38 protein-coding genes and 2 pseudogenes (1 of these 40 running past the window's edge) are annotated in these 57,671 nt (G+C 69.4%); 12 read left to right on the top strand and 28 right to left on the bottom strand.

What is annotated here, in order from left to right; all coding sequences use genetic code 11:
• From hppD to ACIQGV_RS37490, 7 genes and pseudogenes are all read left to right on the top strand, one after another.
• Nucleotides 1-614: the 3' portion of a 4-hydroxyphenylpyruvate dioxygenase gene (hppD, locus tag ACIQGV_RS37520; protein WP_402503442.1), read on the top strand. Its footprint begins 592 nt before the window's first position; 614 of the gene's 1,206 nt are visible here — the last part of the coding sequence; its start codon lies beyond the left edge, outside the window; its stop codon occupies nt 612-614.
• A gap of 42 nt (nt 615-656) precedes the next feature.
• Complete coding sequence (locus ACIQGV_RS37515; RefSeq protein ID WP_402503440.1) at nt 657-1,862, top strand: homogentisate 1,2-dioxygenase; 1,206 nt, start codon at nt 657-659, stop codon at nt 1,860-1,862.
• Nucleotides 1,863-2,228: 366 nt separating this feature from the next.
• Nucleotides 2,229-3,512, top strand: coding sequence for a fumarylacetoacetase (fahA, locus tag ACIQGV_RS37510; RefSeq protein ID WP_402503438.1), 1,284 nt, complete (start codon nt 2,229-2,231; stop codon nt 3,510-3,512).
• 18 nt (nt 3,513-3,530) lie between these two features.
• Nucleotides 3,531-3,680 (top strand): annotated as a pseudogene (locus tag ACIQGV_RS37505) (CoA-transferase); the annotation flags it as partial.
• A gap of 37 nt (nt 3,681-3,717) precedes the next feature.
• Nucleotides 3,718-3,889: pseudogene (locus ACIQGV_RS37500) on the top strand (succinyl-CoA--3-ketoacid-CoA transferase); the annotation flags it as partial.
• A gap of 73 nt (nt 3,890-3,962) precedes the next feature.
• Entirely contained in the window at nt 3,963-5,189 is a 1,227-nt protein-coding gene (locus ACIQGV_RS37495; RefSeq protein ID WP_402503458.1) for a Glu/Leu/Phe/Val dehydrogenase dimerization domain-containing protein, read from the top strand.
• Between the two features lie 124 nt (nt 5,190-5,313).
• The gene (locus ACIQGV_RS37490; RefSeq protein ID WP_402503435.1) at nt 5,314-6,297 is read left to right on the top strand and encodes a LysR family transcriptional regulator; all 984 of its coding nucleotides are present in this window, start codon (nt 5,314-5,316) and stop codon (nt 6,295-6,297) included.
• A gap of 38 nt (nt 6,298-6,335) precedes the next feature.
• Here ACIQGV_RS37490 and ACIQGV_RS37485 read toward each other — a convergent pair whose 3' ends face one another.
• On the bottom strand, nt 6,336-7,343 hold the full coding sequence (locus ACIQGV_RS37485) for a LysR family transcriptional regulator (protein ID WP_402503433.1): 1,008 nt from the start codon (nt 7,341-7,343) through the stop codon (nt 6,336-6,338).
• A 120-nt stretch (nt 7,344-7,463) separates the two neighbouring features.
• Here ACIQGV_RS37485 and ACIQGV_RS37480 point away from each other — a divergent pair, with 120 nt between their 5' ends.
• The gene (locus ACIQGV_RS37480; protein WP_402503430.1) at nt 7,464-8,330 is read left to right on the top strand and encodes a S1 family peptidase; all 867 of its coding nucleotides are present in this window, start codon (nt 7,464-7,466) and stop codon (nt 8,328-8,330) included.
• Between the two features lie 368 nt (nt 8,331-8,698).
• On the opposite strand, the gene ACIQGV_RS37475 is transcribed toward ACIQGV_RS37480, so the two are convergent.
• Together ACIQGV_RS37475 and ACIQGV_RS37470 are read right to left on the bottom strand one after the other, a co-directional pair.
• Nucleotides 8,699-9,484 (bottom strand): hypothetical protein, encoded by a 786-nt coding sequence (locus tag ACIQGV_RS37475; protein WP_402503428.1) that lies wholly within the window; start codon nt 9,482-9,484, stop codon nt 8,699-8,701.
• Nucleotides 9,485-10,040: 556 nt separating this feature from the next.
• Nucleotides 10,041-10,787 (bottom strand): hypothetical protein, encoded by a 747-nt coding sequence (locus ACIQGV_RS37470; protein WP_402503426.1) that lies wholly within the window; start codon nt 10,785-10,787, stop codon nt 10,041-10,043.
• Between the two features lie 99 nt (nt 10,788-10,886).
• Here ACIQGV_RS37470 and ACIQGV_RS37465 point away from each other — a divergent pair, with 99 nt between their 5' ends.
• On the top strand, nt 10,887-11,609 hold the full coding sequence (locus tag ACIQGV_RS37465) for a fibronectin type III domain-containing protein (RefSeq protein ID WP_402503423.1): 723 nt from the start codon (nt 10,887-10,889) through the stop codon (nt 11,607-11,609).
• A 585-nt stretch (nt 11,610-12,194) separates the two neighbouring features.
• Here the strand turns inward: ACIQGV_RS37465 and ACIQGV_RS37460 are convergent.
• Nucleotides 12,195-13,730: a fused MFS/spermidine synthase gene (locus tag ACIQGV_RS37460; RefSeq protein ID WP_402503420.1), complete on the bottom strand. Its 1,536-nt coding sequence runs from the start codon at nt 13,728-13,730 to the stop codon at nt 12,195-12,197.
• Nucleotides 13,731-14,377: 647 nt separating this feature from the next.
• Here ACIQGV_RS37460 and ACIQGV_RS37455 point away from each other — a divergent pair.
• Entirely contained in the window at nt 14,378-14,584 is a 207-nt protein-coding gene (locus ACIQGV_RS37455) for a hypothetical protein (protein WP_402503418.1), read from the top strand.
• Between the two features lie 151 nt (nt 14,585-14,735).
• On the opposite strand, the gene ACIQGV_RS37450 is transcribed toward ACIQGV_RS37455, so the two are convergent.
• From ACIQGV_RS37450 to ACIQGV_RS37415, 8 genes are all read right to left on the bottom strand, one after another.
• Complete coding sequence (locus tag ACIQGV_RS37450; protein ID WP_402503416.1) at nt 14,736-18,323, bottom strand: discoidin domain-containing protein; 3,588 nt, start codon at nt 18,321-18,323, stop codon at nt 14,736-14,738.
• Nucleotides 18,324-19,304: 981 nt separating this feature from the next.
• Complete coding sequence (locus ACIQGV_RS37445; RefSeq protein ID WP_402503413.1) at nt 19,305-20,285, bottom strand: phosphotransferase family protein; 981 nt, start codon at nt 20,283-20,285, stop codon at nt 19,305-19,307.
• 491 nt (nt 20,286-20,776) lie between these two features.
• Nucleotides 20,777-21,805 carry an ABC transporter permease gene (locus ACIQGV_RS37440; protein WP_402503411.1) on the bottom strand — a complete coding sequence of 343 codons (1,029 nt, stop codon included), beginning with the start codon at nt 21,803-21,805 and terminating at the stop codon, nt 20,777-20,779.
• Nucleotides 21,802-23,388: a sugar ABC transporter ATP-binding protein gene (locus ACIQGV_RS37435; RefSeq protein ID WP_402503409.1), complete on the bottom strand. Its 1,587-nt coding sequence runs from the start codon at nt 23,386-23,388 to the stop codon at nt 21,802-21,804. Before ACIQGV_RS37435 ends, ACIQGV_RS37440 begins: the two co-directional genes overlap by 4 nt.
• A 104-nt stretch (nt 23,389-23,492) precedes the next feature.
• Nucleotides 23,493-24,533, bottom strand: coding sequence for a substrate-binding domain-containing protein (locus ACIQGV_RS37430; RefSeq protein ID WP_402503406.1), 1,041 nt, complete (start codon nt 24,531-24,533; stop codon nt 23,493-23,495).
• A 520-nt stretch (nt 24,534-25,053) separates the two neighbouring features.
• A complete protein-coding gene (locus tag ACIQGV_RS37425) occupies nt 25,054-26,283 on the bottom strand; it encodes an aminotransferase class V-fold PLP-dependent enzyme (protein WP_402503404.1) in 1,230 nt (409 codons plus the stop codon).
• A 326-nt stretch (nt 26,284-26,609) separates the two neighbouring features.
• Complete coding sequence (locus ACIQGV_RS37420) at nt 26,610-30,056, bottom strand: carbohydrate-binding protein (RefSeq protein ID WP_402503402.1); 3,447 nt, start codon at nt 30,054-30,056, stop codon at nt 26,610-26,612.
• 541 nt (nt 30,057-30,597) lie between these two features.
• Nucleotides 30,598-31,401, bottom strand: coding sequence for a DeoR/GlpR family DNA-binding transcription regulator (locus ACIQGV_RS37415; RefSeq protein ID WP_402503400.1), 804 nt, complete (start codon nt 31,399-31,401; stop codon nt 30,598-30,600).
• A 395-nt stretch (nt 31,402-31,796) separates the two neighbouring features.
• On the opposite strand from ACIQGV_RS37415, the gene ACIQGV_RS37410 reads away from it, so the two are divergent.
• Nucleotides 31,797-33,833 carry an NPCBM/NEW2 domain-containing protein gene (locus ACIQGV_RS37410; protein WP_402503397.1) on the top strand — a complete coding sequence of 679 codons (2,037 nt, stop codon included), beginning with the start codon at nt 31,797-31,799 and terminating at the stop codon, nt 33,831-33,833.
• Nucleotides 33,834-33,889: 56 nt separating this feature from the next.
• On the opposite strand, the gene ACIQGV_RS37405 is transcribed toward ACIQGV_RS37410, so the two are convergent.
• The 6 genes from ACIQGV_RS37405 to ACIQGV_RS37380 all read right to left on the bottom strand — a co-directional run bounded on the left by ACIQGV_RS37405 (nt 33,890) and on the right by ACIQGV_RS37380 (nt 41,803).
• Entirely contained in the window at nt 33,890-36,196 is a 2,307-nt protein-coding gene (locus tag ACIQGV_RS37405) for a right-handed parallel beta-helix repeat-containing protein (RefSeq protein ID WP_402503395.1), read from the bottom strand.
• Between the two features lie 211 nt (nt 36,197-36,407).
• Nucleotides 36,408-37,346, bottom strand: a complete 939-nt coding sequence (locus ACIQGV_RS37400) for a PmoA family protein (protein WP_402503393.1) — start codon at nt 37,344-37,346, stop codon at nt 36,408-36,410.
• A complete protein-coding gene (locus ACIQGV_RS37395) occupies nt 37,343-38,458 on the bottom strand; it encodes a Gfo/Idh/MocA family protein (RefSeq protein ID WP_402503392.1) in 1,116 nt (371 codons plus the stop codon). Before ACIQGV_RS37395 ends, ACIQGV_RS37400 begins: the two co-directional genes overlap by 4 nt.
• A 106-nt stretch (nt 38,459-38,564) precedes the next feature.
• Entirely contained in the window at nt 38,565-39,869 is a 1,305-nt protein-coding gene (locus ACIQGV_RS37390) for an ABC transporter substrate-binding protein (protein WP_402503390.1), read from the bottom strand.
• A gap of 97 nt (nt 39,870-39,966) precedes the next feature.
• Nucleotides 39,967-40,785, bottom strand: a complete 819-nt coding sequence (locus ACIQGV_RS37385; RefSeq protein WP_402503388.1) for a carbohydrate ABC transporter permease — start codon at nt 40,783-40,785, stop codon at nt 39,967-39,969.
• Between the two features lie 70 nt (nt 40,786-40,855).
• Nucleotides 40,856-41,803: a carbohydrate ABC transporter permease gene (locus ACIQGV_RS37380; RefSeq protein WP_402503385.1), complete on the bottom strand. Its 948-nt coding sequence runs from the start codon at nt 41,801-41,803 to the stop codon at nt 40,856-40,858.
• Between the two features lie 159 nt (nt 41,804-41,962).
• Here ACIQGV_RS37380 and ACIQGV_RS37375 point away from each other — a divergent pair, with 159 nt between their 5' ends.
• Complete coding sequence (locus ACIQGV_RS37375) at nt 41,963-42,997, top strand: LacI family DNA-binding transcriptional regulator (protein ID WP_402503383.1); 1,035 nt, start codon at nt 41,963-41,965, stop codon at nt 42,995-42,997.
• A gap of 34 nt (nt 42,998-43,031) precedes the next feature.
• On the opposite strand, the gene ACIQGV_RS37370 is transcribed toward ACIQGV_RS37375, so the two are convergent.
• The 10 genes from ACIQGV_RS37370 to ACIQGV_RS37325 form a co-directional block, all read right to left on the bottom strand.
• Entirely contained in the window at nt 43,032-43,742 is a 711-nt protein-coding gene (locus ACIQGV_RS37370; RefSeq protein WP_402503381.1) for a cupin domain-containing protein, read from the bottom strand.
• A 922-nt stretch (nt 43,743-44,664) separates the two neighbouring features.
• Nucleotides 44,665-45,147 carry an ATP-binding protein gene (locus ACIQGV_RS37365; protein ID WP_402503379.1) on the bottom strand — a complete coding sequence of 161 codons (483 nt, stop codon included), beginning with the start codon at nt 45,145-45,147 and terminating at the stop codon, nt 44,665-44,667.
• Nucleotides 45,148-46,216: 1,069 nt separating this feature from the next.
• Nucleotides 46,217-48,361, bottom strand: a complete 2,145-nt coding sequence (locus ACIQGV_RS37360) for a prolyl oligopeptidase family serine peptidase (RefSeq protein WP_402503377.1) — start codon at nt 48,359-48,361, stop codon at nt 46,217-46,219.
• 13 nt (nt 48,362-48,374) lie between these two features.
• Nucleotides 48,375-49,037, bottom strand: coding sequence for a DUF4158 domain-containing protein (locus ACIQGV_RS37355; protein WP_402503375.1), 663 nt, complete (start codon nt 49,035-49,037; stop codon nt 48,375-48,377).
• A 911-nt stretch (nt 49,038-49,948) separates the two neighbouring features.
• Nucleotides 49,949-50,356 (bottom strand): ATP-binding protein, encoded by a 408-nt coding sequence (locus ACIQGV_RS37350; RefSeq protein ID WP_402503373.1) that lies wholly within the window; start codon nt 50,354-50,356, stop codon nt 49,949-49,951.
• A gap of 368 nt (nt 50,357-50,724) precedes the next feature.
• Entirely contained in the window at nt 50,725-52,368 is a 1,644-nt protein-coding gene (locus ACIQGV_RS37345; protein WP_402503371.1) for a DUF5597 domain-containing protein, read from the bottom strand.
• Between the two features lie 86 nt (nt 52,369-52,454).
• Nucleotides 52,455-53,711, bottom strand: coding sequence for an ABC transporter substrate-binding protein (locus ACIQGV_RS37340; RefSeq protein ID WP_402503369.1), 1,257 nt, complete (start codon nt 53,709-53,711; stop codon nt 52,455-52,457).
• Nucleotides 53,712-53,779: 68 nt separating this feature from the next.
• Nucleotides 53,780-54,625 carry a carbohydrate ABC transporter permease gene (locus ACIQGV_RS37335; protein WP_402503367.1) on the bottom strand — a complete coding sequence of 282 codons (846 nt, stop codon included), beginning with the start codon at nt 54,623-54,625 and terminating at the stop codon, nt 53,780-53,782.
• Nucleotides 54,626-54,630: 5 nt separating this feature from the next.
• Nucleotides 54,631-55,554: a carbohydrate ABC transporter permease gene (locus tag ACIQGV_RS37330; protein ID WP_402503365.1), complete on the bottom strand. Its 924-nt coding sequence runs from the start codon at nt 55,552-55,554 to the stop codon at nt 54,631-54,633.
• A gap of 186 nt (nt 55,555-55,740) precedes the next feature.
• On the bottom strand, nt 55,741-57,543 hold the full coding sequence (locus ACIQGV_RS37325; RefSeq protein WP_402503362.1) for a glucoamylase family protein: 1,803 nt from the start codon (nt 57,541-57,543) through the stop codon (nt 55,741-55,743).
• Nucleotides 57,544-57,671 lie beyond the last annotated feature (128 nt).

Raw genomic sequence — 57,671 nt, 5'->3', positions numbered from 1 at the left:
GTCTGTTCCAGGCATTGGACCACGTGGTGGGCAACGTGGAGCTCGGCCGTATGGACGAGTGGGTCGACTTCTACAACCGTGTCATGGGCTTCACCAACATGGCGGAGTTCATCGGGGACGACATCGCGACGGAGTACTCGGCGCTGATGTCGAAGGTGGTGGCCAACGGCAACCACCGGGTCAAGTTCCCGCTGAACGAGCCCGCCATCGGCAAGAAGAAGAGCCAGATCGACGAGTATCTGGAGTTCCACCAGGGCCCCGGCGCCCAGCACCTGGCCCTGGCGACGAACGACATCCTGCGCACCGTCGACTGCCTGCGCGCGGAGGGCATCGAGTTCCTCGCCGCTCCGGACTCCTACTACGAGGACCCGCAGCTGCGTGCCCGCATCGGCGAAGTCCGTGTGCCGATCGAGGAGCTGCACAAGCGCGGCATCCTCGTCGACCGCGACGAGGACGGCTACCTCCTGCAGATCTTCACCAAGCCCATCGGTGACCGGCCCACGGTCTTCTTCGAGTTCATCGAGCGTCACGGCTCCCTCGGTTTCGGCAAGGGCAACTTCCGGGCGCTTTTCGAGGCCCTGGAGCGCGAGCAGGAACGGCGCGGGAACTTCTAGCGGCCCAGGTCACGAGACGCCCCCCTTTGCAAGGAGCAGCTGATGTCTCACTACCTCAGCGTCGGAAACGTCCCGCGCAAGCGTCACACCCAGCACCGCAGCCCGGCGGGCACGCTGTACCACGAGGAACTGATGGGTGAGGAGGGCTTCTCCTCGGACTCCTCACTGCTGTACCACGTCGGTGTTCCGTCGGCTCTTGTCGACGCACGCCCCTGGGAACTGCCCGACCACTCGACGGCCGCCAACCGGCCCCTCCTTCCACGGCATCTGAAGCTCCACGACCTGTTTCCCGGGCCGGGAGGGCAGGGCGCGGACGCGGTGACGGGCCGACGGCTGGTCCTGGGCAACGGTGACGTGCGGATCGCCTATGTGGCTGCCGACCGTCCCTCTCCGCTGTACCGCAACGCGACCGGCGACGAGTGCGTCTTCGTGGAGTCGGGCTCCGCAACGGTGGAAACCGTGTTCGGCGACCTGCAGGTGGCGGCCGGCGACTACGTGATCCTGCCCCGGGCCACCACACACCGGTGGGTACCCGACGGTCCGCACCCCCTTCGGCTGTACGCGATCGAGGCGAACAGCCACATCACCCCCGCGAGGCAGTTCCTCTCGCGCCACGGGCAGTTCCTGGAGCACGCCCCGTACTGCGAGCGCGACCTGCGGGTGCCGACCGCACCGCGTGTGGTGGACGAAGAGAACGTCGAGGTCTACGTCAAGCACCGCGGATCCGGTCCCGGCGGGCCGGCCGGCACCGTGCACGTCATGCCGCACCACCCCTTCGACGTGGTCGGCTGGGACGGATGCCTGTTCCCGTACGCGTTCAACATCGCGGACTACGAGCCGATCACCGGGCGCATCCACCAGCCGCCGCCGGCCCACCAGGTGTTCGAGGGAGCAGGTTTCGTCGTCTGCAACTTCGTGCCCCGCAAGGTGGATTACCACCCCATGGCGGTCCCGGTGCCCTACTACCACTCCAACGTCGACTCCGACGAGGTGATGTTCTACGTCGGCGGTGACTACGAGGCTCGCAAGGGATCCGGAATCGGCCCCGGTTCGGTGTCCCTGCACCCGGGAGGTCACGCACACGGACCTCAGCCCGGCGCCGTCGAGCGCAGCCTCGGAGCCGAGTTCTTCGACGAGCTGGCGGTCATGGTCGACACCTTCCGACCGCTGGAACTCGGTGAGGCGGGCCAGGCCGCCGACGACGGGGTGTACGCCTGGTCCTGGTCCCAGGGGGCAGCGCCCGCATGACGCCCTCGCCTGCCTCTGCGGGTGGAGCTCGTGCAATGAAGGATCCGGCGGGACACTTCCGCGGGCTCTTCGTCTGCGCGGACCGCCAGTGGCGCGAACTTGCTGATCAGCTGCCCGCACAAGGGCCGTTGTCGGCGTTGTCCCCGCCAAGGATCTGGTGCGGGCCGTTCGGGCGAAAGCGCCGTTCAAGTCACCCCGGCCCTGCGCCATGCGCTCCGCCACGCCGGCCCCGTCACCGGGTTCGAGCCGCTTGCACACCGGCCCGCCTCGCCACCTCACGAGCGTGGTTCACCTCCTTCGGCACATGCGACATCGACGGACCCGGGGCCGACCTCGGCACGCCGGGACTCACCGGAAAGGAATGACATGCCAGCTCACCCGGCCGCACGGCCGCACGGCTCATGGGTGCCCATGCGCCGGGATCACCCCTTCGGGCTGCAGACCCTGCCCTACGGCTCGTTCACAGGACCTGACGGTCCGCCGCACGCCGGTGTCGCGATCGGGGACCACATCCTCGATGTGACAGCGGCCTGGCCCGCTCTGGCGGCCACGGACAGGGACCTGTTCGCCGCGGGCTCACTGGACCGGCTCCTCGCGGCCGGTCCGGCAACCTGGAGCCACACCCGGGCCACGGTCACCGGGTGGCTCGGCGACGCGGCGCACCAGGAGTCCGTGTCCCGGTTCCTGCTGCCCGCCCGCGACGTGTCGATGCTGTTGCCGTTCACGGTCGCGGACTACGCCGACTTCTACGCCTCCGAGCACCATGCCGCCAATCTGGGAAGGATGTTCCGGCCCGGTTCCGAGCCTCTGACGGCCAACTGGAGGCACATGCCGATCGGCTATCACGGGCGGGCCGGGACCGTGGTGGTGTCCGGCACCCCGGTGATCCGCCCCCGAGGGCAGCGTCGCACCGCGGCGGGAGACATCACCGTCGGGCCCAGCCTGCGGCTCGACATCGAAGCCGAACTCGGCTTCGTCGTCGGCGTGCCGACAGCCATGGGGCAGTCCGTCGCCCTCGGCGACTTCGACCGTCACGTCTTCGGGGTGTGTCTGGTCAACGACTGGTCGGCACGCGACATCCAGGCATGGGAGTACGTCCCGCTCGGGCCCTTCCTGGGCAAGTCCTTCGCGACGTCGCTCTCGCCCTGGGTCGTGCCGCTGTCCGCACTCGAACAGGCGCGCGTCGCCCCGCCACCACGTGATCCGCGACCGGTCCCCTACCTCGACGACAGTCTGGAGGCCGCCTGGGGGCTGGACGTGCAACTCGACGTCGCGCTCAACGGGACCACGATCAGTGAGCCGGGCTTCGCCCAGATGTACTGGACCGCCGCTCAGCAGCTGGCCCACATGACGGTCAACGGCGCCCGCCTGCGCACCGGGGACCTCTTCGCCTCGGGAACCATCAGCGGTCCCACCAAGGACAGCCGCGGTTCCCTGATCGAGCTGACGTGGAACGGTCTCGAACCCCTGACCGTGCGCGGGAACCACCGCACCTTCCTGGAGGACGGCGACGAGGTGGTCATCACCGCCACGGCTCCCGGACCTGCCGGCACTCGCGTCGGCCTGGGCGAGGTCAGGGGCACCGTGCTGCCTCATCCGGAACACACCGTCCCGCCCGGGGCGCCGTCCGCCCGTGCAGGGAACCGATAGTGGACAAGGTCGTCTCCTCAACGGCTGCGGGCAGGCGGAGCAGGCATCCCCGGCTTCTGCACCCTCACGGGCGCGGGAACCCAGGTCGCCGACGGGGGCCTGCCGTGGCGCCATCACCCCGACGGCAGCATCGCCGTGGCTTCCCCGCCCAAGGAGACCAGAGACTTCCGTGTCGAGGGCATCACCCGCGGCTGCCTGCTGTCGGGAGTGCTCCCTGCCGCTGACCGGCCGCCACGTCGTCCAGCGGATCATCACCGATCTCTGCGTCCTCGGCGTCACCGCATCCGGGCTCGTCCTGCGCGAACTCGCCCCCCGGTGTCACGGTCGACGAGGTCCGGAGCCTGACGGAACCGGACTTCGCCGTCCGTCTCGGCTGACCCCGCGCGAGCTTGCTCGCGCGCAGCACCTTTCCCCTTGCCCGCTTCCTTGCCCGCCTTGGAAAGAGAAGTCGTGAAGAACCTGCTTGCCCAGTTCGAGAAGACAGCGCCGGAGATCGTCTTCGAGTGGAACGACTCCGAGACACCCGCCAGGGGGTGGGTCGTGATCAACTCGCTGCGCGGTGGCGCCGCCGGCGGCGGAACCCGTATGCGCCAGGGACTGGACCGTCGCGAGGTCGAATCCCTGGCCAAGACGATGGAGATCAAGTTCACCGTGTCCGGACCCTCGATCGGCGGAGCCAAGTCCGGTATCGACTTCGATCCTCGCGACCCCCGCAAGCATGAGGTGCTGCACCGCTGGTACAAGGCAGTCACTCCGCTGCTGAAAGAGTATTACGGCACCGGCGGCGACCTGAACGTCGACGAGATGCAGGAGGTCGTGCCGATCACAGAAGGCCACGGCCTGCGGCATCCGCAGGAAGGAGTGGTCAACGGCCTTTTCGGCAAAGGCACACGGGAACTCGTCCAGCGCGTCGGGCAACTCCGCCAGGGCGTGTCCAAGGTCGTCGAGGACCCGCGTTTCACCCCCGACGCGAAGCGCAGGTACACCGTGGCCGACCTCGTCACAGGCTGGGGCGTGGCAGAGTCGGTGCGGTACTACTACGCGGCCTACGGCGGTGACATCAGAGGCAAGCGCGTCATCGTCCAGGGCTGGGGCAATGTCGGAGCCGCGGCCGCCTACTACGCAACGCAGCACGGCGCGCGCGTGGTCGGCGTGATCGACCGCGACGGCGGGCTGGTCAACCCCGACGGATACAGCCTCTCCGAGATCCGGGAACTGTTCCTGGCCAGGGACGGCAACACCCTGCGAGCCGACGGCCTCATACCCTTCGACCAGATCAGCACCGCCGTCTGGGACACGGGCGCGGAGGTCTTCCTGCCGTGCGCGGCCTCACGCCTGGTCAGCCGTGACCAGGTCGACCGCCTGACAGCTCATGGCCTGGAAGTCATCGCCAGTGGTGCGAACGTGCCGTTCGCCGATGTCGAGACCTTCTACGGGCCGGTCTACGAACACGCGGACCACAGCGTCGCCGTCATTCCGGACTTCATCGCGAACTGCGGCATGGCCCGGACTTTCGCCTTCCTGATGCAGGACGGTGTCGAGATCACCGACGAGGCGATTTTCGACGACGTGTCGTCCACGATCGCCGCCGCGGTGCGTGCGTGCCATGCACGCTCCCAGGCCCGCACCCGGGTCGCCCACACGGCCTTCGAGATCGCTCTCGGCCAGCTCCTGTGAGCGTCAAGGGCCTGCCCCGCCACTGACAGGGCACGGGCGAGCGGCGCGCGTGGGTCCCGTGCGAAGGCCGGCGACTGCCGTTCGGCACCTGGCCCCGGGCATGCGCCGCGCCCATACTCCAGGCATGGATCTGGAGGCGCGGCATCTTCGGTGCCTGAAGGCGGTGGCCACGGCAGGCAGCCTCAACAAGGCGGCCCATCTCATGGGTCTGTCGCAGCCGGCGCTCAGCGCCCAACTGCGTCGCATCGAGGCCGTGGTGGGCGGGGCGGTCTTCGAGCGAGGGCCCTTCGGCGCGCGCGCCACGCCCCTGGGCGAGGTCCTGCTGCCCTACGCGGTGGAGGTGCTGCGCGGCCTGGACGAGCTGGCCCGGGCGGTCGAGGGGCATCGCGCGGCGGCCGGCGGGCGTCCGCTGCGTCTGGGGGTGCGAACGACGCCGTTGGCCCTGCTGATGTACGAGGTGGCGGCCGGCATCTTCCCGGGCGACATCGCCGAACTGACGGTGCTCGACCCCTCCGCCGAGGCGATCGCCGCGCTGGTGCGCGGGGACGTCGACCTGGTGCTGCACACGGACTTCCCCGGCCGGCCGATCGTCCCGCCCGCCGGCGTGCGGATGACCGTGCTGGGAAGGGAACCCCTCTTCGTCGGGCTGCCCGAGGACCACCCGCTCACCGGTCACACCGAGATCGACCTGGCTGAACTGGCCGGGACCACCTGGCTGATGGCGGTCAACGGCGACGACGAGTTCGACCGGCACCTGATCGAGCAGTGCCGCCTGGCGGGCCATCCGACCATGGTGGTCCGAACCGTCGAACCCCTGCTGCTGGTGCAGCTGATGCGCCGCGGGGGCCCCGTGGTCGTGGCCGTGAACGCGCTGAGCAGCGGCCTGCCGATACCGGGGGTGGTCCGGGAGTTGCGGGGCAGCCCGGTCCGTACCCGGCACATTCTGCTGTGGCGTCAGGACGGCGGCCCGGCCGACGGGGAGTTCGCAGGACGGATGCGTACGGGACTGCTGGACGCCTATCGCGCGGCTCTGCCGCACAGCGGGCGGATACCGGGGTGGTGGGAGCGCAACCCGGGGTGGCTGGGTTCGGCCACGACCGGCGCCTGAGCCCCGACCGGCCTTCGCGCCGCGGCGATCTCAGTCCCTCACCCGCGTGGCCGGTGGACGGCCGCCGGACCCAGAGGCGTGGTGCGCCAGTACGGATGGGCGAGCAGCCAGGTGCGGTAGACGGGTGCCGCCTCGATGATGTCCCGCTGGGCGCGGACCAGATGCTCCCAGAGGCTCCGTATCCACTCCTCGGGCAGCGGCCCGCCCGACCGCCAGTGGAGCACCGTGACGATGCTGAGGGGTTCGCCGCGCAGCGGCAGCAGCACCAGATCGCGGCCCGTCCGGCTGCCCGGCAGCATCGGCATCACCGCACGGCCCTCCCTCACGAGGGCCAGAGCCGCCGCGTGGTCGGCGCCGCGCATCGCCACCGGGTGCCCGGCACGCCGGCACGCCTGGGTCAGCTGGGCGCCCAGGTCGTCGTCGGATCCGGGCGGCAGGAACCACCGTTCCCGGGCCAGTTCGGCGAGGTCGGCCTCAGGGCGTGCGGCGAGCGGGTGCCGGGCGGAGACGCCCGCGAACAGCGGCTCCACAGCGACGACCGCTCCGCACAGTGCCCCCTCCGTGCCGCCCACTGCCCCCGCCGCCTCGCCGGGCACGGGGAAGTGGGTGACCAGGGCGGCCTCGGTGCGCCCGGCGGCCAGCGCCGCGAGGTGGCCGGCAGTACCGGCGGCGGTGATGATCTGCACATCGCTGCCGGCCACCAGGGGCAACGCCGCCGACAGATGGGCCACCAGCAGCCCCGGCGCACAGCCGACCCGTACCGTCGCCGGCCGGTCCTCCTTCAGGTGCCGGGCCGCCGCGGCGGCCATCCCCTCCATGGCGTCCAGCACGGCACGCGCGTGCCCGACGACCGTCTCGCCCAGCGGAGTGGGCACCGCGCCTCGCGGGCCACGCCGGAACAGCGGCCCTCCCGCGGCACGTTCGGCCTGGGCCAGTGCCTGGGACACCGACGGCTGGGCCATGCCGAGCCGTTGCGCCGCGGCCGTCAGGCTGCCCGCGTCGGCGATCGCTGTGACCACCCGCAGCTGCCGCAACTCCAGGGCCATAGGCGGACCTTAGAGCAGGATGGGATTACCGGGGAAGCCGCCGGATTTCCATAGTGGGTTCATCCGATGGCCCCCGGTGGCGAACACCGGGGCCCCCGTCCCCCATCCCGGAGGATCTCTGTGTCTCCCCGCACTCTCCTACGCGGTCTGCTCACGAGCGTGCTGCTCGGCGGCGCCGCGCTGACGGCCCCCGCCGCCACCGCGCACGCCGTCCCCGCCCCCGCCCCCGCCCCCGCCCCCGAGAGGGCAGCCGCGCCCGCCTCCGTCGGCGTCCAGCCGATCGTCGGCGGCGGCCAGGCGAGCGAGAACTACTCGTTCATGGCCTCCCTCCAGCAGCAGGGCCGCCACGGCTGCGGCGGCTCCCTGATCGCCGCGCAGTGGGTCGTCACCGCCGCCCACTGCATCACCGGCCAGCAGGGCGGCCAGATCCCGGCCCAGCAGATCCAGCTGCGCATCGGCTCGGCCGACTACACCCAGGGCACTTCCGCCACCGTCCAGCGGATCATCCGTCACCCCCGCTACACCGGAAACGTCTCCGGCGGCAACGACATCGCCCTGCTGCAACTGCGCACCCAGGTGCAGAACCAGCCGGTCTCCATCGCCGCCGGCTCGCCGTCCGAAGGCACCTCCACGCGACTGCTCGGCTGGGGCCAGACATGTCCCCAGCAGGGCTGCTCGCAGCAGCCGCCCCGCTATCTCAAGGAGCTGGACACCCGGATCAACCCCGACCGGATGTGCGCGGCGGGCTTCAACAGCGCCAATGAGCTGTGCGTGTACGGCACCCCGCAGGCCACCGCCTGCTACGGGGACTCCGGCGGCCCCGCCCTGATCGGGGGCGCCGGCCGCTGGCAGCTGGTCGGCGCCACCAGCCGCGCCGGACAGAACGGCAGTACCTGCGGCACCGGCAACGCCACCATCTACACCGATGTGACCGCCCACCGGCAGTGGATCAGCCAGAACACCGGCGGGGCCCTGCTCGGGTCCTGATCCGGCATCACCGTCCCGCGTCGGCGACTCCCGGGTGGCGGCCCCCTCGGCCGGGAGCCGTCGGCGCGGGGCCCGTACCGCGAACGGCGGCCGTACCGCGTCCGGTACGGAGGCGACGGGGCGGGTGGCCCGGCGGCTCCTGTGGGGAAAGCCGCCCGGGGCCGCCCGCCCCGCCGCGCATGCGGAGATCCGCCGGGCAGGACCTGCCCGCGCCGACGCCCGTGGGCCGGCACGGCGCCACAAGCGCCGCGCCGGCCCACGGGCCGTTCCGAAGCCCGTGCGCGGGACTCTCGAACACGCAGCAGTCCCGAGGGCGCCGGTGACGATGAACGCTTCCCAGCCACCACGGCCGTGCCGGCGCCCGGTGCTCACCGCGCCTGGCGCGCGGCAGAGCGCTCCAGGGCCCACAGCCGTCGTGCCAGGCTGCCCAGCGGGGCTCGGCGTGCCTCGGCGAGTTCGGACGGGCTGACAAAGCCGGCGTCCTCCAGGCGGTCCAGGGCGGCGCTGAGATCGGCATGTATCGCCGCGCGGTCGTGTTCGTCGAGATCGGCCACGCGGGCGATGAACTCCTCGAAGGGCGGCCGCGCCACGGCGGGGACGCCGCGTCCGGCCGCCTTTCGGGCTGTGCGCACGCTCACCACGCAGGAGACGGTCACGGCGATCTGCACCCCGCACAGGCTCCACAGCCACCAGGACTGCTCGGCCAAGGACGCGGCCGCAAGGATGCCGGCCGAGATCGTGGCGAAGCATGCCTCGAAGCCGGCGAGGAGCGTCTCCCGCGCCGTGGCCCTCGGCCCGCCGGTCCGGGTCCGCCGCCGTTCGAGGACGCGCAGCAGCACGTGGGCGGCCGAGATCAGCCCGATGACGCCGTACAGGCCGGCGGCATCGTCCGCGTCCTTCACCGCGAAGACCGTCAGCACCGGCAGGGCCAGAGGCGCAAAGAGGACTGCGAGCCACGCCGCGTCCCGCGCATGGTCCCACCCGGTCCTGTCCCGGTCGAGATCGGCGCCCGCCGCCACCGCCGCCTCGTACACCTCGGGCACCCGGCCGAACGCACTCGACTCCAGATCACTCCACCGAAGAGGAACGATCACACCGTTCACCACCGCCTCGGCATACGCGGCGGCCGTGGACGAAGATCCTGTGGTGGACATCAGCCGGTGTTCTCCCTGGTCACTCGCCCGTCACATCGACGGCCCGCGGAACATAACAGCAACCCCACCCGCCGACAACACCCACCACCCCGGCACCGGACGCAGTGCTTCCCCTCGACCGTGGACACCCCGCACGGAACACGTGGCGCCCACGGCACGCGCGCGGATCAGCGAAGCGCAGACCCTCCCTCAGCGTCTCGCCGGACACACCGAAAGGACACAGCACCGGAGCGGGAACGAGGCATCTCCCGCGGGCGCGTCATCCACGCCGCCGTCACGGCCGTCGAACAACTTGAACACTCCCCCGAGGCCACGACCGGACCGGAAGCTCAGCCAAAGGGCCACCACGGATCTCGGAAGGCGCCGCCCCGCGTCAGGCAACGGCAAGAACCGCCGCGCCGCTGCTCACCGAAGCTGTGCCCGGGCCACGGCAGGCACCATCTCCACGGGTACGGGTCGGACTCCCCCGCCGAGGCGGTCCGCCGGCCGGCACCGGACGCGGAAGCCGCCACGGGGGCACCGCACCCGTGACCTCAGCCGCTGCCGGCCACCCGCCTCATCTGGCGTCCCGCCTCTCCCGCAGCCACTCCCGTATCTGGCGTGCCTCGTGCGGAGCGTCGGCGCGGTCACAGGCGTGCAGTGCCTCCTGCCAGGCCGCACGTGCCTTGGACTCGCTGCCGATCCCGGGATACAGCCCACCGAGGTGACTCGGCACCACCCCCACGCCGTACCAGTCGCCGAGATCCCGGCAGATCACCCGCGTCGCTGCATGCGCGGCGATGGCCTCCTCGACCCGACCTGCTTCGGCGAGGGCGAGGGCGAGGCCGTCCCAGGCGGCCGCTTCCGCCTCACGGTGGCCGGTGCCCTGCAACAGCTGCTGTGCCCGCAGCGCGGCATCGACCGCCTCGGCCTGCCGCTCGTCCCGCTCCAGCGCACCACCCAGCTCGCCCAGGGCGACGGCCTCGGCCTTCACGTCACCGACGTGCCGGGCAGCCAGGGCGGCACACTCGCTCACTCTGATCCAGTCGCCCACGAACTCCCGTCGGCTCAGATACGCGGTCAGCGCCAGGGCCAGCCGGATCGCCACCGGGGCGTGTTCGGTCTCCGCGGCCCGGAGGACCGCCCCCACCAGGTAGGCCCTCTCCAGCCCGGCGAGTACACGGAAGGGCGGTGAGTCCTCGCCCAGCAGAGCCGTGAGCCCCTCCGTACTGAGGTCCGGCCCCGGGGCGACGGCCGGCATCCGCAGGACGTGGGCCTCTTCGTACGTCAGACGAGGGTAGGACGAGTCGAAGACGGAACGCACACTGCGTGTGCCGTCGTCGACGGCTCTCCGGTCTGTCGCGGGACGTCGACAACTCGTCCACCGGCTCGGTGATCGTCATGTGCGGGTCGGCGGCCGGCCGTGCGGCGGCGATCTGCAGGGCCAGGGGAAGCGGAAGACCTTCGGGTTCCGGGCGCCGTCCCGTGGAGTGGTGCGGCCGTACCGCGTTCCGGAACGCGGCGGTCAAGTGGGCTTTCCAGGCGACCGCCACGACGTGGTGCACGGTCCGCAGTTCCGCCCTGCTGCGATACCCATGAGGTATCGCAGCTTCAGGACGGGTCTTGGACAGCCCGGGGGTGTCGGCGGTGGACTCGTGAGCGGCGACTCCAGGACCCCGACGCCGCCTGGCAGCCGTCCTCCACCCCCGCCAACCGGTTCGACCTCTCCTGGCAGTTCAACGGACAGCCCAACGAGGGCCACACCTACCAGGTCCGCGTACGAGCCGTCGCCGGGAACACGGCCGACCGGAAATCCGACTGGTCGCCACCCGTCGCCGGCACCGCACACCCCACCACCGCCCCACCACCGGAGACCGTCACCGTGACCCCCGACGCGGGCGCGATCGACGTCACCTGGACCCCGGCCACAGGCCCTCACACCGACACCATCACCCGTTACGCCCTGTGGGTGTACGACCAGGACACACCCCTCGTGTGGTCCACCATCCACGGCTACGACCCCTCCACACGCTCCGCCCGCGTGGAAGGGCTCGTCCCCGGACACCACTACGTCGCCTTCGTCTGCACCTGGAACGCGGCGGGAGAGGGCAAACCCCGCATCCCCGACCCTGTGGTCGTCCGATAGCTGCAAGGCCCGGCTGATCACCTTTTCGGGTCAAGGCCCCCAGGCGTCGGCAGCAGATGATGCTGCCGACGCCTCGCAGCAGGCACCGGGATTCCGCGGTCTCAGGTCAGCGGTGCGGGCTCCCTTGACGGGCGACGGGGCGGCCGGAAGGAGCGGCACCGGCCGCGCGAGGGCCCGGAAGCGTTCCCATTCCACCTTCGGGCGGCTCAGGCCGCGGCGTGCGGGGTACCGGTCCGTGGACCGCTTCGTCCGACGCAGGACCCGCAGGGCCCGCAGGGCATCGGTGGCGCGACCCGGCCCCATGGGTTCGATCACCGCGGAAGGCACCAGGAGCCAGCCCGCCTCGGTCAGCCGCGCCTCCCCCATGCGGTTGAGGCGATCGTCGTGCCGGTGGACCAGCAGACCCGCCGGCGGCCGGGAAGAGGTACGTCCTTCCTGACACAGCAGGCGGCCGGGCTCTGCCCCCGCCCCCGGGCCGGGGACGGGAACGAGGGAGCACCGGTTCTCGCGAAATCGGAGCGTCCCGCCGAGCCGGTCACCCTTGAGGTATCTGCAGGCGCCACCGGTGCCCGGACGGGTGTGGTGTCATCGGCTGTCTCGTGGGCTGTAGGGCTGGAGGAGCTGGTCGACGGGTGCGTAGTCGTCGCTGAGCGGCTGGGCATCGCCGGTCCAGGCGGTGAGGTCGTCACCGGCGGCGATCTTCCAGCCGGTACGCCGGGCGTCCAGCCGCTTCTGGACCGCGCGGAGGTCGATCGGCCGGTCGGAGGCGACCACCACCATGTTGCCGCCCTCGGGGGCGGCGTTCGGGTCGAGGCCGAGGGCGGCGGGCTCGCCGACGAGGGCGACCTGCTCGAAGGTCTCGCTGAGGGTGGCCACTTCGGCACGTGCGAAGGCCAGACCACCGTGATCGATGAGGTTGGCGACGTACAGGCCGTTCTGCTTGAGCACCCGCCGTATGTCGGTCATCGCTTCCATCGTGGTGAGATGCCACGGCACGCTGACGCCCCCGAAGGCGTCGCCGATCACGAGGTCACAACTGCCGGTGTGCAGTCGCCGCAGGCCGAGCCTGCCGTCCTCCACACGTATGTCGATACCGGCTTGTGATCTCAGGCCGAGTTGATCGCGGTTGACGCGCACGACCCCGCTGTCGATCTCGGACACAAGGCTGCGGGTCCCGGGCCGCGTGGCCGCGAGGTAGCGGGGAAAGGTGAGCCCGCCGCCGCCCACGTGGTAGGCGGCGAGTGGCTCGCCTTCGGGAAAGGCGGCATCGGCCACCGACGCGATGGCGCGCACGTACGTGAACTTCAGGAACGTAGGGTCGTCGATGTCGACGTAGGAGTGCCGCACGCCGTCCAGAACGAGTGTGCGGCCACTGCCCCGGTCGGGGTCCGCCACGACCCGTACGCAGTGGTACTTGGTCTCTGTGTCGCAGCCACCAGGTGCGGCCATGACGGCAAGGCCGCCGGCCAGGACCGCCAGTGCCAGGGCAGGGGTGCTGTTCCACCTGCGTCTTCGCCACTCGACCAGCCCCGAGCCGGCCACCAGCAGTGTTCCGAGGCCGATCAGTATGCCGCTGACCGGCAGCCGCGACACGAGGACGAAGCCGGTGAGCACGGTGCCGGCAATGGCGCCGACCGTACCGACACCGGACAGCCGGCCGACAACCGTTCCGGTCTCGGCAAGGCTGGTGAGACGCAGCTTGGTCACGATCGGCGTCACCGCCGAAAGCAGCGCGCCCGGCACGAGGATGGTCAGCGACGCGATCAGCAAGAGCATCGCCGGCGCCCACTCCGCTGTGGCGCGCAGCACGGCCGGGGTGAGCGCCACGACCGCTCCCGACACCCCCAGCGCGGGGCCGAGGAGACGGCGCGGGTTGACCTGGTCGGCGACACGCCCACCCAGCCACGAGCCGACGGCGATGGCGGTGAGGGCGATCCCGATGACCATCGTGCTGGTCTCGAGGGTGAGGCCGAGATAGGGAGCCAGCAGCCGCAGAGCAACGATCTCGACCACCAGGACCGCGGCCGAGGACCCGAACGCGAGCATGGCGGCCGTACGGGGCCCCAGTCCGTCGTCGCTGGGCGTGCCCTCGGCGACATGTGAGGAAGACGATCCGGTCACGGTCGCCATCCTTGCACGCAAGTCGGCGCGGAGAGGACCGGCGATCTCGCCGGGACCGACCGGGGCGACGGCGCCTGCGGCCGCAGACCGCCTGCTGCGTGCTCCTGCTGGATCGCCCCGGACTCCGACTCGCTGAACTTCCATCACCTGAAAGTGTGTTGGACCGACAGGCAAGGAGCCGAGGCCGCTGTGACGACACCCGTCATGGCGGCCCGTCCGCTTTGCCCGATGATCATGCTGCCGCTTCGCGGGGGTGGCGCGATCATCGGATTCCCGGACGCAGCCCCGGTCGACTTCTGACGGCCCGCCATGCCGGACCTCTGTACGGACAGTCCTCGTGTCGGGTGGCTCATCGGGACGTGCCCCTGAGTCCGAGGTGGGGCCGCAGACGTGAATGCTTCGGGCCGTCCGGGTTCTGACGACGGGTCGGGCACACGTGTCGGCGGGTTCGCCTCCTACGGTCGGCAGTGGTCCGTCTCCGTTCGGCGAGCACCCCAGGAATAACCATGTCCACGTCGACTTCGTCCCAGGTCTGTTCTGTATGACGCTGTCCGCGCTCGCGGCCGCTGCGGCAACCCCGCGAACCGTCGGAGGAGACCCGGGACCAGCAGACGTGGCGCGTGGCCGCCGGTATCGCCCAGGGAGCCGTGACGGCGTTCACCCAGGCCGCCACCATGGTCTCGATCCCCCCGCCGCCGGGGAACGTGCTACCGGTAGAGATCAAGACGATGCCGCACCGGCTGCGGGCCTACGTGGACGACCCGGCAGACCCGTCCTGGTTCGCCGGCAACAGCCTCCTGCCCACCGAAGGGAACCCCACAACGTCCTCATCACCCACAGCCCATCCCGCCTGAAAACTCGCCCCGCCCAGAGGCATCAACGCCCTCGCCCGGCAACACCTGTGGGACTCCATCACCGAACAGAGCGAGAACGACCGGGCCCAGCCCTTGAAGAACGCCGCCCACGCCTGGAACGAACACCGGCAGTCCCTTCCGTGGAAGGGGGTCATTGCAGCTTTTCGACGGCGTCCCTCAGCCGCTGGGCCGCGGTGGTGATCTGGCCGGCGTCCCTGGCGTCGACCAGGGCCTTCTGCGCCGCGTTGATCGCGGTGGTGAGCTTCGCGACCGCCGCAGGGTCACGGCGTTCGCCCTCCTTGCCGTGGGTGGCCCTGTCCACCGAGATCCGCGCTTCGGTGATCGCCGTCTCGAGCGGTGTCCTGTTCGGCTCGTAGGTGACTCCGAGCTTCTTCAGGCCGTTGATCACGTACGCGTTCTGCATGAAGAGCCTCCAGACGAGGCCGGTTCTGTTGTTCTCGATCGCGAGGACGGCGAGGCCCTTGTCGAGAGCGAGCTCGCTCTCGCAGTACCAGGCCGGCTGAAGGTCGAGGTTGACGGCGTTGAGGAATCCGTACTTGCCCCAGGACGCCGGATAGTTGTAGTAGAAGTTGTCCAGCACACGGGTGGCGTACTCGGGATCCATCGGGACGGAACCGGCGGCGCCGTCGGGAGAGAGCGTGCCGTCGTTCTGGTGGGCCGTGCTGTCGTTCCCGGAAGGCGGCGCGCCGTACGTCGAGAAGTACCTGGTCTTCTTCTCGCCGCCCCACCGGTTCTTCGTCATGCAGGCGGTCATGCCCCACGAGTCCGGCCCGAAGGTGAGGAGGTCGTCGGCTTCGTCCGCCGCGTACGCGCGGTTCGTCTTCGTGGCCAGGACGGCGTTGCGCCACCAGTCGGTGCCTTCCCCGTCCGTCGAGTTGCGGAAGTCGACGAGGTTCTCCGCGAACTGGTAGGTGAACAGGGAGCCGAACCAGGTGAGGATGAACTTCGGGTACGGGCCGTAGGTGCCGAGCTCCCGCTCGAACGCGTAGAACATGCTCTTCTCCACGCTGTGCGTGGGCGAGCCCGCGCCGAGCACGTACATGAGCTTGCCCTCGGACGACCGGTCCCAGGAGTACTTGAACTCCTTGGTGTCGGTGAAGTAGCTCATGTGGAAGGTGTCCGTCGCCGGGTCCAGGAAGGCCGTCCAGTCCACGCGCTCGTAGATCTGGTTCGCCCTCTTCGCGACCTCGCCACCGAAGTACTCCCCGGCGACGATCACTCCGTTGAGCAGGAGCTGGGTGTCGATGAGGCCGACCTCGCTGAGGCCGGCATCGGCCTCCTTCCAGTCCCACACGTCGCCGTTGGCCCAGTCGTAGTAGTGGAAGAAGACTCCCTTGTAGTGGTCCAGTTCGAGCAGGGCGTCGAGGGTTCCGAGGGCCCGTTCGTAGGCTTCTCCCCTGGTCACCCATCCCCTCTCGACGCCGATCGGAAGTGCCGCCAGGCCGAAGCCCGTTCCCGAGACGCTGGCCGTCCTGGACTCCTCCCCCGTGCTCTCCTTGACCAGACCGTACGCCTTGCTGCCCGGGGCGGGTGTGGTGTTGGCGAGTTCCCAGAAGTAGGCGAAGCTCAGCCGCTGCTCCTCGTCGAGGACGCTCTCGTCCCTGGTGATCCTGCCCATGACGCGAAGCCGGGTGACCTCCGGGGCTCTGCCGTCCTTGGCCGCCGCAAGGACCCGGAGGAAGCGGATGTTGTGCGCGCTCAGGCGGTGCTCCGTCTCGGTGGCGGCGCCCTCCCGGTGGAAGGTGCCGGCCGGCACCCAGGTGTGGTCGTCCGAGGACACCTCGATGGAGTACGTGCCGGAACGCTTCGGATACCTCCACCCGATGGTGACGCTCTCGATCTCGGCCAGACCAGGAAGGCCGGCCTTCGAGTACGGCATGCCTCCCGCCACGCCCTGCCGGATCTCCCGGCCGGCGGCGATGTTCGTCGGGCCAGGGCGGTTGCCCAGCACCCTGAAGTGCCGGATTCCCGAGCCGTAGCAGTCGCCGACGGAAGGAATCAGCACCCGTACGAAGCGTGCCCTCCGGGCCTGGACGCGGTCCCTGGTGACCGGCTGGGCGGTGTTCTCGGACAGGGTCTCCCACTGCTTGGCGTCCTTGGAGACCTGGATCTCGTAGGGGCTGCTCCTACCGAATCCGTCCCACTCGATCTCGACGGCCTTGATGTTCATGGGAACGAGCAGATCGACCCTGTACTCGTACGGCTTTCCGTAGTCCTGGAACCGGAAGGACGTGGACGGCCGGCCGTCGTTGCCCTTGGCGGCGTCGCCGTAGGACGTGGTGTCGTTCGTGCAGGCCGGCTTGCCGAGTGCGACGTCGCCGTCGCTCTCACCGCCGGCACCGGGCATGCCGAGGAGCTCGCAGGCGCGCAGCGCCGCCCACCAACCGTTCGCGTTGACGAAGTTCACCCGCACATGACGGACTCCGTTCGCGGTGACGGCGTCGACGTACGGCTGCCCGGTCGCCGAGTTGGTCGAGCGGTCGACGATCCGGGTCCAGTTCTGTCCGTCGGTCGACGCCTCGACGGTGAACCGGTAGGGGACGCTGTCCTTCTCCCACGTGGTGCGTACGGTGTTGAGGTCGTGCGGCGCGCCGAGGTCGACCTGCCACCAGTGCTGCTCGCCGTCGGCGGCGATCCAGTAGGTGTCCGCGCGGCCGTCGTTGGCGTTGCCGGGGAAGCCCCCCGACGAGGCGGTGGCCGGCTTGCTCAGCGCCACGTCGGTCTTCGGCGAGATCGTCCCGAACACCCTGAGGCCGGTGAATCCGGCCTGCTGTCCGTCGTCCGCTCCGATCATCCTGAGCCGGACGAACCTCACGTCCTGCTCGCTGAACGTCAGCGTATGCGTACGGGAGCGCTCGCTGTTGCCGGAGCGGTCGGCCACCGTCTCCCACGCGGATCCGTCCGACGACACGTCCATGGCGTACCGGTACAGCACGCCGTCGCCCATCCACGTCACCTCGGCGCCGGTGACGTCGTACTTCCCCGCCAGGTCGACGTGCCAGTACAGCCCTTCGGCGACCCAGCTCGTCGCGGTGGAGCCGTCGACGGCCTTGGCCGCCGTCTTCCCGGTCGACGCGTACGCGATCTTCCCGAGTGCGACGTCGCTTCCCGGGCGTAGCTGCCCGAAGGCCCGGAAGTCGCAGAAGCCGGCCGGCTCGCCGCCGCCGAGGGTGCGGAGGGTGACGCGGACGAAGCGGACGTCCGTCGCGCCGAACGTGTCCTCGCGGACCCGGGTGCTCAGGTCGTCGTCCACCTGGTCGACGGCCTTCCTCCAGGTGAGGCCGTCGGTGGAGACGTCGATGCGGTAGGCGTAGCTGCCGCGCTCCTGCGGCCAGGTGAGGCGGGTCCCCGTGAGGTCGAAGTAGCCCTGGAGGTCGACCTTCCACTCCGAGGCTCCCTGACCGGCCGCCTTCCACGTGCTGGGCAGGTAGTCGTCGTTTCCGTTGAACGGAACGTGTTCGCCGGCCACGAAGCTGTCCGCGAAGGACGGCTTGCCCGCCGCCAGGTCCGTGCAGGGGGACGCGCCGACCTGGATGTTCGGGGTGTACGAGTAGTACGGCGGGTCGACGGGAGCGGGCGGCGGCGGCTCGGCGGTGGACACCGAGGCGGCGGCGGACGTTCCCGAACCGAATCCGATGGCCGCGACCACGACCAGCGAGCTGCCGCCTCTGAGGATGTTGCGCCGAGACAGGGGGTCACGGGGGAACGGCGTGTTCAAGATCGCCCTCCAGGGTCTTATTGCCGTGGTGTTGTCTGAATCTCAAGTCTTCGTGAACGTTCACGAGCGGTTGTTGCGGGACTGTATGCGGGCCGCCCAGAGGTGTCAACGCATTCGGCAAGGATCATGCGAAAGACCTGCACCCGCCCTGCTGCACAGGTCAGGGTGAGTGGAGCAGCCTCGATGAACGCGCTCGGAAGGTGCGACCAGGGAGCGCCATCCCTTCGGAGGCGGTGGCCGACGTCGTCATATGTCAGGGGATGTTTCTCGCCACGCTCCGCTCGCGTACCGCGGGCGCGGGTACGCGGACCGCTGGGCGGAGTTGCGTACCCGCCGGTCGTGGACGGTGACCTCGCGCGGAAGCGCAAGAGGCAAGAGGGCAGCGCGCCGGTGGCTCCGGGAGCGGCGCGGCTCGCTGGTGCCTCACGTCGAACCGTCTCGCGCGTGGTGGACGACATGCCGCGCATCACCGCCCTGACGGAGGCGAGGGTCCTCGATGCCGCCGGCGGCCGCGCCACCGTCCGAGCCGGTTCGGCCGCGGACTGCCGGCCTGGCCCGGGCCAGGTCCCGTCGGTGCCGGTCCGAGCCGTCAGCGCGGTGAGGGCACGCTCCCACGCGCCTGCCAGAGGTGCCGTCGACCGACGGCCGCCGACCCGCATCGGATCCGGCGAGGCGCGGTGGACGGCCTCGGCGCAGACGGCCTCGTCCTGGACGGCCGAGCGGTCCCGGCACACAGCCTCGACACCAGGGTGCCCGCAGCCGAGGCTCCAGGGTGGCGGCCTCGGCCCGGCCGGGACTGCGAGGCGTCTGCCCCGTCCCGGTATCGGTGACCGGGGCGGCGGCGGCCCGTTGCCACGTTGTCGGCGGCCCGGCACGAGAACCGGCCACGCCTGGCGGAATGCCTCGGCCCCGTCAGGCTGCGGGGCCTGACGGGGCCGGGGCCGGGCTTTCCGGCGGGCAGCCGGCGCCCCTTCGGGCTCCTCACACCAGGGCGCGGACCCGGGTGAGGCTCTCGTCGAACTGGCCGCGCCACATGGCGAGGTGGTCGGGGCCGTAGCCGCGGGGGCCGCACTCGACCACCAGGAGGAGCCCCAGGTACAGGTGGTAGAGGGCCAGGCGGTGCTCGAGCGAGGGGCCGAAGTCGAGGCGGCCGCCCGCCTCGGTGTAGCCGGCCACCAGGTCGGAGTCCGGGCTCGTGCCGCCGCCGAAGGCCAGCGAGACCAGTTCGGCGGCAGGGTCGCCCCAGAACGCCCGCTCGTGGTCGATGAGGCCCGTGATCCGGGGCCCCGCCGGGTCCACGAAGATGTTGCCCGGCCACAGGTCGAAGTGGACCAGCCGGGGCTCGGTGACCTCGGCCAGGGCCTGGCCGCCCTCGGCCACCAGGGTCCGGATGTCGCCGGGCGGCACGCCCAGCGGGGACTGCCAGCGGTCGGCGTCGTCGAGGAGCGCTTCCACCATGGAGGTGAACGCCGTCCGCCAGTCCGGGGCGGACAGCGCCGATTCGGCGGCCGGATACCCGAAGTGGCCGTGCTCCGGCGCAATGGTGTGCAGGCGGGCGGTGATCGCGCCGAGTTCACGGCGCAGGGCGGTGGTGTCATCGGGGGTGGGCCGGTCGCCCGCCTTGTCCCACGAGACACCGTCGAGGACCGAGAGGGCTATGAATTCCTCACCGGCAACAAGCAGTTCGGGGGCGGGCACGGCGCCGGCCGGGAGCTTCGCGAGCTGCCGGTAGACCATGGCCTCGGTGGCGAGGATGCCGCGCTCGTACCGAAGGACCGCCGCGCCGGGCGGCGGGGCGACCTTCACCACGGCGGGCCGCCCGTCGTCCAGGCGTACGCGGTAGACGCTGTTGAACCAGCCGTCTGTCATCTCGTCCTCCAGCCGGCATCCGAGGCCGGCATCGGCACGCAGCAGGCTGTCGAGTTGATCAGCGGTCAGATGTCGCTTGGTCAGGCTCTCCATGGCACTCTTCCGAACAGGGGTGTACCGACGGGGCACCCCGTGGGGGGCCCTCTGCCGGTGCGGGGTCCGGGCCGGGAACAAGGGGTCCGCAGCCGAAGACCCCGCCCAATGGGTGTGCAGGGGTGGTCCGGGCTCGCCGGTCGACATCAGCCAGGGGTGCGGGCTGCTGCCGGTGATGACGGAGAGACGGTGACGCAGCCGCGGAGACGAGCCGAGGACACCGGCGGGCTCGACCACCGCTTCATCGCGCCGCATCGTCCGGGCGTGCGTGCGAAGACGCCCGCAGGTCCGGGAAGGCGCCTTCCCCACCCGCGGCAGAGCCGCCCTCAGCGTCTGCTGCCCCGGACCGGACCGGCCGGGACAGCAAGCGGCCGGCCCCCGGCCCACCGCGCCCTCACCGGCCCCGTGCGCAGACGCATCGGGTGGGTGGGCCGGCCACCGGTCCGGATTCCTGGGTGTGGTCGCCCGCGCCGTGTGTGATGAGGGCGCGCTCAGTGGGGCAGTCCGACGGCGCGTTCGCCGTTGCGGCGCTGCTGGATGGTGACGGCGATGACGAGCAGGGCGCCCTGGGCGACGTTCTGCCAGAAGGTGTTGATGCCTTCGACGGTGAGACCGTTCTCCAGGCAGCCGAGGAGGGCTACGGCGAGGAGGGTGCCGCCGATGCCGCCCTTGCCGCCCTTGAGGGCGCAGCCGCCGAGGGCGGCGGCGGTGATGGCCTTGAGTTCGAGGCCCTCGCTGCCGGAGACGGGCTGGCCGGAGCCGGTGCGGGCGGTGAGCAGGATGCCGGCGACGGCGGCGACGACACCGATCAGGGAGTAGACGCAGATCAGGTACTTGTTGATGTCGATGCCTGCGAGGCGGGCGGCGGTGTCGTTGCCGCCGATGGCGTAGAGGTTGCGGCCGATGTCGGTGTACTTCAGCAGGATGTGGACGGCCACGGCGGTGAGGAGCAGTGTCCAGACCATCGCGGGCAGTCCGGCGATCTTGCCCCGGCCGAGGAAGACGAAGACGTCGTCGTTGAGGACGTAGCCCTGTGCGCGGCCGTCGGAGAGGAGCTGGGCGAGGCCCTTGTAGGCGGCGAGTCCCGCGAGGGTGGCGATGGTGGGGTTGACGCGGCCGTAGACGATGACGAGGCCGTTGACGACGCCGACGAGCACACCGACGCCGATCGCGGCGAGCATGCCGACGAACGCGTTGGAGCCGGTGCTGGTGAAGACCATGGCGCTGACGACGGAGGCGACTCCGACCTGGGAGCCGACGGAGATGTCGAGGCCGCCGCAGATGATGACGACGGTCTGGACGGTGGCCAGCAGGCCGGTGATGGTGGCCGCCTCGGCGATCACCTGGATGTTCGAAAGGCTGAGGTAGTTCTCGTTGAGGAAGCCGAACAGGGCCAGGACGGCGACGAGGGCGCCGATGAGGCTGAGGTTCTGTGCCCCGAGGGAGGCGAGGACGGGGGCGGTCCGTCTCTTCGTCACGTCGTGCTCGGCGGCGTCGGGGGGTGTGGTGGTGACACTCATGCGGATGCTCCGGCGGGGGGTGTGGTGATGCTGAGGTCATCGGCCATGGCGAGGGCGAGGATGGCTTCCTCGGATGCTTCGCGGCGGTCCAGCTCGCCGGTGATACGGCCGTTCTGCATGACGACGACGCGGTCTGCGAGGCCGAGGACTTCCGGGAGTTCGGAGGAGATCACCAGCACGGCGACGCCCTCCGCCGCGAGGTCGGCGATGATCTGGTAGATCTCGGCCTTGGCGCCCACGTCGATGCCCCGGGTGGGCTCGTCGAGTATGAGCACCTTGGGCTTGCGGGCCAGCCAGCGCGCGAGCACGACCTTCTGCTGGTTGCCGCCGGACAGCTTTCGGACCTCGTGCTCGATCGAGGGCGTCCGCACCCGGAGCCGGTGGGTGTAGTCCTGAGCGAGTTCGCGTTCGGCTCCGCGGCGCACGAAGCGGAACCGTCGCAGCCGTTCCAGGACGACGGTGGATGTGTTGTCCCGGACCGAGCGCTGCAGGAAGAGCGCCTGCGCCTTGCGTTCCTCGGGGGCGAGGCCGAGCCCCGCCCTGATGACGTCCCCGGGCCGGCCGGAACGCAGTCGCCGGCCGTCGAGGGTGACGGTTCCGTGGCGGACGGGCAGGTCGCCCGCGAGCGCGAGGGCGAGTTCTGACCTGCCGGCTCCGATGAGGCCGGCAAGGCCCACGACCTCGCCGGCGTGGACCCTCAGGTTGATACCGCGGACGTGGTCGGTGGTGACGTCGTGCACGTCGAGGACGAGGCGGTCGGTGGCGACGCGGGTGCGGGTGAACATCGTGGACAGGTCGCGCCCCACCATGAGTCGCACGAGTTCGCCGTCGTCGGTGGCGGCGGCCTCCTGGACGCCTGCCAGTGCCCCGTCACGCAGGACGGCGATACGGTCGGCGAGCTGGAAGATCTCTTTCATGCGGTGGGAGACGTAGACGACGGCGATGCCCTGGTCGCGCAGGTTGCGGATGAGGGTGAAGAGCGCGTCCACCTCGTGTTCCGACAGGGAGGAGGTGGGCTCGTCGAAGGCGATGACCTTGGCCTCGCCCGTGAGCGCGCGCAGGATCTCGACGAGTTGGCGCTGTGCGGGGGTCAGCTGCGAGCCGAGCAGGGACGGGTCGAGGACGTCGGCGAAATCGAACCGCCCGAGGTCACTGGTGATACGGCGGTTCAGCTCACGGCGGTCCAGGCGTCTGCCCGCCCGCCGGGGGAGGGAACCCGCGTACACGTTCTCGGCGACGGACACGTGCGGGATGATCTCGGGCTCCTGCGGAATGATCCTGATGCCGACGGCGCGCGCGTCGGCGGGGGACCGCAGTTCCAGGCGGGTGCCGTCCATCTCCACATGCCCCGTGGTCGGCTGGTGGTCGCCGGTGAGGATCTTCAGGAGAGTGGACTTGCCCGCGCCGTTCTCACCCATCAGCGCCGTGACCTGACCGGCGGGGAAGTCCAGGGTGACATCGCTGAGGGCTCGTACCGCGCCGAAGCGCTTGGTGACGGACTGGACGGAGATGCCTGCAGGAGGTGCTGTCCGGAGGCGGGCGGTGCCGGACGTGCCGTCCTGTGAGCGGTGCGCTTCGCTCATTCTGAGACCTCGGAGGTTGCGGGGTGGGGTTGGTGAGTCGCCTCCGGCCGGGAGCCCTGCCCGGAGGCGACCTGGAGCACGCGGAGCCCGGCAGTGATGCGAAGTCAGCCGCAGGTGACGCCGGCGCTCTTCCAGCTGGTGGCGTCGACCATGGTGGTGGGCGCGAATGCCTCGGCCGGGAACGGCTTGCCGTTCTTGAGCTTGTCGTACATGGTCTGTACGGCCAGGGCGCCGACGTCGTGGCCGTTGATGAACAGCGCGGCCTTCATGCCGGTGGGCTTGTCTCCGCCCCAGTTCTTGCAGGCGAGATAGGCGCCCAGGCCGACGCCGATGATGTTGTCGGCCTTGACACCGGCGTTCTCCAGGGCGGTCACGCCGCCCTGGACGTTCTCGTCGTTGCAGCCCCAGACGATCCAGTTCTTGACGCCGGCGTTCGCGGTGACGGTGGCCGCGACCTTGTCCTGTGCGCCGGTGGGTGTGTTGTCGGTGGCGACGTCGATCTTCCGGATCTTCGCTCCGGCCGTGGTCCTGAACGCGCTGTCGGCTGCCTCGACCCGGTCCGTGCAGACCGTGACGTCCTGCTTCCAGGCCGAGATGATCCGGGTGTCGGCGGGCTTCCATCCGGCCTTGACGTAGTCTTCGGCGGCGCGCTTGCCGACCTCGCCGCCCATCTGGGCACCGCTGAACCCGATGCGGGGCACGAGGTTCTCCTTGGCGCACTCCGCCGGGGACGGACCGGTGGCGCAGATCTGGTCGTCGGAGGTCAGCAGGGCGACGCCGGCGTCCTTGGCCGCCTGCACGACCTGTGGACCCACTGCGGGGTCGGGCACCACGACGATGAGGCCGTTCGACTTCTGTGCGACCGCCGCCTGGACCTCGCTCACAGCCTTGTTGGCGTCGTTGCCCAGGTTGACGACCTTGAGGTCGACACCCAGTTCGGCGGCCTTCGCCTTCGCCCCCTCGGCCTCGCCGATGAAGTACTCCTGGTCCCCCTGCTTCTGGAGGTAGGTGAGCGAGATCTTCCCCGTGACGGGCGGGGCGGACGCCGGGTCCGTACCCGACTCCCGCCCGGTGGAACAGGCCGTGAGGCCCAGGCTTACGCAGATGCCGGCTGCGGTCGCGATCCGTAAGCGTGAACGGTGCATGGGAGCCTCCCGTGTCGCGTGAGCGCGGGCCGCCAAATCAACATGACCGCCCAGAAACAATCGCTTTCAAACGAACTGCCGCACAGGTAAACGCCCGATCGAGGTGACTGTCAAGAACTCCGACCGAAGTGCCATGCTTCGAGATCGCACCGTAACCACCTTGTCGAGCAAGGAAGTTGACACGGAGACGGGTGTACGCGTCACAGGCCGAAACGCCTCACGCCTGCGGCCCGGGAGAGTCCGCGTTCATGGCGCGCGGACACCCGGCGGGCATTTGAGGGCGCGATCGCGGACGAACCCGCAGGCCCGCAGCGGGATCACGGCCCGGCGAGCCGACGGTGTCCGTCCGGCCCGGCACGCGCGGTCGAGCCAAGGACGGGCTTCAGCCCGGGCCGTGCCACCGGGCAAGGCAGCGGGGGCACCACCGGTCCGGCCGTCCCCAAGCAGCGACACGTCCGAACAGAAACCGACAGGCCGGCGGCGCGGCTCGACGGCGGGCCCCCCGCACGCCGCCCATCGGTCATTCCCGCGACCGCTTGCGCGACCACGCCCAGAGCGCGGGGACACCGCGCTCGGCAAAGGTCTCCAGATCGGCCGCGGTGTTGTAGACATGCGTCGACAGGCGCAGGTAGCCGACACCGCCGAAGCTGGTGAACGCCGCCGCCACCCCCAACTCCTGTGCCACCCGGTCCCGCAGGGTCTCGGCCTCCGCAGCGGTGGCGGCCAGCGGCGAAGGGATCCGCACCAGGCGCATGGCGTTGGCGGGCATGCCCACATCCACGCGGCAGTCGTCACCGGTCAGCTCCGACAGCGCCGCGCCGATGATCTCTTCACCGTAGTCGGCCAGTTCACGCATGTACGTCCGGGCGGTCTCCCAGCCCCACATCTCCTCGATGAAAGCCAGCGCGGCAGGGGTTGCGAGACAGCTTGTGGCATCGGCAGTCCCCGGAGAGTCGAAGCGGTCGGGGAAGGGGACTGGGGCACCCCGGGAGTCGATCAGCGGGAAGAGGTCCTCGCGCAGGTCGGTGCGTGCCACCAGTGCCGCCGTTGCACGGGGCGCGCAGCCGAACCTGTGGAGGTCGCCGACCCAGAAGTCGCAGTCCAGTCCGGACAGCGGATCCTTGATCAGACCTGGTACGTGGGCACCGTCGACGAGAACCGGGACGCCGAGCTTTCGGGCTTCCCGGGCGATTCGCCTCACCGGCATCCTCCGCGCGGTCACCGAGGTGATGTGATCGATGACCACGAGCCCGGTTGCCTCGCCCAGGCCCGCGGCCACGCACGCGTAGGCGGTGTCGGCGTCCGCGTCGAGGGGCACGTGCGCCGTGCGCACCTGCCCGCCCCAGCGCCGGGCGAGGCGTTGCGCCCCCATGCTCACACCGCTGTCGGCGTGGTCGGTGACCAGGATCTCACCGCCGGGCCGGGGCGGCACGCTCGCGTAGACCACGCTCCTGCCCGCGCCGGCGTCGGGCACGAGAGCGAGATCCCGCGGGGAGACCTGGAGGAAGCCGGCCACCGGCCTCCGCGCGGCAGCGACCCTTGCCGGCAGCGCCGCGAACCACCGACCGGGCCAGGCTTCCACCTGGCGGCGCAGCCGGTTCTGCTGCGTCTGAGCCACCAGCGGAACCGCTCCCCAGGAGGCGTGGTCCAGGTGCACGACCCCCAGCTGGAGCGGCCACGCGGCGGCCGCCGGCCTGCCGTCCGCCAACGCCAGGGGGCGGGGCGCAGGGGAGAGATCGGTCGTAGTCACGTGACTCCGTGTTCCTTGACATCAGACATGGACGTGGAGAGATGCGATGACTTGCTTGCGTCAGGTTCCGTGCGACAACGCCATCGAAGTCACCGACGAACCCGTGGAGTCGCCGACGCCGACCACCGGTTCCCTGCCGAGACCGCCCGGATCGGGAGCAGCCCTTCCGCACCCTTGCGTCCGCGATGCCGGTCCGGCGCTCGGCCGGTCTCCACCCGCGGGGCGGGCGCGCAGGGATGTACGCTCCCCCGAGCACCGGCCCCGGGCCTCCCCGTTCCTTCCCGGAGAGGGCGGCCGCGATGCCTGTCGGGTGGCCGTGGGCTGTCCTACGAAATGAACCGGATGTAGTTGAGCGCGATACCACCGGCCTTGAACACCAGGGTGATGTCGGTCGTGCCGGGCAGCGCCGCCATGCTGAAGGTCTGCGACGAGTACGCCTTCCAGTCGGTTCCCGTGCCGGCGAACGCCACGGTGCCGATGAGTTCACCGTCCGCTCCGCCCGCGCGGATCTCGACGGTGGCGGGCCGACCGTTCCCGTTGGCCCCGTTGACCTCTATCTGCCTCACCCCGGAGCCGAAGGCCAGCCGCTTGTAGGTGGCGAACTCGCCGCCGCTGATGCCTCCGATCGCAGTGGCGCTCGCGCCGTCGGGCGTCCTGCCGGACTCGATGGCGAACGCCTCGCTGCCGATGTCGTAGGTTTCGGCCTCCACCCTCGCGTAGGGATTACGCACCGGCCACTCGAAGAGTCGACCGAGCTGCGTCGCGGTCAGCTCGTCGAACTCAGGGTCGAACCCGGCCGATCCGACGTAGCGCACCACGCTGTTGAAGAGCTGCTTCACCTCGGGCGACCTGCCGTGGTCCAGGATGTCGAAGCTGCACACGAAGAGCGACCCCGGCCCGACCCGGGCCTCGAACATGCTGCCCAGCCGGTGATGCCGGTTGATGTGGTCGATGTTCTGTGCGATCAACGGCAGTTCGTGCGGCAGTTCGTCCACGACGAGAGCCCGCGAGCCCTTCATGAGGTGGTACCACTGGAAGTCGCTGAAGAACTCCGTGGGGAAGTCCGCGAACACCGGGTGGGTGCTCTCGACGTACATGCCCATCGTGTACGCCTCCTCCGTGTACGGCGTGCCGGTGCCGTCCCTGCCGGGGCGCCGGGGGCGGTCGTAGCTCGGCTGCCTGGTGTGGAAGAACTTGCTCCAGTAGTCCGTGCGCCATTGCACCCGAACGCTGCGCGGCATGTGCTCGGGGTCCGGGACCAGCAGGACGCGGCCGCCAGCGGCAAGGCGGTCCTTCGCCTCCTGGTCGAAGGCGCGGGTCACCAGCACTCCCGGTGGCGGCGTCGCGGCGGCCTGCCCCGGGTACACCCAGATGCTGTAGAAGTTCTCGCCCGTGAAGCCCTCGGTGCCCGCGAGACGCAGGACCATCTTGGTGGCCCTGGTGATCCCGGAGAGTGTGATGGCGAGCGTCCTGACGTCGGTGACCGTGCCCTGGCCGAGGCGGTGCACCGTGAACGAGCCGGAGGCGTGCACGGGGCCCTTCCGTGTCGTCACGCGGGATCCGTCGAGCGACTCGGTCTCGGGGCCGAGGGTCCACTCGATGCGCGCTCGCGGCAGTGTGCGCGGCCCGTAGTTGGCGATCGTGATGACAGGCTTGAGCGTCTCGTTGCTGCCGTAGACGTAGGTGTCGAGCCTGGCCATGAGGGAGACGTCGTTGTTGAACCCCTTGTAGACCGGGTTCGGCAGGCCGCCGCTTCTCTCTTTCATGAAGCAGTCGAGAATGCCGACGAGGGCGGTCCTCTGGCCGGGGAAGTCCTGGATGCTCAGCAGCTGGTAGCCGGCGAGTCCGGGGGTGCGGAGCGAGGTCTCCATGTCCGCCTTGTAGCCGAGAGCCGATACGCGTGCCGACACCAGCGCGAACTTGTGCGTCATGTCGCCGAGGCCGGCCTCCTCGGCGAACTGCTGGTACTTCCTCAGGTTGCGGGCGTCGAAGACGCCCTCGCGCTCGACGCCGCCCTCGTCGACGAAGGTGCCGCGGTAGTGGCGTACTTCCTCGTCGAAGACGGGGTACACCTGGTACTGGCCGATCTCGTGCGACATGATCGGCAGCCGGTAACCTGCGGTTCCCCGGGCGAAGGTGTAGGACGAGTTCGGCTGCCGTGCCTCGCCCTCGCCGCCGTCCGTACGGTCCACCTGGGAGAACGACAGCCTGATGTCGTCCTGCTCGGTGGCGAAGCTGGCCCAGTAGTCGTCTCCCGCATTGAGTGACACGGCCCAGTAGTTGGCGTTGGTGCCTTCCGCGTAGAGCCTCGTGGGGTCGAGTTCGCGCATGCGGGTGCGCAGCCTGTTCGACGCGTCCCGCTTCGCCCCCGGCCCGCTGTTGACCTCGTTTCCCCACGTCATCGCCACGTACGAGGGATGGTTGGCCAGGTAGGTGGCGATCAGCTCCGCCTCTTCCCGGCATGCCTCGTAGTAGTCGGCGAGGGAACCGCCGAAGTTGTAGAGCTCGGGCTGCATGTAGATGCCGAGCTCGTCGGCGGCGGCGAACGCCGCCTCCGGAGGCACCCAGGAGTGGAAGCGGAAGAAGTTGACACCGAGTTCCTGGGCCGTGGAGAAGAACTGCCGCCAGTCCGCCTTGGACATGTACGGATAGCCGGAGAGCGGGAACACGGCGGAGTTCGCCTCGCCGCGCAGGTAGGTGATCTTGCCGTTGATGGTGAAGTGCTGGTTCCGGGGCCCGCCGGTGGCGAAGTCACGCATCCCGAACGACGTGCTGTACGTGCTCGTGCCCGCCTTGACCGTCAGCCGGTACAGGTTCGGCCTCCACTCGCTCCACAGCAGCACACGGTCGCCCATGGGCATGTCGTAGCGGAAGGTCTCCTGTGACCGCGCGGGCACGGTGCCGCCCTGCGCATGTAAGGCGGGTGCGCGGTGCTCGGCGCCCGGCTCGCTGTTGTAGCTCTTCGCGGTGATCTTCATGCCCGGGAACGGCAGGGGCGCGTCCGTCATGTTCGCCATGACGACTTCCACGCGTGCGCTCCTCGCTGAGACATCGGGGTACACCCGGACGTCCCGCACCGCCAGATCCGGGACGGCCACCAGGAGGATCTTGCCGAGGATGCCGTTCCAGTTGGTCTGGGTCTCCTCGGTGTGCATGTGGCTGCTGGACATGAACCGGCGGAGGGTGTTGTCGACCTCGACCGATATGACGTTCTCCTTGCCGGCCTCGACACCGGACAGGTAGTACTCGTGCGCCACCCCGTAGGAGTTCGCGGTGTTGCGCGAGTTCTGCTCGACCCCGTTGATCCAGACGCGAGTCTCCTTGGTCCGTTCGAGCAGGAGGGTGATCCGACGCCCCGCCCAGGAGGAGGGAACGGTGAACGTCCGCTGGTAGAGCGCCCGGCCGACGTAGCCGTAGAGGCTGGTCAGCCGGTCGAGCGACGCGGACTCCGGCGGGGCCGGCACGCCCTTCTTGTTGGAGTTCATGGTGCCGGGCAGGAGCACGCCGTCGCCCAGCGGCCCGGCCGCGTCGCCCGCGGTGTACCCGCCCTGCTTGAACCCCCACCGTCCGGCGAGGGAAAGGGTCTCCCCCATGGAGTCACCGTATTCCGGCTCCTCGGCCAGGGCACCGGGAGCGCCGGGGAGCAGGGTGGGCTCGGCCGCCGCGAACGCCCTCCCGGGTTGGAGACTCAGTACGGCCAGGGCCGACGCACCGGCCGCCATGACGTGCCTGCGGCTTGTTCCGCTGGAGGGGATGTTCCCGGTCTCGTCCATCGAACAACCTCCGGTTGTTGTCGTGGGGGCCGCACTGCGCGTCAGCCGTGTCCGGATGGGCCTCGAGGTACGGCTCGGCCAGGCGCTCTGCCGGCAGTGGGGCGGTGCTTTGCTCGAAGGCGCAGCGGTACGTGAGGGGCGGAAGTGTGCGAGGTGGCGCGGCCGACCCGTCCCCTGCCTTGTCGGTCGCAGGACCGTACCCAGCAGGATGTCGCAGCTTTCCGGGGGATCCCTGGGCGATTCGGCAGGGCCGCGCAATCGCACTGCGCGGCAAGCCCAGGCGCAAAGTCAACATGAACGGACGAAGTCCATCTGAATTCAACTCGAACCGACGTGCTCGAAGCGGTATGCACCAACTGTGCACACAGCAGGCCCAGTTGAGGAGGTCACAGCGAGATGCACGCGCACGAAAGCCGCGCACCCGCCGACCCGCTCGGCGACGATCGGCAGGGCCTGACACGCGGACATCCCGGCGGGGAGTTCCGGGCCGCGGGCAACGGCCCTGCGGGGCGGTCGCCGGACCTCGGCGAGCCCGGGGACCTCAGTCGGCGACCACGAGCTCCCCGACCGTTCTGGAGAGGACCGTCTGCGCCGGGCCGGACAACTGCCTGTCGGTGACGAGGCAGTCGATCTCGTTCAGGGCGGCGAAGCCGCTGAGACCTCGGACACCCCACTTGCTGTGGTCCGCGACGACCACGACTCGGCTCGCCGAGGACACGAAGGCCCGGTTCGTCTGCGCCTCCGCGAGATTGGGGGTGGTCAGCCCCGCCTGCTCCGTCACTCCGAACGCACCCATGATCAGCAGATCGACATGAAGGGAAGTGATCACCAGGTCGGCGACGGGCCCCACAAGTGAGGCCGACGGAGTCGGCGATCCCCCGGTGAGGATCAGCGTGGGAGCGGCGACCGATGTCCGGTCGTCGGCGGTGGCCCGCAGCAGGTCGGCGACGGGCAGCGAGTTGGTGACGACCGTCAGGCGAGGCACGTCGAGAAGGCGGGCGGCGACCTGGTAGGCCGTCGTTCCCGCCGAGACGGCCACGACGCTGCCGGGCTGCACGCGCGCTGCCGCGGCCTGCGCGATGGACTCCTTCGCCGCAGATTCCCGTGTCGACTTGCTCGCGAAATCGGGCTCGTGTCCGGCCGCCCCTGTCAGGGCGACGGCTCCCCCGTGGACCTTCTCCAGGACTCCGCGGCGGGCGAGGATGTCCAGGTCCCGCCGGATGGTCATGTCCGAGACGGCAAGTCGGTCGACCAGTTCGGCCACTCGCACCGCTCCGTCTCGGCGTACCTTCTCCAGGATGAACTGGCGTCGCTGATCGGCCAGGAGTCCACCTGGGTCGGCCACTGGAACCCCACATCGCCTCGGACCGGTACGTAAGTTGAGCACGGGCCGTGGTCCCGGAAGGCGACCTCGGACCCTGCCGCCCTGCTCGTCTCCGATGTTCACGGCTGCCGGGCGGCGTGTCCAGAGGGGTGCGGGCCGCCGTTCCCACGTGCCGGTTTCGCCGGGATCGCGTCCCTCGACGCGGCGCCGACCGGGCGGCATCGCGGACGGCTCCGGCGCCCTTCGTCCCCGATGGACGCGGCTCCGCGGCACGACTTCGCAGAGCGCTCAAAATCCGACAACTAACATCATGGCTTTTGTTGGAAGTGTGGCGCTGGAACGGAAGACGTCCTACTGTCGGCGACGCGCTCTCCGCGCTCATCGCTGCCCTCCCACTCAGTCACGGAGGACCGTTCATGCGATCGTTACCCCCCATCGCCACTCGCAGAACTGCCGCAGGGCTGGCCTGCGCCCTGCTCGCCGGTGCTGTCTACACGGCCCCCGCGTCGGCCGCCGCCCCGGCCGGGACACCCCCTGCCGGCGGAACACACAGAGCCGTCGAGCGTGACGGACTGGCCCTCACTCCGCCGATGGGCTTCAACAACTGGAACTCGACGCACTGCCGGGCCGACTTCAACGAGGCGATGGTCAAGGGCATCGCCGACATCTTCGTCTCCAGAGGTCTGAAGGAGGCGGGCTACGAGTACGTCAACCTCGACGACTGCTGGGCACTGCCGCAACGCGACGCCGACGGAAAGCTGGTCGCGGACCCCGTCCGCTTCCCGGGCGGCATCAAGGCGGTCGCCGACTACGTCCACTCCAAGGGCCTGAAGTTCGGCATCTACACCAGCGCCGGCACCAGGACCTGCGACCGGCTCGGCTTCCCCGGCGGCCTCGGTCACGAGTACAGCGACGCGCGGCAGTTCGCCGACTGGGGTGTCGACTACCTCAAGTACGACAACTGCTCCAACCAAGGCGTCGACGCGAGAAAGCGCTACACGACCATGCGCGACGCCCTGGAGGCGACCGGCCGCCCGATCGTCTTCAGCATCTGTGAGTGGGGCGAGAGCAAGCCCTGGGAGTGGGCGTCCGACGTCGGCCACCTGTGGCGCACCACCGGCGACATCAACGACAGCTGGGGTTCGACTCTCTCGATCCTGAAGAAGAACCTCCCGCTCCACGCCTACGCCGGACCCGGCAACTGGAACGACCCCGACATGCTCGAGGTCGGCAACGGCGGCATGACCGACACCGAGTACCGGACCCAGTTCTCCATGTGGTCCGTCATGGCCGCGCCCCTGCTCATCGGCTCCGACCTGCGCAGGGCCGACGCGAAGACGTTCGAGATCCTCGGCAACCGCGAGGTCATCGCGGTCGACCAGGACCCGCTCGGCAGGCAGGGCAAGGTCGTCGGCTCCGACGGCGGCCGCTGGGTGGTCGCCAAGGAGATGGCCGACGGCAGCCGTGCCGTCGCCCTCTTCAACGAGTCCGACCGGCCGCAGCGCATCGCCACGACGGCGACGGACGTGGGCATGCCGCATGCCCGCGGCTACCGGATGCGCGACCTGTGGAAACACACCGACACCAGCATCGCGGGCACGGTCGCCGCGACGGTTCCCGCGCACGGCACGGTGCTGATCCGCCTCTTCGCCGACAGCGACTGGGCGTCCTACCCGCCTGCCCTGGAGGCAGGCCAGTCGCAGGCGTGGTTCGTCCAGGCCGGTGCGCCGGCCGAGGTGACCACCACGGTGACGAACCTCGGCCGCAGGAAGGCCAAATGGGTCTGGGTCGCCCTGGCGGGCCCCGCCGGCTGGGACATCGCCCCGACGTCGCCGGCCGCACGACAGGCACTGCCCGCGGGGAAGACACTGACGACGACGTGGAGCGTGAAAGCTCCGTCAGGAACCCGGCCGGGCACCTATGACGTCACATTGTCAGCGGCGTACTTGTCCCCCGACGGCGCCGGACGGGTGCAGGAACAGCCCCTGGCCGCCAGTGTCGTGGTCCGCCCTCCGGACGGTACCTCTTACCTCAGCGACACCCCCTGGCTGAGTGCGAGCAACGGATGGGGTCCCGTCGAGAAGGACCGCAGTGTCGGCGAGTCCGGAGCGGGTGACGGCGGACCGATCAGCATCGACGGCCTGCGGTACGCCAAGGGGCTGGGAGTCCACGCCCCGAGCGTCGTGGAGTACTACCTCGGCGCGGAGTGCTCCTCCTTCACGGCGACGGTGGGACTCGATGACGAGTCCGGCACCAGGGGGACCACGGCGTTCGAGGTCTGGGCGGACGGCCGCAAGGTGACGGCGACCGAAGTCCTGGACAACGCCGCTCCCGCCCAGCGGCTGTCCGCCGATGTCACGGGTGCCGACATCGTCCGGCTGGTGGTCACGGACGGAGGCGACGGGATCACCTACGACCACGCCGACTGGGCTGACGCGACCCTCAACTGCTGACGGACAGCCTGTGGGCGGGACCGGACACGGTCCCGCCCACAGATGTCGGTGAGCCGTCAGTGGACGATGACGTTGTTCACGAAGGCGCTGCCGTTGCCGGCGTTGGCGTAGAACGCCATGCGGGCGATGCCGGGGGCGCTGTTGCGGAAGGCCGCGTCGGTCAGGATGCGGCGGCCGTTGAGATCGAAGTCGAAGTTCTGCCGTGCCGTGTCGACCACGAGCTTGACGTGGTACCAAGTGCCCTGGGTGTAGGGCTTGACGACCTGGAGCGTGGTACCCGAGTACGCGACGATGTCGCCCTCGGAGAAGCCGACGCTGACCACCTGGGCGCCCGAGCTGTTGTACAGGTAGGGCAGGCCGAAGTAGTTGCGCTCGCCCGCACCGTCGTTGCGCATCACGTCGGCTTCGATGGTGACGGTCCCGGTCAGCGCTGTGGGGAAGGTGCGGCTGATACGGGTCCCCGTGGTTCCGCCGGCGTCCTGCCGCCGGATCAGCTGGACGCTCTTGTCGGTCGGGCCGGGGGTGTCGGACACCTTGATCTCGTTGCCGGTGGAGTCGACCGTCCAGCCGTTGGTCCCGTTCGCCAGTGCCCCGACGGGAAGGGCGTCGAAGTTGTCGCCGAAGAGGGTGCTGGAGGGCGGGTTGTGCTGAAGGGCCCCGATGTCGGGGACGATCGGCACGGTGGCACCGTTGTAGTCCACCCCGCCGTTGTCCGCGACGGTGGTGGCGGCGTTGACGGCGGGAGAGGCGACGGCGGGTCGCCAGTTGAGGCCGGCGCTCAGGAGGGGCCCCGTGGCCTGCGTTCCGGTGCCGCCCGCGGTGGGGTCGGCGAACTGCGGGTCCCCGATCACCTTGGCAGTGTGGTTGGTGGGCACGTCCAGGGTCCCGCCGTAGAGGTTGTTGTGGTACTTCACCTCTGGATCGTTCACCATCGAGGCGTTGGCGAACGTGGTGTGGAAGATGTTGTTGTCGAAGAGTGTCGTGCCGCCGGTCTTGTCCGTTCTGATCATTTCCGGCGCCGTGTTGTAGACCGTGTTGTTGTACACCTTGGTCGTCGAACCCGAGACGTTGGCCAGATGGACGGCCGCCTTGGAGTTGTTCGCGAGAACGTTGTAGCGGAACACGGCATCACCGAAGTGGATGTCGTCGTAGCAGGCGCAGGCGAGGATGCCCTCGACGTTGTGGTGGATGTAGTTGTACTGGACGACGGAACGCGTCGTGGCGATGTCGGTGTCGATGGCGTTCGCGTCGGTTCCGCCGCCCTTCACCGCGGTGCCGGTGACTTCGTTGTACTGCACCTCGACGTCGTCCGTGGCGAACAGCTCGATCCCTGAGGTGCCTACGCGGTCGACCAGGTTCCTTTCAACGTGCCCGTCGCTGATGCTGGTGAGATACATCCCGTTGGTGCCGTCGTCGGCGCCGATCTGCGTGAGGTAGTTGTTGCGGATCTTCACGTCGGTCGACGGGGCGAACACAGGATCATTTGGTGCGCACCTGGGCAGCCGGGCGGCGCCGGGAGCATCGCCCGTGGACTGCTTGAAGATGATCCCGGCGAACGAGGTGGCACGGATCGAGGAGTTCTCGATCGTCACATCGTTGAACACCGTCGCGGGGCCGGTCCGGCTCGGCAGGGTGGTCGGCCAGGTGGACGACTTGCAGTTCAACGAGGAGCTGAGGGTCGGCCCCTTCGAGCTGAAGACGATGCCACCGGTGTTCTTCGAGCGGTCCCACCCGTTCTGGTATGTGACTCCGGGCCGGGTGTTATTGGTGTCCCCCCAGATCCACCTGAGCTCGCCCGTGACGTCGTGCACGTCCACGGAGTCGATCACGATGTGGTCCAGAACCGTCCCGTTGTCACCACCGACATGGATGCCGCGGAAGTCACCGAGGTTGGTGCCGGATGTGACCGCAGGCGCCTTGTTGGACACGTCGAGGTTGCGGATCTCCCAGTACTCCTGGTTCCACAGCTTGACGGCATCCGGGACTGTTCCGGCCCCCGCGATCCTGGGCTTGGCGCCGGTGCCGTACTGATTGATCCGAATGGGGGCGGCGCCTGTGCCGGATCCCTTCGGCCGGAGCTGGCCGTTCCAGGAGTCGCCCGCCTTGAGGAGGATCGTGTCACCGGGCTGGAAGGTGGTGTCGTTGACGTTGACCAGCGACTGCCAGGGCGAGGCCGCGCTCGTGCCGGAGTTCTGGTTGCTGCCGGTGGAGCTGCTGACGTAGTACGTCGTACCCGCGCTCGCCGCCGCCGTCCGTGACATCACGGTGCCGCTGAGCGCGGCGGCGGAGAGGGCCAGGACGCTCAGCAGAGCGGCGGATGACCGTCCGGCACCCGCTGAGCGCCGTGGGAGAGTTCGTTTCATCGTGTCGTGCCTTTCAGGGGATGGGGTGAATCGGAAACCGCGTGCGACGCCTCCCGTCGGTGCGTGCCGACCGCGTCTGCGGCCGACCGGCGGACCGGGCTCTGACACGGCCCGGCGCGCCGGACGTCGGTGTGCGGGGGAACGGGTGGGCAGGAAGAGCTGCCGAGCGGGAAGTGTCAGGAGCCGCCGGACTGTCGTCGCCCGAGGGTGGTCAGGCTGGAGCTTCGGCAGCGGTCAGGACGTCCGGCCGCGCGAGCAGACGGCGTACGGCGTCGGCGAGTTCGGGCGCCGCGCTCGCGTCCGCGTCGGCGACGCCCACCCCGTAGCGGAACCGCACGGTCGCCCTGTCCTCGACGGTCAGTTCCTCGCTGAAGAACGGGGCGGGGTTGAGGCAGGCGAACTCCTCCGTGCGGGCGAACCACTGCGGAGGGTGATGGGGGTTGGCCGTGTCGTCGATCATGAGGACCAGCGAGCGCGCGTCCCTCTCGTCGTGACGGCCCTCGAAGGCCATCCATTCCATGCGCCGGCCGCGGATCTCGTCGCCTCCCAGGCCGTTCTCGGTCACCAGCCGCCCGCCGGTGAACGACCGCGGGCCTCGCCAGAACAGCCCGCCGTAGCCGGCGTTCTCCCGTCCCTTGGTGGTCGGCGACCCCATGACGACGTCCGCTCCGGAGACGTTCGTCATCCGCGTCTCGAACGTCAGCGCCCAGGCATGCGCCGAGATCAGGCTCGCCCGCAGCGTCCTGCGCTCCGTGAAGAACAGCTCGCCGGACTGGGTGATCCAGTCCAGGTCGTGCGAGAAAGTCGCCGTGCCCTCGCACCCGTCCAGGGCGACGATCCGGCGGTGCGCCTGGGTTCCGTTGTTCTCCAGCTGGACGTAGAAGCTGCCATGGACGTAGGTGGGGCCGCCCCAGAAGTTCTCCTCGCCGACGTGCGGCAGGGACCAGGCGATGCCCTTGTGCCACACGTGGTCGTGCGGCCGGAACAGGCTGACCACCTCTCCGGCCCGGGTGCGCAGAGGACTGATGTAGGGCTTGGGCGACTCCAGTCGAACGGTGTCCGGCCGGTACACGTAGCGGAACAGTTCGGTGCCGCCGTCCCGGACGGTGAGGGAGACACCGAGGTCGTGGCGGATCCCGAGCGTGCTCATACCAGGGCCTCCTTGACCCGCTGCCAGGGCAGGGCGCCGCCGTCCATGCTGCGCGTGAACGGGTCGCCGTCCGTCAGTTCGCCCGCGGCGACGGGAACACCGCGGAAGGCCGATGCGTACGTCGCTGCCGCGAACTCGAGCGTGCGACGGGCGTCCGGCAGGGACACACCGGGTTCCTGGCCGGTGTCCCAGGCATCGAACACGGACTCGATCTGGAGCCTGTGGCCGCTGGTGACGTCCTCCTCGTCCCCGTCGGCCCACAGGGCCGCGAGCTGCTCGTGACCGGGGGCCGGCGTGAACCGCCAGTGCTCCGAGCGGTAGCCGTAGAGGTGTTCCAGTTCGACCGTGGCGTGTTCGAAGTCGAAGCGCAGGCGGGACGTCTCGCGAGGGGACAGCAGGGAGTTGACCACCGTCGCGAGGGTGCCGCCGGCGAAGCGGACGGCGGCGACCGAGACGTCCTCGGTGTCCGTGGGCCTGACCCGGCGGTCGGCCAGGGCGGTGATCAGCGACCATGGGCCGAGGACCGAGAGCATCAGGTCGAACTGATGGATGCCGTGGCCCATGGTGGGGCCGCCTCCCTCGACGTCCCAGCGCCCCCGCCACGGCACTTCGAAGTATTCGTCGGACCGGTACCACAGGGTTTCGCAGGTGGCCACCAGCGGTCGGCCCAGAGCCCCCGCCTCGACCAGGCGGCGCAGCCGTACGGCCGCCGCACCGTAACGGTGCTGGAAGACGGTCAGGACTCTGGAGCCGGTCTGCTCCTGCACCGCAGCCAGTTCGTCCAGTTCGCGCAGGCTCAGCGCTGTCGGCTTCTCCACCAGGGCGGTGACCCCGGCCCGCATCGCCGAGGCGGCCAGGGGTGCGTGGGTATGCGGCGGCGTGCAGATGTGCACGAGGTCGAGTTCCTGGTTCTCCAGCAGCGTCCTCGGGTCGTCGAAGACGTGCGGCACGGAGAACCGGCCGGCGAACTCGGCGGCTCGGGTGGGGTCGACATCGGCGACGGCGACCAGCCGGGCGCGTTCGGACAGTCCGCTGAGCGCTTCGGCGTGGGCATGGGCGATACCGCCGGTGCCGACGATGGCCACGCGGTACGGCGGCCGTGTGCTGGGCATGGGTGGTTTCCCTCTCTCGGTGTCCGATCCGCACATTCGCGGTGGGCTTCCCCAGGGACAGCGGAGCTCCAGGTCAGACGAAGGCGACAGCCCCTGGGGAAGGCGGTCACTTGGCCGCGTCGACCTCGCCCTGGAGCTCCTTGACGAATGCCTGCGCGGCGGCTTCGGGCGAGGTCTTCTCGAAGTAGACCTCCTGGGTGTAGCGCTGGAGGGCGGGTTCGATGCCGCTTGCGCCGTTGGGAGTCACCACCGGCGGCCTGCCCTGGAGCACCCCGTGCATGAAGTCGGCTGCCGCCTTGTCGGGCCCGCTCAGATTCAGCTGGAGCCGCGCGAGCATCTGCTTGTTCGCCGGGATCCCGCGCTCCGTCCTGAGGATGCGCGCGGCCGTAAGGTCGTTGAGCAGGAAGTCGAGGAACGCGGCCGCCTCGGCGGGGTGTCGGCTCTGGCTCGAGACCGCCCAGTACATGGAGGGCTTGAGGAAGTTCGCCTCGGTGTCGTCGGCGTGGGGCAGTTGCAGCAGCTTCAGGTGGGCGCTCGTGGCCTCCTGGAGCGCGGTGAGCTGAGTGTTGTACGCCGTCGTCATCGCGGCCTTGCCGGTGGCGAAGCTGCCGGCGGTGACTCCGGCGGTCAGGTCTTCGACCATCGTCGACGCCTTGACGCCGGCCCCGGAGGAGATCAGGCCGAGACCGTACTTCCACATACCGGCGAGCGCCTCGGGCTTGAGCGAGACGTTGCCGTCCTTGTCGAAGACCTCGCCGCCGTGCTGACGGGCCCAGTACTTGATGTCGCCGGCGTAGAAGCCGGGGGCGGCGGAAACGCCGTGGATCTTGCCGCCGCTCTTGTCCGTGAGTTCCTTCCCGATCCTGGCGTAGTCGTCCCATGTCCACTTCGTGTCGTCGGGGACGGCCACGCCGTACTTCTGGAAGAGGTCGGTGTTGATCACGACGGACGAGACGCCGAGGCCGATGGGAAGCGCGTACTGCGTTCCGTCGATCTGCCCCGTGGCCAGGGCCTCACGGTCGAACATCGAGGTGTCGAGAAGCTTTCTCGCCTTCCCGAGGTCGAAGAGCGCGCCGCGGTCCGCGTACGACGCGAGATACAGCTCGTCCATCTGGACGACGTCGGGCGAGTCCTTGGCCGCGGTCGTCGTGGCGAGGGCGTCCCAGTATCCGTTCCAGTCCTTGTACTGTCCCTTGACCTTGATGTCGGGGTACTTCTTCTCGAATGCCGCGATGGCCTCGTTGGTCAGCTGGGCGCGGCTGTCCGAGCCCCACCAGGTGACGCGGAGGGTGACGCGGTCGCCACTGAGCTCGTCGGCGGAGCCGGCGCCGCTGCCGGAGCAGGCGGTCAGTGCGAACGAGAGGGTGAGGGCCGTTCCTATCGCGACGCGGCTGAGCGGGCTGATGCTCATGCTGTTCTCCTGTGCGTGATGTGTAGGGGGATGGCTGCGGCGCTCCCGAGCGGTGCTCGCTCGTTCGCTGCCGTCCGCACGGCGGTCGGTCCCGTGGTCACTTGCCGCCGGTGGTCGCGATGCCGCGCAGCAGGAAACGCTGTCCGGACAGGAAGACGAGGAAGACGGGAGCGAGTGAGACGACGCTCATGGCGAACACCGAGCCCCAGTCGGTCGCGGTCTGCTGGTCGACGAACGCGCGCAGCGCGAGAGGCGTGGTGTATCTGTCCGGGTCGGTCAGATAGATGAGCTGGGAGTAGAAGTCGTTCCAGGTCCAGATGAATGTGAAGATCGCGGTGGTGGCCAGCGCCGGGACCATGAGCGGCAGGATGACCTGGAAGAAGATGCGTGCGTGCCCGGCGCCGTCGATCCGTGCGGCCTCGTCGAGTTCGCGGGGGACGCCTCGGATGAACTGCACCATGAGGAAGATGAAGAAGGCATCGGTCGCCAGGAACTTCGGCACGATCAGGGGCAGGAAGGTGTTGACCCAGCCGAGTTCCGAGAACAGGACGTACTGCGGCACGATGATCACGTGAACCGGCAGCATGATGGTGACGAGCATGGTCGCGAACCACAGGCGCTTCGCCCGGAACTCGAGCCTGGCGAAGGCGTACGCGGCCAGGGAGCAGGCGAGGAGATTCCCGAGGATCGCGCCGGTCACGACGATCAATGAGTTGATCATGTAGTGACTGAACGGTCGGGAGAAGGCGCTCCAGCCGTTGGTGTAGTTCTCGAAGTGCGGTTGTGTCAGGGCGAGTCCGGCACTGCGGAAGATCTCGCTGTTGGGTCGCAGGGAGCTGACCAGCATCCACAGGAGGGGGTACAGCATCGTCAGAGCGCCGAGAAGCAGCAGAAGGTGCTTGAGGGGCTTGCGCACCGCCCACCTGATCCTGTGCGCCGCTCGCGGGCGGTCGACGGGCAGAGGGCGCGGTACGGCCGCGGCGCGGTCAGTCATCATAGAAAACCCAGTACTTCGAGGCCCAGAAGTTGACGGCGGTGAAGGCGGCGACGACGAGGAGCAGGACCCACGCGAGCGCGGAGGCGTAACCCATGTCGAAGTGCCCGAATCCGCGTTGGTAGAGGTACAGCGAGTAGAAGAGGGTGGAGTCGGCGGGCCCTCCGGAACCGCCGGAGACCACGAACGCCTGGGTGAACGTCTGGAAGGCGTGGATGATCTGCAGCACCAGGTTGAAGAAGATGATGGGTGTCAGCAGCGGAACGGTGACGCTGCGGAACTGACGCCATCGGTTCGCGCCGTCGACGGAGGCCGCCTCGTAGAGGGAGGCCGGGATCTGCCGGAGTCCGGCAAGGAAGATCACCATGGGCGAACCGAAGGTCCACACGTTCAGGACGACGAGGGTCGACAGCGCCGTCCCCGGCTCCGAGATCCAGCCCCGCCCCTGGATGCCGACGACGGCCAGGGCCTCGTTGACAAGGCCCTCGGTCCCGAACATCGCGCGCCACAGCACGGCGATCGCCACGCTGCCGCCGATCAGTGACGGCAGGTAGAAGACGGAGCGGTAGAAGGCGAGGCCACGCACTCCCCTGTCCAGCAGCAGGGCGAGACCGAGGGCCATCGCCAGTTGCAGCGGTACGGAGACCACGACATAGCCGAACGTCACCTGGAGCGACTTGTGCAGGCGCTCGTCGGAGAGCATGCGCGTCCAGTTGTCGAGCCCGCTGAACCGCGGCGGCTGCAGCAGGTTGTAGTCGGTGAAGCTGAGGTAGAGCGAGGCCAGCATCGGGCCGAGTGTGATCGCGAGGAGCCCGGCGAACCAGGGCAGCAGGAAGAAGAACGCCGCCTTGTTCTGCTGCGGCGCGCCCCGTCGGGACCCACGCAGTCGGCGTAGTTCGTTGATGGAGCTCACGGCACTGCTCCCTTTGAGTGGCGGCATCGGCACACAGCGGTGCGGGGCCGTCCCGGCCCGCACATCAACAGATCGTGAACGTTCACGTTCTGGGTGGGCAGGACCATAGTGAACGATCACTTTTTGCGTCAAGAGTGTGTACTCTCTGGCTTCACCGGAACGTCGGGGGAAAGCGGAGGCAGAGGGATGGACGGCGCTGAGAAGGCGCGACGACGGCCGACGATCACCGATGTGGCGCGACTGGCCGGCGTCTCACCCCAGACGGTCTCGCGGTATCTGCGGTTCGGCGGCGGCCTGAAACCCGCCACCCTGCACCGCGTGGAGGGCGCGATCCGCGAACTGGACTACCGCCCCAATCTCGTGGCGCGCTCCATGCGCACCCGGAAGACCGGCCGACTGGCGATCCTCATGCCCGCCATGGCTTTCAACCCCTCACGCATTCTGGCGGGAGCCAGTGCGACCGCACACGCCGCAGGCTACTTCGTGGACTCGGTGGGCGCCGCCGGCGGCATCCGGGCGAGGACCGAACGCCTCCTGGATCTCGCCGACTCCGGGCAGTTCGAGGGCGTCCTCTCTCTCGCCCCCGTACTCCCCTCGACGAGGAACGGACTGCGCCAGAGGGCGAACGTGGTGATCTCGGCCGACTTCGACGACGGGATGCGCGGCATCGGGGAGCTGGCCGACGCCACTCCGGTCGTCCACCTGATCGAGCACCTGGCGGCGCTCGGCCACTCACGGTTCCTCCACGTGGCGGGCGACAGCCGGTTCGCTTCCGCGCAGGCACGCAGACAGAGTTATCTGGACACGGTCGAACGCCTGGGACTGGAGTCCGTCGGGGTGTTCGACGGCGACTGGTCCGGCGAGTCCGGCATGGAGGCGATCCGGTCGCTCCCGACCCGTGCCCGGCCGACCGCGGTGATCGCGGCGAACGACCTCGTCGCCGCCGGCGTCGTACGCGGCGCCCGGGAACGCGGCTGGGACGTGCCGGGCGACATCAGCGTGACGGGTTGGGACAACGTCGGGGTCGGACAGTTCATGACGCCGTCCCTGACCACCGTCGACGTGGACCTCGAAAGGCTCGGCGGCCGGGCCATGGCCGAACTGATCGCGGGTTTGAGGAACACCCCTCCCGAAACCGACAAGGAGTCCTTGTTCCGGATCGTCTGGCGGGAGTCGACGGCCGAGCCGCCCCCAGCCGAGCGCCCCGGCCGCCGGCGATGACCCGGCCCCGGCGCCGCCGCTCTCCTGCTCGACATCAGTTCTCGTACACGTCCAGCCGACCGCACATCCCGAACTTTCCCTGCACGGAAGGCTGTTGCGACCTCACTGCGGCATCCTTGAGATGCGGGAACTCCCCCTGCTCCAGCTGGTCGAGCTGCAGCCCGGTCGCCCTGACGGCGGCTTCGGCACCTCGTCGCCACCGCTCGCGCCACTCGGCGATGCGCGGCCGGACCAGCGCGACGGCCGCACGATGGAACGCGGCCAGGGCCTCCGGCCCCTCGGCCTCCCGCAGTGCCCGGAAACCCTCGAGGGCGAGGTCCCGCCGGGCGCGGGCCAGGCGCTCCTGCTCCGCTTCGGGAACGTCGGCCGGGACGGCGGCGGCGCGGGCATATGTCTGCGGATCGGTCAGGTACTCCGGCGGCAGCGTGAGGACCGCGTCCCCGGCCTCCGGCAGCCCGCTGTTCTGCATGAGAACGATGATCCGCAGGTCGCCCTCATCGACCAGGCGGTGGATGGTGCCCGGAGTGAACCGGGCGACCGTACCTGCCCGCAGCGGAGTGGCCTCGAACCCGGACGTGGTCAGTGTCTGCACGACGCCTCGTCCGCCGGTGACGACGTATGCCTCGGAGCACGCCAGGTGCATATGAGGAGTGCCGCCGCACCCTCCGTCGACGGCGGGCCAGTCGTAAACCGACAGGTGAGAAACGGCGACGCCTCCGGGCAGCCCGGTGTCGTGTGCGGTCATGATCTCTGAGTACTCCCGCTCTCTTCAGGAAGCGCTTGCTACATCTGTACGGGCCACGTCTTCCGGCCTCGCGCTCCAGTCCTGCTTCGCGATCTCGTCGCGGATCCAGCTGGAACCAGGTACCGCCACCGCGCGATCACCGGGGGTTGCGCGGACTCCTGAAGACCGTGCGGCGGCCGCAGGCCATGGCGTAGAACCTGCCCGCCGACGGGCGACGTTCGACCAGGTAATGGCCCGGACAACAGGCAGATTCAGGCGACCTGAGCTCCGGGCCGCAGCCCGCGCCCAGGAGGTGATGCGCAGGACGTCCCGGGACGGGAGCGGCCTGGAGGGTCAGGCCGACGAGCCGGCCCGGTTGCGGCCCGAGAAGGCCAGGCCCGAGAAGGCCGAGAAGGCGTGGCAGTCGGAACGCGAGATCCTGCGCCGGGACTTCGTCTCCGGCCACCGCGCCGGCTTCGGCGCCGAGCAGATGTGTCGAGTCCTGGAGTCTCCCGCTCCGGCCGCCGTCGACACCGGGCGCCGAAGAAGCCCGCACCGGACGCCTGGCCCGCGAGGCGGCGGTTGCCGAGATCCGTGCCGTCCGCGCCGCGCACCGCGGCGCCTGGACCATGTCCCGCCATGTGGTGCAGGGGATCAAGGGTTACGCGTTCCGGTACGAGGCCCCTGACGCTCTTCGCGGCGGCAGCCCACGAGGCGCCCTGCTGGGGCGAGTTGAACTCCCGGTCCGGTGCAACCACCGTCTCCGGCCTGCGGATTCCGGTGCCTTGATCCACCACACCACCTGGCAGGACGCCATCGGTGCCTGCGGCGCCCCGCGCGTTTGCTGCCGCGCCACCGCGGCGTGGACGTGTCGGCTCCCCCGCCACCGGTCGCCGGCGCGGGCGGTCCGCGTCGGCCCGGGCGTGCCCGGTCGGCGTTCTTTTCACGGGTTGCCGCCCGACACTGCAGCAAGTGATATCAGCGGGTCGACGCGCAGCAGCGACTTGACGACGGTTCCGGTGGGGCCCGTTGCGATCGAGAGCCGGTCGGTGAGTGTCCGGACCAGGTCCAGGCCGCGGCCGCACACAGCCCCTTCATCGGCCGGACTGTGCCGGCGATCGGTTCTCGTGCGCCAGGTGCCGCGGTCGCTCACCGAGATGATCAGACCGTGCTTCTCAAGGCTGACCAGGACCGCCACCGAGTGGCTGCCGCTGTGCATGACGGCGTTGGTGACCAGTTCGCTGGCGACCAGGCACGCCGTGTCACGGAGGTCCTCCGACAGGCCGAGACGCTGAACGCAGTGCGCCACGAAATGCCTCAGTGCCGGCACGCAGGCGGTACTGGTGACGGCGCTGCAGGCCGCATGAGCAGAGATGTGTGTTTCCGGTCGTGTCCGGCTTGACGGGGCGAGCGTGAGAGCAGTCATGTCGGTCTCCGCGGTGCGCGTCTGCGGTGCGCTTCAGCTGGGGGGAACCCGGCGCTCCCTTTTGTGGGGCGCCGTCGGCGCATGCCCGCAAAGGGAACTCTCCGAGCTTCTCGCAGTAACTGCTGGGGCCGGGCCGGCGGGCGCGGAGGTCTGGGACAGCGCCAAGCGCCTGCGTCTGCCGGCAGCCGGGGTGGAGCTGAGTTCGGGCCCCCCGGGCAGCGACGCCACCTCTGGAACCTTGATCATCTCCAGCGGATTACTGCCGAGGAGAGTTCTGTTTTCGATCTCCGTGAACGTTCACGTGTTTCAGACGGTATGCCCGAAGATGCGGGGTGTCAAGGGGGTGCAGGAAAGCCGTGAACCACAGTGATCACGCCGCCGTGCCCTTCGGACAAGGACCTCACCGACGGCCGCGTCCGTGGCCCACTTCCGCTGAGCCACGAGCGGGGATGCGCGGAGGCGGGCGGAGACGGTCGTACGCTCCCGGCCGCCGCGCGCACCGGCAAAGCCCCTGGCAGGCGGGTTCAGGACCGAGATCACCCATGTCCGCAGGAGGAAGGATGCGGTGGCGGATGAGGTCGAATCCGGCGCACCCGTGCATCCGCCTCGTGATCCTCTTGGTCCGGGTGTCGGCGCCTTCGGTGCGGCCGCCGTGGCCGGGAATGGTGGGACCGGCGCCCACAGCGGGCCGGTCGTTCTCGGGGCCGTACGCGAGAATGCGCAGGTGGTCTTTGGAGGAGATATCCGCGAAGCGGCCCCCGCGGGGGCCGCTTCGCGGATATCTCCTCCAAAGACCCGGAGCCTTGCTGTTGGGGGTGTCCCGCGCCCAGCGAATACACAGAGTGATGGCGCAGCAGGGTGACCGTGGGGGTCAGGTGCCAATTGGCACCTGACCGTAGCTTCGGGAGTATCGGGTCGGCACGGGCCGCACTCTCCGATCAGCCGGTAGAGCCCGATGAACTTTCACTCGGTGTCCGTCCGTTGCACTTGCGTCACTCATGACGGTCTACCGGTGCGGACCCCACCACGAGAGCGGATCCCGCAGATTGATCACGGCTCGGCATGCGCCCTAGCAGGGCACCGTGGCGGGTCGGCCTGCCAGGTGCCGCTGGAGGAATTCCAGTTGGTGCCCCAGTAGCCGGGCGAACGTGTCGTTGGTCGGTGCGGCATGTGTCATTCCGCTCAGCGGTAGCACCTCGTGCGGCTTCCCAGCTGCCAGCAGAGCGCTGGAGAGCTGCAGCGTACTGGCCACGAACACGTTGTCGTCTGCCAGTCCGTGCATCAGCAGCAGCGGACGGCTGAGCTTCGGAGCGTCGGCGAGCAGCGAGGACATCTCATAGTGCTCCGGGTATTGGTCGGGCAGACCGAGGAAGCGCTCTTTCCAGCAGGCGTCGTAGAGCCGCTGGTCGGTGAGCGGGGCGCCGGACACCGCGGCGTGGAAGACGTCGGCCCGTCGCAGCACCGCGGCGGCGGCCAGCATCCCGCCGAACGACCAGCCGCGGATGCCGACCCTGCCGAGGTCCAGCTCCGGGTGGCGCTCGGCAGTCGCGTGCAGCGCAGTGACCTGGTCGTCCAGGGTCGGGCCGATCGGGTCACCGAAGATCTCCTTCTCCCAGCGTGGCCCGCGTCCGGGTGTGCCGGCGCCGTCCGTCACCAGCACCGCGAAGCCCTGTTCGGCGAACCACTGGGAGACGAGGGTGTGAGAGGTCTGTTCGGCCATCACCTTCTGCATGGCGGGGCCGCCGTAGGGGTCGACCAGTACCGGCAGCTGGGCATCACCGGCCTTGTGCCAGGACGGCAGGAAGAGGTGTGTGCGCAGTTCGCGCGGCCCTACGGCGGCGGATTCGACACGCAGTTGCAGCAGCGGTCGTTGGGCGTGCGAGTTGATCTCGACGGGCACGAGGCTGTCCGGTTCCGGTCGGCCGTCCTCGGTCAGGCGGTGCACGGTGGTGTGCGAGCCCGGCAGATCCAGCGTGCGCGTGGTGTGTACGAACGTGCCGCCGCAGAATGCGCCGGAGTGCACGCCCGGCTGCTCGGTCAACTGGTGTATGCCCTGGCCCGGCCGGTACCTCCACACATGGCGTTCGGTGGGTTCTGTGGCCGCCGTGAAAAGCACCGTCTCGCCGTCCACCGCAAGCACCTCGTGCAGCTGCAGGCCGTCCGGCGTGACCGGCGTGCCGTCGATGCTCAGGTGCCGGGTCTCGTTCCGGTCGAGGTAGTCGACGAGCAGGCCGGTGGCTGTCCGCGCGGGCACTCCGGGCACCAGCAGCTCCACCCAGCGCTCATCGTGCCGCTCGGCCAGGAGGCTGGTCGTACCGTCTGCCGGGTCGACGGCCAGTACCTGGAGTGTGCGCTGGTCGCGGCTGAGGACGGCGGCGAATGGACCGTGCCCGTCCCAGCCGGCCGCGGGCAGGTACTCGAAGCCGGCCCGGTCCCAGCGGACCTCGGTGCGGTTGCCCGCCAGATCGGCGATCCAGAGCGTGACCTCGGCATTGGCAGTACCGACCTGCGGGTAGCGCATCGTGCGCGGCGGCTTGGCGGGGTCGGCCGGATCGGTGATGTACCACAGCCCGACCTTCCGGTTGTCCACCCGGGTGGTCAGCAGCCGCTCCCCGTCTGGTGCCCACCAGTACGCCCGGTATCGGCCCATCGACTCGCTCGCCACATGCTCCGGCAGGCCGAAGAAGACGTCCGGACCTTCCTCCGGCTCGGGCGCGGCCACCGCTCGGTCGCCGCTGCCGTCGGCGCCGATCACCCGGAGCGCGCCGCCGGAGACGTAGGCGATGTACCGGCCGTTCGGGGACGGGCGCGGGTCCACCACCGGCTGCCGAGCGGGCAGTTGCCGGACGGCGCCGGAGCCCGTATCCACCACCCACAGCTGCCCAGAGAGGGCGAACGCGGCCACCCGTGCGGCCGTGTCGGTGGCGTAGTCGGTGATCCCGGCGGCCTGCTGCCGGGCGCGCTCGCGCCGGATGCGCTCCTCCTCCGGCACCTCATCGGCCGCGTCGCCGAGCAGCCCGGCGGGGTCAGCCAGCAGCCGCTCCGCGCCGGTTGCCAGGTCGAACCTCCACAGGCACCCGGTCGGATCGTCCCCGGCCCGGCTCCGCAGGAACAGGACACAGGCACCGTCCGGTGCCACGGTGAAACGGGCGGGTGCGCCGAGGGTGAAGCGGCGGGTGCGGGCAAGCTGTCGCAGAAGTGGGGAAGTCACCATGCCTGGCACTGTGTCATTCGTTCGGTACAGCAGCATCGGAATATCGAGATCGTTCGCACGGCGGGACTGCATGACGTCGCGTCGCACCAGGGACCAGGCTCACAGACTGTTTCAGTCCATGGCCGCGTTCCGGGCGCCAGGTGGATGCCAACCGCACCTGCACGGCGCCCAGGTCACAGCCGCTCCGCCACGTGCGTCGAGGTGGAAAACGCCGGCAGCTCCAGCCGCTCTCCTGCCGAACCAGCTCCTCCAGCGCCACGTTCACCAGGTCCGCGGTATGCGCCTTCACCGGCGCCGCCGCCCGCATCGCCGCCTCCGCGACCACGCGGGCCTCGCCCGGCCTGTGCCTCAGCTCCAAGCGTTCACGTACGGCCGTCCGGTAGCGCTCCTCGCTCCGCTCGGAGTCTGCCTGTGGCACCGTCCCCGCAGCGAGCCCCGCCTGATCCTGCACATGGGCCACGACCGCCTCGGGTATCTCCCCGATCTTGGGGACGCGGGCCAGCCGTGCCGCGGACTTCAGCATCACCAGCAGCGCCAGGACCCGGCCCGGGCGGTCATGCGTACGCTCATGCGCCCACGCCACCTCCTCCGCTGACGGCGTGAAGAACTCCCGCAACTCCCGTTCCGAGATCAGCCTCTTGAACCTCGGATACGCCGTCCGCTCCAGCGACGCCACACCAACCGCCCCACGCCCGACCGCCTGACAGCGGCCACCATAAACAGCGACGATCCCGGTAGCGGGGCCAGGGCCAGATCACGGAGCGTACGCACACTCACCGTATTTGAGCGTCACGCTCTGCTGTGAAGTGGCGGCTATTACGCGCATCTCCTCCGCCCACCAGGTGGGGCATCCCGGCAGCACGCGCGGGCGTGATCCGCCCGGTGAGTCTCATGTCGTCACCCGCGGCCGGTGTCAGCAGCGCGGTGATGCCTGTACGAGCCCGGCGAGCGCGGTCGTCCCAGGGCAGGCCGCCGCGGTGCTCCTCGCGAACGGGGGTCGTTCGCTTCGGGCGCGGAGTTCCGGCCCGGTGAGCTGGAGGCGGCCGGCGTGGAGTGGTGACAGGGCGGTCGCCCTCAGCCCGGCCTGATCGGGGCAGCGTTTGACGGTGTTCAGAGCGACGCCGAGGCGGCGGGAGCGGTGGAGCCTGCCGACGCCCTGACCGAGGAGGGCGTGCACCTCGTCCGGCGTTTCGCTGGTGGTCTGCTCACGTACTCCCCCGGGGCGGGTTGACGGCAGCCGACGAGTACGCGGACCTCGTCGCAGACCCCCGGCCGCGCAACTCCCCCATCTCCTGGCATATCCGGCCGGCACGCCGCGCCGTTCGGCGCCGGACGCTCCGGCAACCCGGGAATCCACGCAGGGGAGGTCGGCCGCCCGCAGGTGAGGACCGGACGGACCAGCGGCCGTACGCGCAGGTGGACGACGACCGGCCGACAGTCCACCGGCACATCCGTCACCGTCCGGCGGTGACACCCGTGCACCCTCGCCGTCGGCGTCCCGCACACCCGACACCGCACGGCCGGCACCCGGTGTCACCACCGCCCAGGGAAGGACCCGCATCAGGCAGCGCGGACGCGGGTGGCGCTTCACCCGCACGCCCGGCACTGCGAGGGACCGTCCGTGACGGTCACACACACGCGTACCCGATGCCAGGAAGGCTGATGCGTGACAAGGACGTGCTGAGCCAGGCCATGGACCAGGAGCAGACCTCGCCCGTGTTCGACGTCGTCGCGGTCGGGCTGACAGCGGCAGTCCCGGTCGCCCGAGTCGATGACGGTGACGTGCAGCGGGCTGAGCCGCCCGAGCGCGAGCCTGACGGTCAGTTCGCTGCGGCCGTGGAGGGCGGCGTTGCCGGCGAGTTCACTGACGATGATCTCCGTGTTGTCCATCACCTCGCCCTGCAAGCCCCAGTTCTCCAGGACCGACCGGGTGAACCGCCGGGTCCGGGGGACGCTCGCGGCCACCGCGGGCAGGTGAAGGAACGAAAGCAGCAAGGAAGGAGTGGTCCGGCCGCTCATGCCCGGTTCGGGACCGCGTGCAGGGAACATGTTCATCGGTCGGTACATCGCAGCCACCTCGAGGATGTCGCCGGGTGGCGCTGCGAGCACGGGGAACCGCGTGGCGGCGCGCCCTCCCGGTCACAACGCAGCGTCGCTGACTGGTGGGTAGGGAAGTATCGGGGATCTCCCGTGGATCGTGGCACTGTGGGGATGTCCGGTGTTCCGTGAGCGGTTGCGCACCTCCTGAGGCATTTCCGTCGTGCCGCTGCGGGGACTCGCGGCCCGCCCCGGACTCGGGGCGGGCCGCGGCTCTCAAGCCGTGCCCGCGGCGATCTCCGTCGCCGGCACCGCTGGGGACCGGGTCAGTTCGACGAACAGGTCACCTCCAGCCCGGTGCCGGCCTGCGTGGTGTCCCCGCCCCCCTTGGTACGGGAGTAGAGAGAGAATCGCACCACCCCGGAAAGGGTTCCGGTGGTGAGCATGAAGCCGTGCATGGGGTCCGGACGGTCCGCGATCCTGATACGCGTACCGGCGAACGTCTCGTCTCCGTTGAGCCGTCGCTGCGGGATCAGCTCCCCCTCGCCGAGCAGGAGTTCATCAGCCTGGAGGATCGCGACAGCGTGCCCGTCACGGGGTGCGAAGTCCACCGTGAAGTTGTGTCCGACCGCGATGAACGTGTGCTCGTCGAGCTGGAGCAGCAGGCCGCAGCCGACCGACTCGCCGTCGAGTGACTCGCTGTGGACACGGACCAGGAAGTCATAGGTACCGAGTGCGAGTGCCTGCTCCTCGCCCGACACCACCCGGAAGCCGCGGATGCGGTCCTGGACCTGGGCCCGGAGGATCTCGTTCTCGAGCGCGGCCAGTTGGGTGTAGGTGCGGCGCACATCGCGGGTGTCGTTCTCGTGGAGGGAGTCGAACCCGAACGGTGCGACGCCGATGGCGCCGTACTTGCCGATGGCTAGGAAGGTGTGGGACACGCCGTGCCTGTCGGCGCGCATCTCGGGGACGAAGAGGGTGGTGTTGGTGTCCGCGTATCCCTTGAAGGGGATCTCGAAGTCGCCGAAGTAGACGTCCGGCGCGAGGAACTCGATCGCGGGTGCGGCGAGTTTCCAGGCGCAGTCGACATGCGGGAGGGGGCCGCCGCTGGGGTACACACCGGGGGTCTGGCCGCCGGCGACGGCCAGGTCGGTCGGGTTCGCCTCGTCCGGCACGCTGGAGTCGAGCCAGGCGTTGGTGAACAGAGGGACGTCGTGGCGCTGCAGACCTGCCGCGGCGACGTATCCGACGTACAGCGCGTAGTGCCAGGCCATGAAGAGCTCAGCCTTGCGGTCCTCGTCCCCGTCCAGGTCGCCCCAGCTCGGGCGGGCCGCACCGCTGGGGGCCGTGACGTGCGGCGATGCCTTGTCGCGGAGGGCTTTGAGCAGGGTCACCGGGATGGGCTGCTCCCAGGCTGCCAGGGCGTCCGGGCCGTAGGATCGAGCCGCCCCGAGCAGGCCGACCTCGTTCTCCACCTGCACCATGAGCACGGTTCCCGAGCGGCCGTCCGCGATCGACACGTGCTCCATGAAGGCGGCGAACGCGGCTGCGTCGGAGTCCCGGTTGGCGGCGCTGAACGGGCTGAGGTTGTCCAGCGGACGGCCCGCCTCGTCCATCTGCAGGGGGAAGCGCTCGGGGTCGAGCTTGACCCAGGACGGCACGTAGCTGGACGAGCCGTTCTTCCAGCTTCCGAACCACAGGAGCACGAGCTTCAGACCGTGCTCACGGGCACCGACGAGGACCCCGTCCACCGCGCTGAAGTCGAACTCTCCTTCCCGGGGTTCCACCATTTCCCAGCTCACCGGGGCCAGAACGGTGTTCACTCCGGCGTCGACGAACCGCTGCCACAGAGGCTGGAGATATTCCGGGCTGGACGCTGTGGAGTTGTGCAGCTCGATGCCACGAATCAGGTACGGCTTGCCGTTCACCAACAGCTGGCCGGTCGTGGGATCGATCGTGTGGTCGGACAACGAGGGTTTCCTATCAAAGAGGAGGGTGTGTCAGGTGGCGTGGCGGCGGCCGGCCGGGGGGAGGGGGACCGGCCGCCGCCGGTCTGTCACTGGCCGAACTGCGTCTCGGCCTTCTCAAGGGCTTCGTCGTAGGCGGCCTCGGCGCTGTCGCCGTTGGTGGCCGCGTCCCTGATGGACTGCTGGAAGATGCCGTTGATCGCGTCCGTGTCCACTCCCTTCAGGATGCGCGGTGCCTTCTCGGAGATGTCGGCCAGGGTGGAAGCGGCGGGCTGGTCGCCGTAGAAGGCCTGGGGCTTGGTGAGATCGGGCGACTTGTACGCGCCCAGCGCGGACGGAAAGAGACCGTTCTTCGTGTAACCGCTGGCCTGGTTGGTGGCGTTGGTCAGCCAGATCGCCACCTTGGTGGCGAGCGCCGGATCGGTCGAGGTCTTGGGAAGCATCAGCATCGAGCCGTCGGCGGCCGCGTACCCGTCAGGGGTGGCGGTGGCGACACGCCACTCCCCCGACTGCTTCTTGGCCGCGGTCTGCAGGCCGGCGCCGCCGACCCACGGCGGCTGGAGGAAGCCGACGATCTCCCCGCGGCTCAGCCCGGAGTTCCAGTCGTTGGAGTAGGCCATGACGTTCGCGCACAGTCCGCTGGACTGGAAGTCCATGGCGCGGTCGAAGGCGGTCTTGCCGATGTTGTTGTCGATGTCGGGCTCGAGCTCGTCGCCGGACTTCTCGTAGAAGCCGAACCCCTTCGACCAGGTCTCGTAGTAGAACAGCAGGCCCGGGTCGTCGCAGGCGAACTTGTCGTCGGCCCTGACCTTCTTGGCGAGGGACCGGTAGCCGTCCCAGGTGGAGACGAGCCGTCCGACGGCGTCCGGGTCGGTGGGCAGGCCGGCCTCCTCGAAGGCGTCGGCGTTGTAGTAGTACGCGAGCGGGCCGACGTCGATCGGGACGCCGAGCTGCTCGCCCGAGGCAGTTCTGCCCAGGTCGACCTTCCAGCCCAGGTACGTCGCGGCCACCTCCGGGGTGAAGCCGTTCTTGCTCACGTCCGTGAACTTGCTCGCCGTGGGGGCGTAGCGGATCGGGTCGGCGGTGACGATCGAGGGCAGGTTCTTACCGGTGCGCAGCGCAGCGCCGAGCTTGGTGTCGACGTCGGCCGTCTTGATGAACTTGATCTTGGCGTCCGGGAAGGCATTCTGCGCTCCGCTGATCGCGCTGTCGGAGAGCGATCCGGGACGGTACAGGATGGTGACCTCGTCGGAGCTGGAGCCGCCCGAATCACCGGAGCACGCGGTGAGCGCGGTGGTGAGGAGGCTTGCGGCCAGTACTGACGTCAGCAGCTGCTTGCGGTTCATGATGTTCCAGTTCAGAAGGTGGGTGGGTGGGTGAAAGGTGGGCTCGGTGCCGGGCGGTGGGGCGTGGATCAGCCCTTGAGCGCGCCGCTCGCCGCGTTCTGCAGGACTGTTCGACGCAGGACGAGGAACAGCACCAGCAGCGGGATGGTGGCGACGAGGGTGCCTGCCATGACGACCGAGTAGTCGGTCCGCCCGTAGTTGCCGGTCAGTTGTTGCAGGGCGACCGGCAGGGTGAAGTTGGTCGGGCTGTTGAGCACCAGCAGGGGCCAGAGGTAGTCGTTCCAGGTCCACATGACCTGGAAGATGCCGAAGGCGACCAGCGCCGGGCGCATGCAGGGCAGCGCCACGCTCCAGAACGTGCGGAGGAATCCGGCACCGTCCATACGGGCGGCGTCGACCAGTTCGTCCGGCACATTGGTCTCGGCGGCCTGACGCATCCAGAAGACACCGAACGCGGTGACCGCGCCGGGGACGATCAGGGGCAGGAAGGTGTCGATCCAGCCGAGGTCGGTGTAGATCTGGAAGCTCGGCACGATGGACACACCGGTCGGGATGATCAGTGTGATCAGGAGGACAGAGAACAGCAGGTTGCGGCCGGGGAAACGCCTCTTCGCGAAGACGTAGCCCGCCAGCGCCGCCAGGAACAGCTGGATGGCGGAGCAGAGAGCGGTCAGCAGAAGCGAGTTGACGAAGGCGCGCACGAACTCGGAGCCGGCGGTGACCTCTTCGAAGTTCGCGAAGAACTGGCTTCCGGGGACGAGGCGCGGTGGGCTGGCGAGGATGTCCGAGGTGGAGTTGGTCGCCATGACCAGCAGCCAGTAGAAGGGGAAGGCGAAGACGAGGACTCCGAGGGCGAGGAGTCCATGGCTCGCGACGCGCGCCGGCGTGATGGGGGGTTTCGAGTTGCGGGACATGAGGCTCACCGACCTCCGAGGGACTTGCGCAGGAAGCGGTTGTTGATGAGGGCGAGCAGCACGAGGGCGATGAAGATGACCCAGCCGATCACCGCGGCGAAGCCGAGGTCGGGCTTGACGAGCTGGATCGTGCCGGTGCTGCCGATGCCGCCCAGGTACTCGTACTGGAGGAGCATCATCGTCAGACCGCCGTTGTTGGGCCCGCCGGGGTTGCCGGTGAAGTTGAACAGCACCTGCGGCTCGGTGAAGATCTGCATGCCCGCGATGGCGCCGGTCAGGGTCACGAAGACCAGCGTCGGCGTGAGCATGGGCAGCGTGATGGATCGGAAGATGCGGACCGGGTTGGCTCCGTCGATCTGGGCGGCTTCGACCAGGGACCGGTCGATCGCGGCGATACCTGCCATGAAGAGGAGCAGGAAGTAGCCGAAGCCGCGCCAGATCACCATCAGCGCGATGACCACCTTCATCTTCCAGGGTTCACTGAGCCACTGCTGGGCGGGGAGGCCGAGCATGTCGAGGATGTTGTTGACGAACCCGTACTTCTCTGCGAAGAGGGACTGGAAGACGATCGTGACCGCCACGACCGACGTCACCTGCGGCAGGAAGAACGCCGTCTGGTAGAAGCCGCGGAACCTCAGGCGCGGCTGCGACAGCATGGCCGCGGCGATCAGTGCCCCTATGGCGACCGGGATCTGCCCGAGCAGGAAGATGATCACCGTGTTGCCGGCTGCCGTGACGACATCCGGCGTGTCGAACAGTCGGGCCCACTGGTCCAGTCCCACGAACTCCGGGTCGCTGATCCCGTCCCACTGCAGCGTGCTCAGGTAGAGGGCGTACAGCAGTGGAACGACACCGAAGGCCGCGAACAGAACGAAGAACGGTGCGATCGACGCGTAGTCGCGCCAGTGCTTGACCAGCGCGTTCGTCATGCGGCGCGGTAGGGAGGAGCCAGCGGCGCCCGGTGGATTCTTGGAACCCTGAGGGCGCCGGTGCTTCGACGCCTCAGTCCTCGAGGTCGGCATGAAATGTCCTAACATTTTCGCCCTTGCCCTGTTACGACAGGACGTGAACGTTCACGAGATGCTCGCACGTAGGCTACATGGCCTTACGGTCTACTAGGCGAACCTGTCCGTCACTCCCTTCAGAGCAGCTGCCGCTTGGGTCACCGCTTCGGGCGTCGTCGCGTCGAGCCGGGCGTCCCGCGCTGCGCTGATCGCGCCCGAGAGCTCTCCGGCGTCGGAGCGGGGCGGTGAGGCGGCCGTCGCCCGGTCCAGGGCGATCTGCGCCTCCGCGATCGCCACGTCGAGGGGGGTGGTGTTCACCGAGTACTTGATCTCGCACTTCTCGAGCCCGGCGAGTACGTTGCTGTTCTTCATGAACATGCGCCAGAGGAGGCCGCTTCGGTCGTTCTCGATCGACACCAGGGCGGCGCCCTTGTCGAGTGCGAACTCCTCGTGCGAGACCCAGTCGGGCTCCTCGAAGTTCAGCGCGTTCAGGAACCCGTACGTGCCCCACGTCTCCGGGTAGTTGTAGTAGCAGTTGTTCAGCACGCGGGTGACGCCCTCGGGGTCCATCGCGAGCGATCCGCCGGCGCCGTCCGGGGAGACTGTGCCGTCGTTCTCGTGCGAGTCGTTGTTGTAGCCGGAGGGCGGCGCGCCGACCTTCGAGCTGTACTTCTCGCTCGGTGTCATGCAGGCGCTCATGCCCCACATGTCGGGGCCGAACGTCAGGAACCTGTCCTCACGGGCGGCGTACTCCTTGTGCGTCTTGGTGGCCACGACGGCGTTCCTCCACCAATCGATTTTGTTCTTGTCCTCGGAGTGGCGGAAGTCGGCGAAGATCTCCGCGAACTGGTACGTGAACAGCGACCCGAACCAAGTGTTGACGATGGGCGGGTAGGTTTCGCCGTACGCGGCTATGTGTCGCTCGAAGGCATAGAACATCTCCGGAGTGACCGCATGGGCCGGTGTCGGCGCGCCGGCGCCGAGCACGTACATCAGCTTGGCTTCGGACGAGAACTTCCAGTGGTACCTGAAGCCCTCGATGTCGTCGAAATAGCTCATGTGGTACCAGTTGTAGGTCGGCCCCGGCGTGGTGTCCCGGAAGGAGGACCAGTTGATCCTGTCGTAGAGCTCGTCGGCCTTCGCCTTGACCTCGCCACCGAAGTACTCGCCGGCGACGATCACACCATTGAGCATGAGCTGCGTGTCGATGAGGCCGACCTCGCTGCGGCCCGCGTCCTCCCAGTTCCACACCTCGCCGCTGTTACGGTCGTAGTAGTGGTACAGAACGCCGAACCGTTCGTCCAGGGCGAGCAGCGTGTTCAGCGTTCCGAGCGCGCGTTGCGCGGCCTCCTCGCGTGTCTTCCACCCTCGTTCGGCACCGATGACCAGCGCGGCCAGACCGAACCCGGTGCCCGACGTGCTGGTGGGCTCGGGCGTGGTCGTGCTGCTGGGATCGTGTCTGCCGGTCCTCTCGGTGACGAGTCCGAAGCCCGCGCTGTTCGGGTCGGTGTTGGCCAGCTCCCAGAAGTAGTCGAAGCTCTTCCTCGCCTCGAGCTCGAGGACCGCCTCGTCCCGGGTGACGGTCCCTCTGACGTCCAGGGCGGTCGCCTTCCCGGCTCCCCTGGGGACACGCACGCGCACGAATCGGACGTTGTGCGCACGCAGCCGCTGCTGGACCCCGGACTGCGCCGCCGGTCCGCGGAACCTCACGGCCGGCACCCACGTGTGGTTGTCCGAGGACACCTCGACGGTGTACTCCCCCACGACCGCCGGGTTCTGCCACGTGATCTGGACGCTCTGGAGCGACGTCAGACCGGCGAACTCCACGGTCCACCACGAGGGGACAGCGTTGCTCTCGGCGGACAGAGCCCGGCCGGCCGCGAGGTTCTTCGGTGCCGAGAGGGTTCCCAGCACCTTCAGCCGCTTGATGCTCGACCTGAAGCTCTCAGAGGCTGTTAAGTCCCGTTTCCGGTGATGTGGTGTCGCCCGTTCGTGGGTGATGGGGCGGTTCCGCCCCCGTGTCCTGTTGTGTGCATGATGGG

This window comes from Streptomyces sp. NPDC093094 (assembly GCF_044754345.1).
Lineage (GTDB): Bacteria > Actinomycetota > Actinomycetes > Streptomycetales > Streptomycetaceae > Streptomyces.
This window is presented reverse-complemented; position numbering and strand designations above follow the sequence as displayed.

Bases quoted from the DNA above. Each gene is read 5' to 3' on its own strand.
- ACIQGV_RS37420 (WP_402503402.1), bottom strand. From the start codon at position 30,056: ATGGACGAGACCGGGAACATCCCCTCCAGCGGAACAAGCCGCAGGCAC.
- ACIQGV_RS37515 (WP_402503440.1), top strand. From the start codon at position 657: ATGTCTCACTACCTCAGCGTCGGAAACGTCCCGCGCAAGCGTCACACC.
- ACIQGV_RS37475 (WP_402503428.1), bottom strand. From the start codon at position 9,484: ATGTCCACCACAGGATCTTCGTCCACGGCCGCCGCGTATGCCGAGGCG.
- ACIQGV_RS37375 (WP_402503383.1), top strand. From the start codon at position 41,963: ATGGACGGCGCTGAGAAGGCGCGACGACGGCCGACGATCACCGATGTG.
- ACIQGV_RS37330 (WP_402503365.1), bottom strand. From the start codon at position 55,554: ATGACGAACGCGCTGGTCAAGCACTGGCGCGACTACGCGTCGATCGCA.
- ACIQGV_RS37395 (WP_402503392.1), bottom strand. From the start codon at position 38,458: ATGCCCAGCACACGGCCGCCGTACCGCGTGGCCATCGTCGGCACCGGC.
- ACIQGV_RS37360 (WP_402503377.1), bottom strand. From the start codon at position 48,361: ATGGTGACTTCCCCACTTCTGCGACAGCTTGCCCGCACCCGCCGCTTC.
- ACIQGV_RS37370 (WP_402503381.1), bottom strand. From the start codon at position 43,742: ATGACCGCACACGACACCGGGCTGCCCGGAGGCGTCGCCGTTTCTCAC.
- fahA (WP_402503438.1), top strand. From the start codon at position 2,229: ATGCCAGCTCACCCGGCCGCACGGCCGCACGGCTCATGGGTGCCCATG.
- ACIQGV_RS37400 (WP_402503393.1), bottom strand. From the start codon at position 37,346: ATGAGCACGCTCGGGATCCGCCACGACCTCGGTGTCTCCCTCACCGTC.
- ACIQGV_RS37410 (WP_402503397.1), top strand. From the start codon at position 31,797: ATGCGATCGTTACCCCCCATCGCCACTCGCAGAACTGCCGCAGGGCTG.
- ACIQGV_RS37440 (WP_402503411.1), bottom strand. From the start codon at position 21,805: ATGAGTGTCACCACCACACCCCCCGACGCCGCCGAGCACGACGTGACG.
- ACIQGV_RS37340 (WP_402503369.1), bottom strand. From the start codon at position 53,711: ATGAACCGCAAGCAGCTGCTGACGTCAGTACTGGCCGCAAGCCTCCTC.
- ACIQGV_RS37435 (WP_402503409.1), bottom strand. From the start codon at position 23,388: ATGAGCGAAGCGCACCGCTCACAGGACGGCACGTCCGGCACCGCCCGC.
- ACIQGV_RS37390 (WP_402503390.1), bottom strand. From the start codon at position 39,869: ATGAGCATCAGCCCGCTCAGCCGCGTCGCGATAGGAACGGCCCTCACC.
- ACIQGV_RS37430 (WP_402503406.1), bottom strand. From the start codon at position 24,533: ATGCACCGTTCACGCTTACGGATCGCGACCGCAGCCGGCATCTGCGTA.
- ACIQGV_RS37490 (WP_402503435.1), top strand. From the start codon at position 5,314: ATGGATCTGGAGGCGCGGCATCTTCGGTGCCTGAAGGCGGTGGCCACG.
- ACIQGV_RS37380 (WP_402503385.1), bottom strand. From the start codon at position 41,803: ATGCCGCCACTCAAAGGGAGCAGTGCCGTGAGCTCCATCAACGAACTA.
- ACIQGV_RS37335 (WP_402503367.1), bottom strand. From the start codon at position 54,625: ATGTCCCGCAACTCGAAACCCCCCATCACGCCGGCGCGCGTCGCGAGC.
- ACIQGV_RS37485 (WP_402503433.1), bottom strand. From the start codon at position 7,343: ATGGCCCTGGAGTTGCGGCAGCTGCGGGTGGTCACAGCGATCGCCGAC.
- ACIQGV_RS37445 (WP_402503413.1), bottom strand. From the start codon at position 20,285: ATGGAGAGCCTGACCAAGCGACATCTGACCGCTGATCAACTCGACAGC.
- ACIQGV_RS37365 (WP_402503379.1), bottom strand. From the start codon at position 45,147: ATGACTGCTCTCACGCTCGCCCCGTCAAGCCGGACACGACCGGAAACA.
- ACIQGV_RS37405 (WP_402503395.1), bottom strand. From the start codon at position 36,196: ATGAAACGAACTCTCCCACGGCGCTCAGCGGGTGCCGGACGGTCATCC.